The sequence below is a fragment of the Corynebacterium glyciniphilum AJ 3170 genome, assembly GCF_007673095.1.
Lineage (GTDB): Bacteria > Actinomycetota > Actinomycetes > Mycobacteriales > Mycobacteriaceae > Corynebacterium.
Genome location: NZ_VDYZ01000011.1, coordinates 1 through 53,740, shown reverse-complemented (window position 1 = coordinate 53,740; position 53,740 = coordinate 1). Strand labels below are relative to the sequence as shown.

Below are 53,740 nucleotides of genomic sequence, written 5' to 3'. Positions count from 1 at the left end.
AAGTTCGGCAGGCCGGCGAGCATGACGCCCCGGTAGAAGACCTGCTGGTGGTTGTCGAGGGGTTCACCGTCGATGCTGAGGGTGCCACCGCCGAAGACCTCGATCTCCAGGCCCGTCGCGGTGACGATGATGTCGGCCGGCAACTCCCTGCCAGATGACAGACGGACACCGTCGGCGGTGAACCGGTCAATGGTGTCGGTGACGACATGGGCGTTGCGCTTCAGCGCGGAGAAGATGTCGCCGTTGGGCGCCTTGCAGACGCGCTGGTCCCAGGGGTTGTAGCTGGGTGTGAAGTGCTCGTTGATCTGGTCCTTGGAGAGGTAGGGACGCTGCATCAGGCGCAGGGCGTTCTTGAACAGCCAGGGGGCGCGCTGGGCGATGACGTACTGCGCCATGTCGCGGGCGGCGTGGTTGAAGCGGGCGACCCGGTAGGCGGGACCGGCGGGCAGGAGCGTCCTCCAGATGCGACTAATGATGTCCACCTCCGGCAAGGGGGCGACGTAGCTGGGGCTGCGCTGCAGCATCGTGACGTCCGCGCCGGCCTTCTCGAGGGCCGGGATCAGAGTGATCGCGGTGGCGCCGGACCCGATGACCACGATCCTGGTGCCCTTGTAGTTCAGGTCGTCCGGCCACTGCTGCGGGTGGATGATCTGGCCGGTGAAGTCCTCCTCCCCGGGGAAGGTGGGACGAAACCCCTTGTCGTGGGAGTAGTAGCCGGACGCGTAGTGCACGCGGCGGGCGTAGATCGTGCGCGCTCCGGACCCTGTCACGGCGGTGACGGCGTAGAGGTTCTTGTCGGTTCGCCAGTCGGCGTCCTTGATCCAGGAACCGGTACGCAGGCGTTCCAGGGCACCGCAGTCGCGGGCGACGTCCCGGATGTACTCCTTGATGTCCGCCCCCTGCCCCAGGGTGCCCTTGTGCGGCCAGGGGCGGAAGGGGAATCCGAAGGTGGCCATGTCCGAGTCGGAGCGGATGCCCGGGTAGGTGAAGGTGTGCCAGGTGCCGCCGAGGTCGTCATGGGTGTCGTGGATCTCCCACGACCAGTGAGGGAAGTTCTGGGCCACGTGGTGGGCGAGGTCGATTCCGGAGAGTCCCGCGCCCACGATCAACAGATCGAGGGGCTGGTCCACCGTGCCAGTTTCTGTAGTCATGGTTACACCGTAGTTATGTCTCCGGAACGATACCGCTTATCCGTTGAAGTTTTTCGGGTCCGGGCCCGTGCGGGCGCCCCGGTCGAGCCCGTCGAGCGCCTCGAGGTCCCCGTCCCGCAGGACGAGTCGGGTGGCGTCGAGGTTTTCGGCCATCCGTGCCGGGGTGACGGACTTGGGGATCACGATCCGACCCTGCTGCAGATGCCAGGCCAGGACGACCTGTGCCGGCGTCACGCTGTGTGTCGCGGCAATCTCCGCGACCACGGGGTCAGTGAGTGCAGCTCCCTGTCCCAGCGGACTCCACGCCTCGGTGGCGATACCGTGGCTGGCGTTCTCGGCGACGGTCTCCCGATTCTGCAGCGCCGGGTGCAGCTCGACCTGGTTGACCGCCGGAACGGTTCCACCGAGGTCCACCAGCCGCTGCAGGTGCTCCGGGAGGAAGTTGGATACACCGATCGAGCGGGCCAGCCCCAGGTCACGGACCTCCTCCATTCCCTCCCAGGCCCGGAGGTAGCCGTCCGTCGCCGGAGCGGGCCAGTGAATGAGATACAGGTCAACCGAGTCGAGACCGAGACGCTCGAGGCTCGCCTCAAGGCCGGGACGGACGCCGTCCCGCGACAGCCCGTGCACCCAGAGTTTGGTGGTGATGAACAGGTCGTCGCGGCTCAGGCCGGACTCGGCGACCGCGCGGCCGACACCGGCTTCGTTGCCGTAGACCGCGGCGGTGTCGATGCTGCGGTACCCGGTCTCCAGGGCTGTGGCGACAGCGCGGTGGGCGTCGTCATCGGGAACCTGGAAGACGCCGAAGCCGAGCTGCGGCATGGTCGTGCTGTCGTTGAGGGTGACGGTGGGGATCATGGTTGTCTTCTTTCGTGAATCAGGCGGGTGCTTGGACAGAGGGAGTGGCGGCAGCCGTCGTCGATGTCGAGGCCGCCGTCGTCCCGGAGAATTCGCCGCCGCGGAGGCGTGTCGCGACGATGAGCAGGACGAGGCCGAGGACGGTGACGGCCGCGCCGACCCAGAGCGGGGAGGTGTAGCCGAAGCCGGCGGCGAGGGCGAGGCCGGAGACCCACGCACCGACGGCGTTGCCGACGTTGAAGGCGGCGATGTTCGCCCCCGAGGCCAACGTCGGGGCGTCCGACGCGTAGTTCATGATGCGCATCTGCAGACCCGGCACCGTCGCGAAGCCGACACCTCCCATCAACCCCAGGGCGATCACGGTCGCGACCTGGTTGGTCGCCGTCGCCGCGAAGGCGACGAGGATCACGGTGAGCACGCTGAGCAGGACGATCAGGGTGGCACCGAGGTTACGGTCGGCGGCGCGTCCTCCGGTGAGGTTGCCGACGAACAGGCCGACACCGAAGATGACGAGCAGCCACGGCACCGTCGAGGACGAGAACCCGGAGACCTCGGTCAGGGTGAAGGCGATGTAGGTGAAGGCACCGAACATGCCGCCGTAGCCGAGCACGGTCACGGCCATCGACAGCCAGACCTGCCGGGACCGGAACAACGCGAACTCCTGACGCACCGAACCACTCGTTGCCGGTGTGGCGGGGACGAGAGCGGCAAGCGCCGCGAACGCGACCAGGCCGATCGCGGTGATGGCCCAGAAGGTCGCGCGCCAGCCGAACGCCTGACCGATGAATGTCCCCAACGGGACACCGGCGACGTTGGCGATGGTCAGCCCCGCGAACATGATGGAGATCGCGCCGGCGCGGCGGGCGGGAGCGACGAGATCGGCGGCGACGACGGCCCCGATGCCGAAGAAGGCACCGTGGCACAGCGCGGCGACGACACGTCCAGCGAGCATGAATTCATAGGTGGGCGCGAGCGCGGACATCATGTTTCCGATGACGAACAGGACGAGGAGGCCGAGCAGGGCCTTGCGTCGTTCCAGGCCCCGCAGGGCGACGGTCAGGATGATGCCGCCGAGGGCGACGGAGAGTGCGTAGCCGGAGATCAGGTATCCGGCGGCGGTGTCGGTGACACCGAAGTCGGCGGCGACCTCGGGCAACAGGCCCATGATCACGAATTCGGTGAGACCGATGCCGAATCCGCCGAGGGCCAGTGCGTAGAGCGCAACGGGCATGGTGGGGAGCATCCTTTCCTTGCGTATGCATCAGTTGCATGTGCATTAGTTGCACGCGCAACGTTGAAGATAGTTGCACACGCGGGATATGCGCGCAAGTCGGCTATAGTGGTCCGCATGAGCATCTCCGACGACGCCGTCGAAGTCCGCACCCGCGGATGGCGCACGCTCGCCGCCCTGCACGGCGCGATCGACACCGCCCTGGAACGGGCACTGAAGGACGGCCACGACCTGTCCGTCGTCGAGTTCGCCGTCATGGACTCCCTGGACCGCCAGGACGGCTGGCACATGCGCATGGCACAACTCGCCCGCGCCGCGGCCCTCTCCCCCAGCGCCACGACGCGGCTGGTCAGCCGCCTGGAGAACCGTGGACTGCTGCGCCGCATCCTCTGCGACGACGACCGCCGCGGCATCTACACCGAACTCACCGACGACGGCCGCGACCTGCTCAACGCCGCCCGTCCCACCCACGACCGCACGCTCGAGGAGGCGCTGGACGAGGCATCCACCGTCCCGGAGCTCGCACCGCTGGCCGACGCACTGCACGCCGGAAACTTCCGCTAGGGCGGCGCACGCAGGGAGGGACGCACGCGTCCGGGGCGTCCGGTACGCCCCGCAGGCTTCGGGGGCCTGGGGTACGCTGCTCGACGGGGAGCAACGGGTGCTGCCTCAGCTGGCAGCCGGACGAGGCGGCAATTCATCACCGACACCACCGGACCAAGCCGTGGACATGCCGTAAGGTCCGGACCATGGACTTCACCCTCGAGTGCAACCTGCCGATACGGCCCCCGAACACCAGCGAAGAAGTACAGGTCGGGGAAACATTACGGCAGATCAGTTATCAGCACTACCGAACTGGCGAGCTCGAGGTCGAGGTCCACGAGCTCCTGCCGGGCGACAGCTTGTGCGGTGTGGACCTGTCTTCGACCCCGATTAAGGTCCAGAAGGACTTGCACCGGGCCGGCTACACCTCCACACTCGAGTTGTCGGGCTTGTCCCTCAACGACCACCCGATCTCGATGTACATCTTCGAGGACGAGATCGCCTCGATCTGCTGGTCCTGGCCAGCTCCAAACAACTCGGAGGGGTAAATACCGTGGACCTCAGCACAGAATTCACCCTTCCCTTCGCCCTCGGCGGAACCATCGACGAGAATGCTACTCGCTGCGGCGATCAATTCATCAACATCAACGAGAAGAGATTCGGTTCCGATTTTGAGGCATTCATCGACGTGGCCGGGGTCGATGGCAACGGCGACCTGGATCAAGAACCGGAGAGGATCACCGCCATGATCCGCGACGGACGGTGCGTCACCGTACGGTTGGACGGTCCCGATGCAAGCGGATGGACTTTCCTCGGCCTCGACATCGACAGTCTGACGACCGATCTCCTCATGACGGGTCTGGAGGCCAAGGGAATAAAGGCGGTCTCGCAATACAACGGCGTCGCACTCCCCGACCATTTCGTGGTTGTGGACCCTGGAGACTGCATCACCTGGTGGGACCCCAACTATTGGGGCCGTGACGGGTTCCTCGAATCCGCCGTGGCCATGCCGTAAGGTCCGGACCATGGACTTCACCCTCGAATGCAACCTACCGATACGGCCCACGAGCGCCACCCAAGAAGTGCAGGTCGGGGGCACCTTACGGAGCATCAGTTACGCGTACTACGGGAATGACGTCCCCGATGTGGAGCTGACCTCGATTCTCCCGGGGGACACTTTCTGCGGCGTCGATCTCTGCCAGCCCCCGGAAAAGGTGCACGAGGAACTTCAGCGTGCGGGATACTCGGCAACTCTCGAGGTCGACTCACTCGAGCTTGATGACCACCATGTCTCCATGTTCATCTGCGAGGATGAGATCGCTACGGTGACCTGGCTCCCGTCGAGCGCCAAGTTCGAAGAGGACAGGAGAAATGCGGGGTTACTATGACCCTGAAGGGCGTCACCGTCCGCGATACAGTCAGTGCCCAATGACTGCAGAGACCTGAAGCATCACACACCCGTCCCTCGGGCGCATCGAGGTATCCACCGGCCCGGAGAATCAGCTGCGCGCCCTGGACCCGCATTTCCCGCAGGGGAAGAGCACCTCAGACTCACCCCGTCTCCTCGTCCGGGTCGGGGACACCGTCATCGCGCGGAAGAAATCGCTGAGCAACACCAAGATCGACCTCTCGGAGAAGACACTCGACGACCCCGAGAAGTGGCCCGACGCCGGTGAATACGGCCACCAGGAGGCCGTCCTCAAGCCTTTCCTGGAGATCGAATCCAACTGGGCGGACTCCTGGATCCGCAGCATCACCGTCCGCGTCCGGGACACACCGGTCCTCCTCGACGCCCCTGCCGGCTCGCGCGCAGCCAAACGGCAGCAGGCGATGGAGCGTTCCGCGTTCAAGCGGTGGCTCTACCCGCTTCTCGGTGGAATCGGCAAGGGTGGGTGGGCGCTGGGGGTCATCGTCCTGGGGCCGCTGATCGTGGGGCTACTACGCCGGTTGTGGCAGTGGCTCTCCCAGTACCTCCCCGACTGGGAGATCAACCTCCCCTCGATTCCGTGGCCGGACATCAACCTGCCGTCCGTCAATCTCCCGTCGATCCCCTGGCCCGACATCAACCTGCCGAGCTGGGATGCTCCGTGGTGGGTGGGGTTCCTGGCCGAGTACTCCAAGGTGTGGGTGCCTGTCCTCATCGGCATCGGTATCGGCGTCGTCGCGATCCGGAACCACCGGCGTTCGGAACAGACGAAGAGGGAGTGGGAGGAGAAGCAGACCACGCGAACTGACGTCGCCCGCGCCGAGGTGGCAACGGCACTGCAGGCACCGCCGGTGAACGCTGCCCGGGCATTCCGCGCCAGGGTCGAGCAATTGGAACCACCACGCACCGGATCTCGGTGACCCGGGCGGAATGCGAGTCTCACGGCGTTGAGTTCGCCGACTCAGCGCCGTGAGACTCGGATTCCGCCCCGTTTACCTCGATGCTGTCCCCGTCGACCCCGGTGGCGGCAACCGGGAGGAACGCCGTCAGCCTCAACCCGCACCCCGCATCGGCGTACCGTGGCGTCATGTCGCACACCACCGCTGCACTCAGCCAGAATGCCCAACTCCTCCTCGACCTCCATCACCGCAGCGCACCCCTCGTCCTCCCCACCGTGTGGGACGTGTGGAGCGCCCGTCTCGTCGAAGACGCCGGCTTCGACGGCCTGACCGTCGGTTCGCACCCCGTGGCCGACTCCCTCGGTTATCCCGACGGAGAGAACACACCGGTTGACCTGTACTTCCAGGTCGTCGGACGGATCACCGCCGCCGTCAGTGTCCCGGTGTCGGTGGACGTCGAGTCCGGGCTCGGCCTCCAGCCGGCCGAACTCGTCCAGCAGGTGCTGGACGCCGGTGCCGTCGGCGTGAACATCGAGGACACCGTCCACTCCGACGACCGTTACCGCAGCCCCGAGGAGCACGCCGCCTACATCGGTGCGGTACGCGCATCCGCCGAGGCACAGGACGTGCACCTGGTCATCAACGGCCGGACGGACGCGTTCACCAAGGACGGTGACGACGCGGCCAAGCTCGATGACGCCTTGACCCGCCTCCGGCTCCTGGAGGACGCGGGCGCGGACTCCCTGTACCCGGTGCTGATCCCCTCCACCGACGCACTGCAGCGCATCCTCGACGAGGTCTCCATTCCCGTGAACGTCACGGCCCACCCACGCACGGGCGCGATTCCCGGCTCGATGAGCTTCGCCGACGCCGCCCGCGCAGGGGTCGGCCGGATCTCCTTCGGTCCGTTGTTGCAGGCGGCACTGGCGGACACGACCCGTGAGCTGCTCGGTGACTGGAAGGATCTCTCCGGCGAAGACTCCGCCTAATCTGCGGACGGTGCCCTACCGACGGTGTCGTGGGCCACGTCATCCCAGGTTGCCGGCGTGATTCCGTAGCCGGTCTGCAGGATGCCGGGGCGGATCACCGCCGGAGCATCCCACAGGTAGCGGTTGCCGTGGAGCTCGCGCATCGTCGCGGAGAAGATCCCCGCCAGTTGCACCGCCCACCACGGCGTCTTCCGTACCGGTCGGCGTCGGACGCCGGCAGCCCGCGCGATGTCCTCGGCCATCGCCCGCTGCGACAACGGACCGGTGGACGGTGCCGTCAGGACGGCGTCCCCGTCCGTGGCGAGGACGCCCGCCTCCTCGGCGGCGGTGGCCATCGCCGACGTGAGGTCCGGGATCGTCGTCATCGACCGTTCCACATCCGGGTCCCCCAGCACCCAGGCTGTCCGTCCGGTACCTGCCGGGCCGAACACCAGAAGCTGGAAGACTGAGGAGCTCGACTCTGCGGTGGGGCCGACGAGATCCGCCGCCACCACAGACACCGTCCGGGCGGGGTGTGACCGTCGGGCAGCAAGGAGTTCCGCGCGCACCTCACCCAGGGGTGAGACGGGGGCTACGGCGTCCGACGTCAGTGGTTCGCTGAGATCCCGGGCGCGGGTACCGAAGGCGTAGACGGACTCCGGGAACACGACGGGGATGCCGACGTCCGCCGCCACGTCCATCACCACCTGCTCGCGATGCGGGAGGTCCCGGCGCCACGCGGTCGAATCGTAGGCCGTGTGAATGCAGTGGAAGATCGCGGACGCGGTGTCGCCGTCACCGGCGACGGCACGCTCGATCAGGGCGCGGTCGCCGGCATCCCCCTGCATGAGTTCCGCCCCGTCCTCGACCTCGGTTCCACGACGGATGACAGTGACATGGTGCCCGGCATCGAGCAGGTCCCGAGCGAGCTGGCGACCGATCTGACCTGCACCGGTGATGACGTACCGCATGATGACTCCTCCATATTGTGATCAGTGCTCTCTATTTGAACCCTGACGCTACTGCCTGGTGCTGCCAATATCAAGAGCAGTGCTCACTTTCTTGTCGCCGCCGGGATCCCGTGGAACACTCGACGACATGAACCAGCCACGCCGCACCCACGCCCAGGCACGCGCCGAGATGCGCGACGGCATCCTCCGGCTCGGGCGCGAACAACTGGCCACCCGCAGCGCAGCCGACCTCTCGGTCCGGGAAATCGCCCGCGGGCTCGGCGTCGCGTCCTCGGCCGTGTACCGCCACGTGAAGAACCGGGACGAGCTGGTGACGCTGCTCGTCATCGACGCCTACAACGACCTGGCTGAGGCCGCTACACCCATGTCGCGTACCGACAGTGCCGACATCACCGAGCCGTCCGCATTGCTCAGCTCCCTGGCACACCACATCCGTTCCTGGGCCGTAGCCAACCCGACGCGCTGGGCGCTGATCTACGGCACCCCCATCCCCGGCTACGCCGCGCCTGCGGAAGAAACCACGCCTCCAGGCACACGAGTCATGGCCGCACTCCTCGAGATCCTCGCCCACGGGACCGTCGGAGACCCGACTCCCCCACCCTCCCCTGGTCTCGCGGCGAAACTCCAGGCATCCGCAGCTGAACTCGGCATGCCAGGGATGTCGCCGCAGTTCCTCGCTGCCGGCGTCGATGTCTGGATGAGTCTGATCGGAACCATCAGCGCCGAGGTATTCGACCAGCTCGGAACTGACCTCAGTACATGCGGACCCGAGCTGCTGAACCGCTGGGTCACCTCCACAGTCCACCGGTTCTCGCTGGGCTGACCGCCCTTCAGAAAGCTACGCCATTGCATAGCCTTCAGCTGAGGGTAGAGACGAGCGTTTCTGCGAGCCTCTTCGACGACTGCGGGTTCTGGCCGGTGAAGAGGTTGCCGTCCTGGACCACGTGGGGACGGAACGGGATCAGCGCCTTGTCGTAGTCGGTGCCGATCTCTTTGAGCTTGTCCTCGAGTAGCCAGGGAGCCTTCTTCGCGAAGGAGTTGATCAACTCCTCACGGTTGGAGAGTCCGGTGACGTGCTTGCCGGCGAACGGGGTCTTTCCGTCCTCGTCAACGGTGGCGAGCAATGCTGCCGGAGCGTGGCACAGCAGCGCCAGCGGGCGTCCCGACGCCAGTCGGTGGGTGAGGATCTTGCCGGAGAGCTTGTCGCCGGCGAGATCCTCCATCGGCCCGTGTCCGCCGGGGTAGAACACCAGGTCGTAGCCGTCGACGTCGTCCTCGGTGATCGCGTGCAGGTCGGCGGTGTTCTCGAGGACCGGGGCGAGTTCCTCGAGCTTCGCACGGAACTTCCTGACCGTGTGGGGGAGAACGCCGCCGGTGAGTCCCAGGCTGAGTTCATCGACAACCGGGGTAGCGGCCCCGGGGGTTGCGACGGTGACGTCGAATCCGGCGCTGGTGAAGATCTCGTAGGGGACGAGGAATTCTTCGGCCCAGAAGCCGGTGGGGTGTTCGGTTCCGTCGGTGAGGGTCCAGTGCCGTGCTGCGGTGACTGCCATCAGGACGTTGATCATGGAGATGTACCTCTCGTGGTCTCACGTGGGGGCAGGAGTCCCTGCCGCGGCACAATGGTCGGCGATGCGCCGGCACCGTGCCGGGCACATCCCAGAGTAAAACCAGATGTGAACGCTGTCAACACATCCCGATGGCGAAAAGGTTCTAGCTTCGCGCACGCCGGACTCCCGGAAACGTGCACGGAGCTAGAACAATCCATGAGACCCCTAACCCGCCAACCCGAGCACCGCGAGGAATGCAGACCGGACACGGTCGTACATCTCGTCGGCGGGCTCCGCCGGGAACTTGCCGTCCAGGTGGAGGAACGCCAGGCCATGGGCAGTGCTCCACAGCCCGACGGCGAGGTCGTCGACAGGCACACCGGGATAAACGGCCCGGAGATTCTCCGACAGGGCAGCCTGGAGTGCCCCGGCCGCCTGCACACGTTCATCGTTCTGGTCGTCGCATTCGGCCCCGAACATCAGCCGGAACATCCTGGGACGCTCGACAGCGAACCGGACGTAGCCAACGGCGAAATCCGGCAGATCCTCGGGTGTCGACGGCGCGTCCCTCCCCAGGAAGACTTCTTCGCCGAGCGCACGGAAACCCTGCGCGGCGACGGCCGATTCCAGCTTTGCCCGGTCCGAGAAGTGACGGTACGGCGCCGTCTGCGAGACGCCCGCCCGGCGAGCAACGGCGCGCAGTGAGAAGTTCTCCCCCTGCTCGAGCATCTCCACGGCGGCATCGATCAATGCCTGCCGGAGGTTGCCATGGTGGTAACGCTGCGTTGTCGATGTTGATCCTGAAGCCGCCATCGCTAACATCCTCTCCTATCACTCATGTGAGCACCGTACACATACCCCTACGACAAGGGAAATCATGCCACACACGCTCTTTCCCGGGGTAACCCTCCGCTCGCAACGGGTTCGTTACAGCCGGAAAAAACGGACGTAGCATGACCATCATGAACCGCAACACAGACCTGGACACTCTCACCCTCGGGGACCGCACGTTCCACCTGTCCCGCGCCCGGGAGGTCGACGTCGCCGACATCGTCGCTCTGCTCACCGACGATCCTCTGGGTCGCACACGGGAGTCGTCGTCCCTGTCGCCCTACATGGACGCGTTCCGCCGGATCGACGCGGACCCGAACCATGTGCTCCTGATCGCCCGCGGGGATTCGCCGACATCCGGCCCGGCGGTGGCGACCATGCAACTGACGCTGCTCCCCGGGCTCTCCCGCGGTGGAGCAACCCGACTGCAGATCGAGGCGGTCCGGGTCGCGGCCGAGACACGCGGCAGCGGACTGGGCTCGGCCCTCCTCGAATGGGCCCACGCCTACGGCCGGTCCCGCGGTGCGACGTTGGCCCAGCTGACCTCCGACGTCACGCGGACGGACGCCCACCGCTTCTATGAGCGGCTGGGCTACACCGCCAGCCATCAGGGATTCAAGCTGCCGCTGTGATGCGGCAACCACTGTGCCGACCTATAGTCGACATGCCCTGTTCCACCCCTCACGAGCGGATCCCCGAATGAGAATCATCGACGGACACGACTGGTCGCCGGACGGCACCGTGACCACGTGGCTGCCCTCCGAGACCATGACCGCCGCCTACGCTGACACCGCCGACGACCCCACCCCGGCGTCCTTCCTGCAGACCGACCATGTCCGCGGCGTGCTGGCGGGGCGGGCCCAGGGACGACGGCACCATGCCTACACCTGTTCGGTGGCGACGTTGCCCGGCATCCCCGACGAGGAACGCATGACCTGCGCGGTCAACGCCTTCGTCGCGGCGCACGAGGGGCTGCGTTCCACGCTGTCAGTGGACGGGGACGCACCGGACGGTTCGATACGTCGTCGGACAGTACCCGCCGACGCCGTCGACCTCGTGCCGACGCAGGTCACCAGGACGTCCCCCGAAACGATCACCGACCTGCTCGCCACCACCGCAGTCTTCGACCACGCGCCTGCTCTCGCGGTGGTCACGGTAGCCCGGGAGGACGGGCAGTCCTTCGACCTGCTGCTCGCCCTGGACCACGCCTCCGGCGACGGGATCTCCCAGATGACCGGGCTACTGGAACTCATGTCCCGCTACACCGGCGACACGGGAGCCGCCGCGCAGGCACTGACCGCGCAGACGCATCCGAGCTTCCTCGACTACGTCCGGGACGAGCATGAGCGGGCCGCCGCGGTGGGGGACGACTCCCCGGGCGTCCGTGCCTGGCGTGGCCTGTTCGAGATCACCGGGGGCCGCGTCCCCGGCTTTCCACTGCCCACCGGCATCGTCGACGGCGAACCGCAACCGGTCGTCGGCATCGACGGCGTCCTGGCGGACGCGGACCTGACCGGCCGCCTGCGCGCACTCGCCCGCGAACACCAGGTCAGTTTCAGCACCGTGGTGTACGCCGCGCTCGGCCTGGCGCACGCGCGGCTCACCGGCGAGGACCACTATGCCACGGTGGTGGTCTCCGCCACCCGCGGTCGCCGCTACGCCGTCTCCCAGGGCTGGTTCTGCAACTTCACCCCGCTGTACTTCCCCGTCAGCGGCCCGACGGTGGAGGACGTCCTGCCCGACGTGGTGACCGCGCAGGCCCGTCTGAAGGCGGCGCTGGAGGAGCCGGTGCACGCGTCGCTGGGACACCTGATCCTCAGCGGGCAGGTGGACCCGTCGGTGATGGGGAGCCCGCAGATGGTGACCTACCTCGACCTCGGGTGGTTCGAGGAACCCGACGGGGCGGACATCCGCCTGTTCACCGGTTTCGGCAGGGCCAGCAACGCCAATCTGTGGGTCTACCGCAACACCGACGGGCTCGGCATCGGTTCCCAGGCCCCGGACAACCCGACCGCCCGGCAGTCGGTGGAGACCTACGTCGCCACGGTCCACGACATTCTCGCCGCTGTCTGAGACCTCGGATGGACGTCACCTACCTCGATCACGTTCCCCTGGCCGGCCCTTTCGTGGAGCTGAAGTTGCAGTGGGCGGGCGCGCCGTCGGGGCCCCGCGTCCCCCTCACGTTCAACCAGCGCAACCATCTCGCCGCCGTCGCCGCGTCCGGACGGTCGACGTGGATCGGCGGCACGGTGAACATCGGCGGACCCGACGGCACACCGGCATGGTCGGACGCGGAGCTGGCCGACGCAGTGCACGCCGTCGTCGTCGGTGCACCATCCCTGCGCCGCGTCGCCTCAGATGACGTCCATGCGACGTTCTCCCCCGACGCACTGACGGTCTCGGTCGGCCAGGTCCGTCCGGTTCCGACGGAGGTCGAGCTGGCGGACCGGATCGCTGCAGCATGTCTGCCTGGTGCGGTGCCGGGTGTCTACGCTGCACGGGCCGGGACCACACTGCTCTTCGCCGTCGACCATGTCCACGGCGACATGCTCAGCATCGACCTGGCGCTGCGACGGCTGTGGGACGCGTTGCACGGCCGTCCTGTCACCGACGCCGACACAGAACCGACCCCCGCTTCAGACTCCTCGGCAACGACCGGGGCGGCGTTGGACGTGTGGAAGCGGTTCTTCACGGTCACCGACGGACATGTCCCTGCCTTCCCGGTGCAGCTCAGCACGGGCATGACCGAGCCGGTCCACGACGTCCGGAGCCTCACACCTGCGGCGGCGCTCGACGGGGACCTCGACCATCGCACGTTCGCCGTCATCCTCACCGCGTTGGCCGAGGCGACGGAACCCGTGACCGGCTCCCCGGAGTTCGCCACGGTCATCCCGGTACACACCCGGGGACGGCGGGATGATCCGCGCCACGATGTCATCGGCTGGATGGTCAGCAATGCTCCCGTCGTCGCCCGTGCCGGTGACACCGCATCGACGGCACGCTGGCTACGCGACGCGGTGACCGTGGCAGGTCTCCCGTTGGAGACGATGATCCAGGAATGCCGACCGGCGCTACCTGCCGGTGTGGTGCCTATGGTGTCCTACATGGACTTCCGCCACCGTGGCGACCCGCTGCCGCAGGCGCGCTACATCTCGTCGACCTCCCCCACCGACACCGCCCAGCTGTGGTTCTCCCGCACCCGCGACGGTCTGGCCGTCCGCGCGAAGTACCCGGATACGCCGGAGGCACGTCAGGTCATGGGAGGAGTGCTGGACCGACTGTCGGCGGCATTGCGGTAGGTCGGGGTGCGCCGGCATCCGTGCTCCTAGGAAGGGTGGCATGTGTGCGCCGGAAAGGGTGGCAGACCGAACGGCCCGGTGGCAGAGACGGCGGTCGTTCTGGACCCTGAAACCGCCCGGTGCCTCTGCCGCCGGGACATCGCCTCTGCCACAGCAGGTCACGCCTGGTCTGCTGGACCGTCCCACAGAGACACAAACACGCCACGAATCGCCGCGACCGTCGCATACCGGCACCCTGTACCGCCCTACAGCCACCGGGTGACGTCGCTGCCCCACTCCAGGCCCCACCGGGCCATCTCCTGTCTGACCAGGTCCAGCAGGTGCGCAGCATCGCGCACGTGGGCCGGGTCCAGGGAGGTGAAGGACAGTGACAGCGTTGGCCCGGTCTGGACCGCCCACGCGCTCACCCCACCTTGTCGGGCAGCCAGCTCGCGTGCGGACCCGGCGCGGATGACTGAGCGCAGGGCGACATCGCAGGCGGTGCGGTCCAGCCTGTGCTCCAGCCGGCGGTCCAGCCCCAGTCCGGTGAACGCGTCCGACGGTTCCCCCAGGTTCGAGGCCAGGCACAGCGGTGTGGTGGATCCGTCCGCAGCGCGGCGGACCACGGCATCAGGCAGGACCTGGGCGATCTGCGCCATGGCGGCGACCGCGTCGGGCCCCGTACGGGTGGTGACGTCCCGGTACGCCGCCTTCGCCGCGGCACGGATCTCCCCGAGATCGTCATACCGCCCGGGGTCCAGGCGGACGGTGACCGTGGCACCGGTGGTCGCATTGGCGCGCAGGTCCAGATCGCCCTCGTCGCCCGCCCCGTCCCTGTCCCTGACAGACATGGGCACCGCGAGGGGCACGGTGTCACCCTCGTTGACGCGGCCCGAGCCGACCAGGACACCCAGCGTGACGGCCTGGAAGAGGGTGTTGGCCGTACCGCCGCGGGAGGACGCCACGGCATCGAACCGTGCGGCGTCGACCCGCACCGCCACGGTCGGCACCACCGCCGGTCCAGCCGGCGCCTCCGTGTCGTTCTCCGGGACAATTGCTCCGCGTGCCGGGGGTTTCCGCATCGATACTGCCGCCCGGCCTACCGCGGTCAGCAGCGACAGGGCGTCGCGCACGCTGTCGCCCCGGCGCATCCGGCGGCGGGGCGTCCTGGCCTGCCCGGTGACGGCCTCGGTGACCGCCCGGATCATCGCCGCACCGTCGGCGACGACATGGCTGCGCACCAGGGAGACGATGACGTGACCGTCAGTGGTGGGCACGGCGCTGAGTTCCCAGGCCGGCCCCTGGACACTGTCGATGTCGGTCTCGAGCCGGTCGTGCAGCCACCCGGTCACCGCCTCCGGGGCCACCGGGTCCCGGTCGATCCGGACATGCCCGGCGCATGCGGTGTACACCCAGCGGTCGCGGACAGGCCCACGTGTACGTCGGACGAGCCGGGACAGCCGTCCTGCCGTGAGCCGTCGGCCGACCTCTGCCACGTGGTCGAGTACCGGTCCGGACACATCCACCCGCCAGATCACCTGGGGGATGACGGGGACGCCCATCACCTGCTCCATGACGACGAACAGGTGGTCGTCGGCGGTCAGGCGTTCGCCGTCCGGCAGGTGGGTCACCGACTCAGCCCTCGTACACCGGTTCGCCGACCATCGTGTCCGTCGTGTCGACCTGCCTCGCGCCGAACGGCAATGAGGCGGCGTCCCCGGTGTCGACCACGCTGTGCAGGACGGCGAAGTACTCGGCGACCAGGGCCCGCACGGAATCGCGGGTGCAGGGGGCGTCGGGGTAGCGCATCGAGATGTTCACCCCGCCCTTCGTCCGGACGACCCAGATGTAGACGTCGGTGGAGCTGTAGGCGACACCGCGCAGCGTCCGGTCGTGGGGAGTCCAGTCCTCCGCGCCGGGGATGAACCGGGTGTCCACGTACGAGACCACGAACCGCGGCGGCTCGGCGACCTGGAGCAGTTCGGCGACCTTCGGGTACGGGTAGGCCACCAGGTCGCGGTTCTCCTTCACTGCCGCCGTGGTCACCGACACCGCCTCGGAGAACGCCGCGCCGCGGGGCATGGGGTCTTCCACCGGCATCAGCCCGACGAACCACCCGGCCGACAACGCGAACTCCGGGGAGGTGCGGGTGTGCATCGGCATGACATAACGGAAGGTGTCCCCGCACAGTCCGTCACGGTCAGCACGCGCGGCAGCGACCTTCAGTGCCGCCAGCAGTCCGGTGACCTGGCTGCCGCCGTAGCGCTTGCTGAGCTGGCCGAAGACGGTGGCGTCCACCTCGCCGAGCAGCCACATCGACGTACTGACCTGCTGGACGTCCCGCTCCGCGTCGGTGTGGGCACCGGCCAAGGGAAGCCGCGGGGTCGCAGATACCCTCTCGGCAGCTTCGGCCCCGACCAGGAAGTCACGCCACCGCTGCACCACCGGATGGTCCGCGGTGAGGCTGTCGGCGAGGTCACGCTCGACCCGGCTGTAGTCCACGTGGGACCCTGCCAGCGGAAGCTCCGGGGTACGGCCGACCAGCTGGGCGGCGTAGATCTCCCGGAGCTCCGCGATGGAGACGATCTGGGTGTAGGCGTCCATCACCGCGTGGTCGGCGGCGAAGACCACGGTGAACCAGGGGCCGTCCTGGCTGCCGAGGGAGACGGCGGGATCGCCTGTGGACGCGTCGTCCGGCCTGACGGTGGCCACGGTGAGGTGCGGCCAGCGCAGGGCGGAGACCTCGGTGGCGAAGTGGTGGTCCAGGAAGGCATGGACGCTTCCGGCGTCCGGCAGGTCGCCGACGGTGTGGGAGGACACGTCGACGGCGTCGGCCGGCAGGGTCTCGCGGTGCAGGGCATCGCCCTCTACCCCGGTGTCACCGACCGTCCCAGCGACCGCGGTCGTGCGGTAGGCCTCATGCCGCACCATCCACAGCCGCAGGGTGGCGCTGAACGCCTCGGCGTCGAACGGGTGGTGGATACGGAACGCCGTGCCGATCCAGTTGTCGCCACGCGGCTCGGTGGATGTGCCGGTCGAGGATGCGAGCGACTCACGGATATGCGCTTCGTGGTTGTTGGACAGTGGCCGAGGGTCAACAGCCCAGGCGTCGGTGGCGGTGGGGGTCCAGGTGGTGACGTGTCCGGCGTGCAGCCGGTACGCCGAGAGTTCGGTGTATTCCATGTGTGGAAGGGTCCTTTCCAGGATCAGGGGTGAGGTGAAGCGTGAAAGGGCGGGGAGTATCGGGAAGGACGGGGAACGTCAGGGCTCTGTGATAACACGCCCCGGCACGCAGCGCAGCGGGTGAACACCGCTTCGTGACCGATGACACAGGCACTGTCCGCGGAGGGGTCTATTCACCCGCGTCCTTGTCCGCGAAGCGCGGATGGTCGAGTTTCCAGGTGATCACGGCAATCACGGTGGACATCAGAGCCAGGGCCGCCAACGAATTGTGTGTGCCGATGGAGTGGAACACCGTCCCACCGAGAACGATCCCGGCGAGGAACCCGGCGTAGGTCACGACCTGGGCGACCCACACCCAGCGTCGGACCCCGGACAGGTGCAGAGCGAACCCCTGCCCCATCTTCACCAGGGTGCCGGTGACGTACGACAGCGGCATGGCGACCTGGTTCTGGCGGCTGATCGAGGTGTTCAACGCGCCGAGACCGAAGGCCAGCGACAGGATCGGGACGACGCCGAGAGGTGCGTCGGAATCGTTCGTGAGCACGTCGACCAGCCAGGCGACGTAGGCGGCGGCCATGGTGACCAGGGTGGCGCCGTGCCGGGATTTCTTCCACCAGTGGATGCGGGCCAGAGTGGCGGCCATCACGCCGACCAGGAACGCGAGCACAGTGGCCAGGGCGCCGAGTCCGAGAACGTGGTTGCCCTTGAGATGTTCGAGGATCATCCGTTCGGTGTTGCCGGTCATGAACGTCACGTACCAGCCGGAGGTGTGCAGCCAGGCGGCCGCTCCCATCGCCCCGGCGAGTCCGGCGAGGACGATGCCGAGGTTCATCTCGCGGCGGTCGTAGTACGGGCCGAGGGCAGGATGCTGTGGGGGCATGTGGAGAGCTTTCGGTGAGGGGACGAAGCCGGCACGCGAGGCGCCCCGGGGTCGGAGCGACCAATAGTACGTGGCGGGACAGCCAGTCGCGTGCCACGAGCGGAACAGTAGCGCTCAGCCACATAATCGGGCACGGTGGTGTAGACGCGGCGTCGCACCGCAGTGACGCCGACGACCGGCTCCGTCTGGGCCCGCGGTCGAGACCTGGTCTGGTAGATATCCCCGACTAGGCTGCCGCCTCACCGGCCAGCAGCTCGGTCGGCGTCATGCCGTAGTGCTGTTTGAAGGACCGCGTGAAATGGCTCGCGTCCGCATAGCGCCACCGCCGCGCGGCCGTGGTGACGGGAGTGCCGGCGAGAATGTCATCCCGAGCGCTTGCCAGCCGGCGGATCCGGATAAGCTCAGCGACACCGGAGCCTGACTCGGAAAAAATCCTGTGCAGGGTACGAACTGATACGCCGATGTTGTCAGCGACCATGGCGGGCCCGAGTCGCGGGTGCCGCAAGTGCTCCTCGATGAACCGCTGGGCCTGCATGACCATCGCTTCCGGGGACTGCGCATTGTGTGCAGCGTCCCCCATCACCGCTGCGCACAGCAGTTCCATGGTCGCGTTGCGAACCGTGGCTATCGAATTCAGGGGCATGTCATCGATTGTTTCGGCGACGATGTCCAGATGACTCGCCAGCAACCGCACAGCGGGTTGATCGACACGGAGACGCTTCCCTGAACCGAGACGCCCGCGTGCGCCGTAGTCAGCAAGTGCAGCCTTGGGAACGAGAAGCGACCGCTTCGTCAACCGCTGATTCACCCGGAACGACGCCGGTTCCGTGGAGTCCCAGAATACCGCGGTTCCCGGGGTCAGCAACGAACTGTCCGCGCCCTGCTCCACCACCTCCTCGCCGTCAAGTGCCATGAGGAGAACGAAGTACTCGTCGTCGGCAGTGGCCATCTCCCGGGTTCCCCGTGAGCCCGTCGAGGGGTCACAGACGCAGTCCACCAACGTCAGATCCCCCAGGGCTCGACGGCGGACACCAGCCTCGAAGCTCTCTGTCGGCCAGAAAAGTTCGTCGACGGACCAGCTGAGGTGATTATCGCTGAGCATCCTGCTCCAGGATTCCACGGCGATGTCCACAGAATCCGTCCGGAAGCTCCAGTCATAGGGGGAATCGCTCACGATCATCCGGCTTTCGATACTGGTGGGGAGGGGTTCACATCTCCATTGAGCCACCGTTGGCACTCGATGGCAACCTTTTCTGCGCCATGTGGCACGGACTGGCCATTCTCCGTCCCTGTGATTCAAGTCATTTTGAGCTCCAACTGAATACGGTGGAAACATGCGCTACCGACAGCGCAGAAAGAACACAGGAACTTTCCAGGAGGTTGGGCAGATGAACGGGCAGGCTGAACTCTACGGTGGCGACTACAGAAAGGACGTCGAGTTCGATTCGGACGGCGTCACCCTGCGCGGTTGGCACTTTGAGGCCCAGGGCGTGGACGGCCCCGCGCCGGTCATCGTGATGTGCCACGGCTTCGCCGCAGTGAAGGAGATGTGGCTCGACAGGTACGCGGACGTCTTCGCCCGTGAAGGCTTCCACGTCCTGTGCTACGACAACAGGAACCTCGGTGCCTCCGACGGCACCCCGCGAGGTGAGGTGAATCCGTGGACGCAGGTCGCCGACTTCCGTAACGCGATCACTTTCGCCGAGACCCTCCCCGGCGTCGACGCCGAACGGATCGGTATCTGGGGATCCAGCTACTCCGGTGGCCACGTCATCGTCGTCGCGGCTACCGACCGTCGCGTCAAGGCGGTGTCGTCGCAGGTGCCGCTGATCGACGGCGACGCGAATTTCCGGCAGCTCGTCCGTGCCGACTACGTCGACGGCTTCCGCGAGCAGTTCAACAACGACCGCCGTGCCCGGGCAGGCGGCGAAGAACCGGTGTCCGTCGAGGTCGTGAACCCCGACCCGACCGCACCAAGCGCCCTGCCCACCCCCGATTCCTGGGAGTGGTACAACGGCACGCGCGAACTGCGCGCCCCCGCCTTCGGGAACTCCTGCACCCTGCGCAGCGTCGAGTACTTCTCCGAGTACCAGCCCGGCGCGTACCTCCGTCTCATCGCCCCGACCCCACTGCTGATGTGTGTCGCCGAAAACGACGTCGTCACCCCCACCAAGCCTGCCTTGGAGGGCTACGAACAGGCTCTGCAACCCAAGCAGCTCGAAATTCTTCCGGGCGGTCACTTCGACGCCTACATCGACGGGTTCGACGAGTCCGCCGGTACCCAGGCGCGGTTCTTCACCGAACACCTCACCCGCTAACAACATCTCGCACTCTCAAGAAAAGGACAGAACAATGGGAAGACTGCAGGACAAAGTCGTACTGATCACCGGTGCATCCTCCGGCTTCGGCCGCGAGAGCGCGAAACTCTTTGCCGAGGAAGGAGCGAAGATCGTTGTCGCTGACCTCCGGGAAGAGCCGCTGTCCGGTGGCTTCGAGGATGACGCCCAGATGACGACCGCCGAAGCGATCACCACAGCAGGCGGCGAGGCCGTGTTCGTGCAGTGCAATGTCACTGACGAGGACCAGGTGAACGCCGCTGTACAGACCGCGGTCGACACCTACGGACGTCTCGACGTGATGTTCAACAACGCCGGTATCTTCCGTGGTGGGAAGCTCATGGACGAGTTCAGCGTCGACGACCTCCAGGCGTGTTTCGACGTGAACGTCAAGGGAACCTACTTCGGTACCGTCGCCGCAGTGCGTCAGTTCCGCACGCAAGGCCGCACGGACAACGGCCTGACCGGGACCATCGTCAACCTCGTCTCCACCGCCGGACTGCAGGGTCATCCGAAGCAGTCCCCCTACAACATCTCAAAGGGTGCCCAGGCCAACCTGACCCGCTGTGCCGCCATCGAGTACGGCCAAGAGGGCGTACGAATCAACGGCATCTGCCCGACCTACGCGAAGACGGCGCTGACCCGCGAGCTGTTCGACGACATGGAGTTCATGAAGACCTTCGAGGAGAGCGTCCCGCTCAAGCGGTGGGGTGAGCCCGCCGACGTCGCCGAACTGGCGTTGTTCCTGGCCAGTGACGAGTCCAGCTACATTCACGGTTCGCTCGCCACCGTCGACGGCGGCGAGACCCTCTGCCGCTACTCCGTGTAGCGCCGCGCCTATCCACCAGGACAAGGAGAACACCATGTCACCACAGTCAACACAGTCACCACAGAAGATCGCCATCGTTACCGGGTCAAGCTCCGGCAACGGCCGGGCAATCGCCCGGAAACTCGCCGCGGACGGTTTCGCCGTCGTATGCTCCGACCTGCGCGCCGAAGCTGTCAGTGGCGGGTACGAGGACGACGCGGACGTCCCGACCCACGAGGCCATCACCCGGGACGGCGGTACGGCTCGCTTTCAGACCGCTGACGCATCCGCGTTCGCCGACGTCCAGGCGCTTGTCGACTACGCCGTCTCCGAATTCGGTCGGCTGGACCTGATGGTCAACAATGCCGGAATCTTCACAGGCCTGGCGACGATCCTCGACGAGAGCGAGGAGGACTTCGACCGGAGTCTCAACGTGAACCTCAAGGGTGTGTGGAACGGCAGCAAGGCCGCGATCACACAGTTCATGAAGCAGGAGGTCGGTGAGAACGGATCCAGAGGCAACGTGGTCAACATCGCCTCCATCGGCGGACTGGTGGGTCTTGCGGCCGAGCCCGGCTACTGTGCCTCCAAGGGCGGGGTCGTGAACCTGACCCGGCAGCTCGCCGTCGACTTCGGCCCGGAACGCATCCGGGCAACCGCAGTGTGCCCGGGCTTTCTGTCGACCGCGATGGTCCGTCCGTTCCTGGAGGACCCGGAGGTCAACAAGTCGCTGCACGACAAGTCACCGTGGCCGGAACTCGGCACTGTCGCGGATGTGGCGAACGCCGTCGCGTTCCTCGCAAGCGACGACTCGGGCTGGGTGACCGGTTCGACCCTCACCGTGGACGGCGGCTTCACTGCCGCCTGATGTTCCTGTCAGGCCCTCTTGAAGTCACATCACAACCCTAAGGAGATCTCTATGACTCGACTGGCGAACAAGGTCGCCATCATCACTGGCGGTGCCGGCGGAATCGGCAAAGCGACAGCACGGCGATTTCTTGAAGAAGGTGCCAAGGTCGTCATCGTCGACATGTCGGCTGCCGCCCTCGAATCAGCGAGGGATGAGCTCTCTGAGCTGGGCGACATCCGCGCCGTGCAGGCTGACGTCACCAAGGAGGAAGACGTTGCCAATTACGTCAAGGAAACCGTCGACACATTCGGAACGGTCGACATCCTCTTCAACAACGCCGGTATCGAAGGTAAGATCCAACCGCTCGTGGACGTTGCGGCAGAGGACTTCGAGAAGGTTCAGGCAGTGAATGTCCTCGGAGTCTTCCTCGGCCTGAAGCATGTCCTCCCCGTCCTCACGGAGAAGAACAGCGGCAGCATCATCAACATGTCCTCCAACGCCGGACTCGACGGCACGGCGAACCTCAGTCCGTATGTCGCGAGCAAGCATGCTGTCTCAGGCCTCACGAAGACCGCGGCGCTCGAGCTGGAAGGCAGCGGAGTCCGGGTCAACTCCGTGCATCCGAGTCCGGTGAACACCAGGATGATGCGCTCCATCGAGTCGGGTTTCAACGAGGAGGACTCCGAGTCGGCACGACGCGACTTCGCCGGTCGTATCCCCCTGGGCCGCTACGCCGAGTCCGTCGACGTCGCCAATCTCGTCCTGTTCCTCGCCAGCGACGAGAGCACCTTCATCACCGGTGCCCAGTACCGCGTCGACGGCGGCATGGGTGCCACCCCGTGAACTACACGGCACCACTGGCCTGACCTTCTGGCCCGGTCAGACGCCATGCATTGTCCGTTTAGACGGACTAAGTCAAAGCTGTGACGAGAAAGGAAACAAAGAACCTACCTCCCCCTCTCCACCAATTGATCAGCGCCACTTCATAAGAAATTGCTGCCCTATTCCATGGAGGGAATATCATGCCGAAGAACCACCCACAACATATCGGAAGGAAGCGGGACACCCTACGCCGAGGGCCGTCTATAAGAAGTTTTATTAGGCCAGCTATATCAACCTCAGCAGTTTTCACTCTTCTGGTTGCCTGCGGGAGTTCCAGCGATTCCGAGGCCTCGGAGAAAACCATGACCATCACACTTGTGCGCCACGGAGAATCAGCGGGAAACAGCTCAGGGTTGCTAGATACCTCAGTCCCGGGGCCCGGGCTCACTGAGCTTGGGCATAAACAGGCCGACGCAGCCGCAGAACGTCTCGCTGACGAACCGTTCGATGGTATATACGCGTCAGACATGTACCGTACACAGTTGACCGCCCAACCTACCGCAGAGAGGCATGAAAAGACGGTCCAGATACTCCCCGGGGTCCGAGAGATCCCCGCCGGGGACTGGGAGGGAACACCAGATGACGTGGTGATTGACACTTACCTGGCGACGCCCTTGGAATGGATCGACGGGGATATCTCTGCTCGAATACCGGGATCTATCAGTGGCGAGGATTTTCAGGCTCTCTTCAACGGGGCCCTGGAATCCATCGAAAATAACGGCGACACTCGGCCAGTGATATTCGCACATGCGGGATCGATCATGTCCTGGGTCCTGATGAACACCGAAGGAGGGGGTGACCTCATGCGTGACGAACTGTTGCAGAACACTGGTGAGGTTATTGTCGAAGGCTCTCCTGCGGAAGGCTGGGAACTTGTCGAATGGAATTCAGATCCAGAAGGTCTCCCGGGAGCTTCAATGACGGCCGATCCCATTGACTGACTCAGAGCCCTTACAAGATTGCGCTACCCCTTCGGGGATCTTGAACTGGCAGTACACGCTTGACTCAATCGGGTCTCCTGGCGGACATGAGTTCAGGGCGCTTCGCTGGCCTGGTTAGTGCGAGGGCGTTATAGATTCGTCCCGTGCTAGACGCTCCCGGTTTCCCTGGCTTATGCAGATCCAGGCTTTGACCGCCATGCATCTGCTTGATCGTGCGACCTGAGAAACTTGAGTCGCCCTGAAGCGTGTATCTCAGCTTCGGCTTGGTCGTTACGACACCCTCGTTCTCCTTAGATAACGAACAGAACGAGATACCGTGCGTTGCGGACCTGGTGCCTTCAACGCATCCGCATAGTTCGCAGCAAGAGCCTAGCAGCGCCGTCGATGGGCCCGCTCTGCCGTCCCTGTTTAGGGCCGTCCCCCGGGATACTCGTTTTTCGTAACCAACAACACGGCGGCCCCGGAGCAACATTAGCGGGTCCCGTCACCGGTGCCCAGTATTTGGTCAACGACGGCATGGGCACCCCTCATAGAAGACCCCGGCGCCCCGGCCCTCACTTTCCGGCACACTGGGGCGTCTACCCCGTACACGGACAGGATAACCGGGCAAGGTGGTGGTTGACGTGACAACACGACACACGCAGATGCTGACACCGTTGGGCGAGCTGACGGTGGTCGCCCATGCGGATGCGGTGACGGGCCTGTACTTCCCCGGCCACTCCTCCCTTCCCGCCGACACCCTTTTCGGCGAGCGCGTCGAAGTGGTCGAAGACGGGCTGATGAACATGACGGCCATCCAACTTACGGAGTACTTCGAGGGGGCACGTAAGTCATTCGACGTTCCCATCACCACCCACGGCAACGACTTCTCGGAGAAGGTGTGGGCACTGCTTCGGCAGATCCCCTACGGAGGGACCACCACCTACGGTGCGCTGGCCGCGTCCCTGGGGAATCCCCGGCTCGCCCAGCGCGTCGGGCAGGTCGTCGGACAGAACCCGGTCAGCATCATCATCCCGTGCCACCGGGTGGTCGGTGCCGACGGTTCCCTCACCGGGTACGCCGGTGGTCTGGAGCGGAAGCGCCGGCTGCTGGAGCTGGAGGAACCTGTGGAAATATCCTCGTCACGACTGTTCTGAAGCTGGGCGTGAATAAAGCGTAGCGTAGAGAGATGAACGGGGTGATGGCCCCGCGCTCAGTTCTCGAAGAAGGAGCAGTCATGCGAGCAGTGTCCTACGTCCGGAACAACACCGTTGAGGTGCAGGAGAAGCCCGTTCCGGAGATTGAGGCCGATGAGGTCCTGCTGAAGGTCTCCGGAGCCGGCCTGTGCCACTCTGACCTGCATATCATCGCCGGGGGTGACGACAACCCCCTGGTCGGCGAAACACTGGGACACGAGGTCGCCGGTGTCGTGGAGAAGACCGGTGACGCGGTGACCGGCTGGGGTGTCGGTGACAGCGCACTGGTGGCGGTCGTCCTCGGCTGCGGAAAATGCGACAAGTGCCTGGCCGGCCGCGACAACGAATGCGAGGTCGCCAGCCCCCGCGGTTCCATGGCCCCGTTGTCACCTGGCATCGGAACCCCCGGCGGCATGGCCGAGTACATCGCAGTGAAGGAACACCACCTCGACCCGTTGGGCGACCTTGATCCGGTCACCTCTGCCCCGCTGGCAGACGCCGCCCTGACGCCGATGCACGCTGTCAACAGTGTCCGTGACCGCCTCGTCGGCGGTGCGACCGTGGTGACCATCGGCATCGGCGGACTCGGTCACGTCGGCCTGCAGATCCTGTCCGCCACCACCGGTGCGCGGATCATCGCCCTGGACACCGACCAGAACAAGGTCGACTACGCCGCCAACCACGGCGCGGACGTCGCACTGCTCAGCGACGCTGACGCCGCCTCCCGCATCATGGAGGAGACCGGTGGCCGCGGCGCAGACGTCGTCCTTGACTTCGTCGGCGTGCAACCGACCGTCAACCTGGCCCTGTCCGTCATCGCAGTCGGTGGTGCCATCCGGTTCGTCGGCCTCGGCGGCGGGGAGTTCACCTACAAGGCCGACAGCTCGGACCTGCCGTGGGGCGTGAACATCGAACGCGCCTACGGAGGAACCCGCTCGGACATGCGCCAGGCCGTCGCCCTCGTCCAGCAGGGGAAGCTCCACGTGGAGACCACGAAGTACTCCCTCGACGACGCGGTACAGGCCTTCGATGACCTGCGGGACGGCAAGGTCAGCGGGCGTATCGTCCTGGTGCCGTGACACGAGACCCCGCGCAGGAGCCGCCGGCCGACCCGGACGTTCAGCGCGTCGCGCAGGACACGGCATCCGGGTTGCCGGGGGTGACGCACGGTTATCCGTTCACCGACCATCTCCAGGTGTGGAAAGTCGCCGGGAAAGTCTTCCTCATCGTTACCGAAGACGATCCCGAACTGAGGATCATCACAGTCAAGGTCGATCCCGACGACGGCGAGGCACTCCGGCACGAATACGAGTCGGTCAGCCGTGGCCACTACCTGAACAAACGACACTGGGTTTCTGTCGCGGCGGGACCGGGCGTCACCTCGGTGTTCGTGGCCGAGCTCGTCCAGGACTCCTATGAGCTGGCACGAGCGCAGCTGCCGGTCAAGGACCGTCCGGAGTGAAGGGAACGTGTCGATGATGCAGGAAACACCGTCTTTGTTCGAACCGTCCGGACCAGACGACGGGTCACGTCCGCTCGCTGACCGCCTGCGCCCACGGGCTCTCGCCGACGTCGTGGGCCAGGATCACCTGCTGGGACCCGACGGCCCGGTCGGAAGGATGGTGTCGGCACGGCACCTGACCTCGATGGTGCTCTGGGGGCCACCGGGGTGCGGCAAGACAACCATCGCCCGCCTGCTGGCCGACGCAACAGGTCTGCACTTCGCTCCCCTCTCGGCGACATTCTCCGGTGTCGCCGAACTGCGCAAGGTGTTCCAGGCGGCGCAGAAGCGCCGGGAGGTCGGCCAAGGCACACTGTTGTTCGTTGACGAGATCCACCGCTTCAACCGCGCACAGCAGGATTCGTTCCTCCCGTATGTCGAGGACGGGACCATCGTGCTGGTGGGCGCAACGACAGAGAACCCCAGCTTCGAACTCAACGCCGCGCTGCTGTCACGGTGCCAGGTGTATGTCCTCCACCGTCTGGACACCACGGCTCTGGAGTCACTGCTCACGAAAGCCGAGGAGATCTCGGGGCGATCCCTCCCGCTGGATGACCAGGCCCGGCAGACACTGCTGGCCCTGGCTGACGGCGACGGACGCTACCTGCTCAACCTCGTCGAACAGGTGCAGGCCGTCCCTGGTCCGCTGGATGTGGGCGGGCTCCTGCAGCTGGTGCAGCAGCGGGCCCCGGTCTACGACAAGTCGCAGGAGGGCCACTACAACCTCATCTCGGCCCTCCACAAGTCCATGCGCGGCTCCGATCCGGATGCCGCCCTGTACTGGCTCGCGCGCATGCTCGTCGGCGGTGAGGACCCGTTGTTCATCGCCCGGCGTCTGGTCAGGTTCGCCACCGAGGACATCGCGCTCGCCGATCCGGAGGCCGTCCACCAGGCACTCGCGGCCTGGGACGTGTACGAACGGCTCGGCTCGCCGGAAGGTGAACTCGCCATCGCGCAGGCCGTGGTGTACCTGGCGACGGCACCGAAATCAGTCGCTGTCTACCGCGGATTCACCGCCGCCACCCGCCTGGCGGAGAAGACCGGCTCACTGATGCCGCCGGCGCACATTCTCAACGCGCCGACACGGCTGATGAAGGATCTCGGGTACGGCGAGGGTTACCAGTATGACCCGGACTCCGATGACGGGTTCTCCGGGGCGGACTACTTCCCGGACGGCGTCGACCGGCAGACACTGTATGAACCGTCCGGAAACGGGCATGAGAAGGCGATCCGCGACCGGATCCTGCGCTGGGAACAGTTGCGGGACGGACGTCGGTAGGTTTTCCCGGGCCCGGATCTCACATTCGGCCCGTCCGGTGCGACTACCGTGTGATGACGATGACAACACCTTTCGAGCAGGCGGTCAGACAGCACGGGGCCACCGTGCTGCGGGTCTGCCGCGCCGTCCTCGGTCCGGGAGCCGATGCCGACGACGCCTGGTCGGAGGCATTCCTCGCCTTGCTTCCTTCCTGGCCCTCGCTGGAGGGCGGTACGAACGTGGAGGCGTGGCTGGTCCGCGTCGCCCACCGCAAGGCCATCGACATCACCCGCCGACGGCAGCGCCATGCCGTCCCCACCGACGAACTGCCTGAGCGGGTGTCCGCTCTGGGCAACCCCGGCGACGGCAGTGCCGCCGTGTGGGAATCGGTGGCGGCGCTCCCCGAACGGCAACGCCTTGCCGTGGCCTACCACTATTTCGGCGGCCTGCCCCATGCGGAGACCGCCGCGCTGATCGGTGGCAGTGCCGCCGCTGTGCGTCGTGCCAGCGCCGACGGCATCCGGGCGCTACGCCGGACGTACCTCACCGAAGGAGAATCCCCGTGACCGACCCCATGGCCGACTCGATGACCGACCTGCCTCTCTTCCCTGTGGACGACGCCGACCTGGCACGCCTGCGGACCCGCCTCGCCGACGATGCGGCGGCCTCGGGCGTCCTCGACGTGGCGTACCGCACCGTCGACTCCCCGATCGGCCCGCTGCTTGTCGCCGCCACGCAGAAAGGGCTGGTCCGCGTGGCATTCGGCCTGGAGGACTTCGACGCCGTACTGACGGCGCTGGCCCAGAGAGTCAGCCCACGGGTGCTGGAATCCCGGCCCCGCCTGGATGCCGTGGCCACCGAACTCGACGAGTATTTCTCGGGCCGTCGCCAGGGGTTCGACCTGCCCCTGGACTTCGCGATGTCCTCCGGCTTCCGGCAGGAGGTGCAGCGTTACCTGCCCCACATCGGCTACGGGCAGACCCGGTCCTACAAACAGGTCGCCGAGAGTATCGGGAATCCGAAGGCTGTACGCGCGGTGGGCACGGCGTGCGCGACGAACCCGTTGCCCGTCGTGGTCCCCTGCCACCGGGTGCTACGGAGCGACGGCGGGCTCGGCGGATACCTCGGTGGACTGGAGGCGAAGTCGGCCCTGCTGGAACTGGAGACGACGTCCGGCGCATGAGAGTGCACACCCTCATCCCGGTTCACCATTGGCTTTCACCCCGACAGAGTGTAGTGTGAACGCTGGTTACAGTTTCTGAGTTGTTTTTCCCTTCCGGGTACCGGGAGGAATCAAGTTCACGGAAGTTGTCTTTAGGACGCGAACTGATTCCTCAAGGAACATTCGGTCAACCCAGTGGACGGAAGGATCCGGACACTGACACTGAAGAAGGGAAGATCGTATGATCAACGGCACTGTCAAATGGTTCAACGCCGAAAAGGGTTTCGGTTTCATTTCTCCCGAGGACGGCTCTTCCGACGTCTTCGTCCACTACTCCGAGATCCAGGGCGGCGGTTTCCGCAGCCTGGAGGAGAACCAGAAGGTCACTTTCGAGACCGAGGACGGCCGCAAGGGCCCGGCAGCGGTCGGCGTGACCGCCGTCTAAACGAGGTTTTCCAGCCCCGGCATCGTCGTCGTAGACGGCTGGTGCCGGGGCTTTCCTCTGCCCTCAGCCGGCATTCAGGACGATCATCCAGATCGCGATGTGGTGCAGACCTGCAGCGATGATGGTCCCGGCGTGGAAGACCTCATGGAAGCCGAACCAGTGTTCGCTGATTGTCGGCCATTTCAGTGCGTACACCAGTGCACCGAGGCTGTAGATCGCCCCGCCGGTGATGATGAGGACGAGTTCCGGCGCCGTCAGCCCGGTCCACAGGATCTTCATGCCGAACACCGCGATCCATCCCAGGCAGAGATAGATGGACACGGACAGCCACCGCGGGTGGTTGATCCACAGGATGTTGACCGCAACCGCGGCAAGCGCGGTGAACCAACACAGGACGAGGATCGGCGTCCTGTTTCCCGGCGCATCCGCGCCGACGAAGACGGGCCCGTAGGTACCCGCGATAAATATCGCGATCATGGCATGGTCGGCTCTGCGCCATCCCTGGACAGACCCCTCACTCTTCCAGGGAACCCGGTGGTACAACGCCGAGACTCCCAGCATGCCGGCCAGGCACAGCGCGTAGACAGCCGTCGACACCGCCAACGTGGAGAATCCGGTGTTGGAGAACGACAGGACAGTCAGGCTCGTACCTGTGCCGAGGAAGAACCAGAACGCGAACAAATGCAGGTAGCCCCGCAGCACGGGACGGGGACCGCGGTAGAAGACGGTGCGACGTGTAGACATGGCGTTTCTCTCAGTCGGTGCCCAGTTCATTCCGTAGGCGCGGCTCGACGCGCGCCGCCGGGCGCAACCCCGACTTGTCCCGGTAGAAATCACGGATGCGTTCCATGTCCGCGGCGACGTCACCGGTGATGTCGATAGTCGGACCGAGGCCGGTGGTCATCGTCGGACGGTCGACGTAGCCCAGCGTCACAGGCAACCCTGTCTGCTCGGCGAGCCGGTAGAAACCGGATTTCCAGTGAGTGTGCGGGCCCCGGGTCCCGTCCGGCGTGATGACGATCGCGGTCGCCCGGTCCTCACTGACGTGTTGTACGAGGTCGCCCACCACCTCCTCCGGAGATTCCCGGTCCACTGAGATTCCCCCGAGACCACGCATCACCGGGCCGCGCCATCCGTCGAAGAGACTGTCCTTGCCCAGCCACCGGATCCTGATACCCAGCTTCCAGGCGATGCCGAGCATGAGGATGAAGTCCCAGTTGGAGGTGTGCGGGGCACCGATAAGAATCGTGGGGCGTCGCGGCGCAGGCTCGGAGACCAGGTGCCATCTACTGATGAACCAGTACGCACTGGCGATGAGCCGTTTTACCATTGCTCCAGATTACATGGTGTGCCGCACAGTTACTCTTGGACTCAAGAGCTGGCGCTGACTACGACGCGGGCTCTTCGGCGGGACGTTCCACCGCTGCGTCCGCTCGTGGCCGAGCTCGGTCAAGAGAGGGGCGGTAGCCCGACGGTTATCCACGTAGTCTTCCCATCGCCACGACCCCCGCCACCGGCCCTATCACCAGGGGAACCAAGGCATACTGCCAGGTCAGCACGGGTACCAGTATCCCGACCAGTTGAATGCTGACCACGGTCACCAGGAACCCTGCGGCCGTCTGCGCCGTCAGCGCCGTTCCGGCGACGTTTCCGTCGACATTCTCACTGAGCATCGTGGAGAACACGCCCGAGTCGGCGATCACCGATGCACCCCACACCGCCGCCAGCACGGTCAGCAGCACCGGCCCCGCGGTGTACATCACCGGAGACAACAGGCAGCACAGGCCGCTGACCGTCAGTGCGACGGCGGCGGTGCCCCTTCGCCCGAACCGGTCGGCCGCCCACCCGCCGAGAAGACAACCGACGACACCTGCCCCGCCGATGACGACGAACGTCCATAAACTGAGGGTCTGGTCTGTGGCGCCGCGACCAGCGACGGCAGCAGCCGCGAAGAGCGGGAACCACGTCCACAGGGCGTAGAGCTCCCACATGTGCCCGAGGTACCCGATGTTGATCAGCCGGGGACTCCGCCGGATGATCAGTGTGGTCAGGTAACGCGGATTCGGGACGGTCGTGCCGGACGACAGGTGCGGTCCGGTGGTCAGGACCAGCAGCGCAAGGACCGCTCCGACCGTGGTCACACCGGCAGCGGCGGCCATGAGCACACGCCAGTCCACGTCCACGGTGCCGATCAGGTGAGGCAGGGTGGAGCCGAGCGTCAGAGCACCGATGAGGATCCCCAGCGACCGCCCGCGACGTACCCCCGGTGACCATGAGGTCATGATCTTCATGCCCACCGGGTAAACGCCGGCGAGGAACACCCCGGTCAGCAACCGCAACGGCACCACGACTGCGAGGCCGTCGGCGATGAGTGTGAAGGCCACGGTTGCCGCCGCTGCGCCCACGGCGCTCGCCGACAACAACAGTGGGGCAGGTACCCGGTCAGCGAGGTTGACCAGGGCGGAGACGACGGCCCCGGCCACGAAACCGACCTGTGTCGATGCCGTCAACCACACCGAGGCGCTGAGGCTGATCCCCCACTCATCCTGCAGTGACGGGACCACAGCCGATGCAGAGAACCACGTGGCCAGGCATAACACCTGGACAAGCGCCACCGTCCCCCGTTGGACCACGGGATTGTCACGGAGCCCCGGACACCTGGTCACGCGCCCTCCTCTACAAGGATTCCGTGACGACAAAGTACACACTGAGCAGCCCCAACGCCACGGTGCAGAAGGCCAGTGCGATGACCGCGCCGCCGGAGGCCCTCAGACGGTCGTTGAGGATGCCGAGGGCAGCCTGCCGGTAGCGACGTCGCTGCCCTGCGTAGATGCCCAACGCGACAAGCACCAGCCCACCTGTGACAAGGACGACCGCAACACCGTAATACGGGACCCACCGCAGCGTCACCGCCGCAGCCACCAGGTACGCCATCGACGTACGTCCCCAGGCCATACTGGTCCGTTCCGGCTGCAGCCCCGGATCCGCCACCGGAATCGGTGGCGGATCCGCCCACGATGTCGGTCGCTCTGTCACAACAGCACCAGGACCACGAGTACGACGGCGACGACGACGGCACCGACCGACAGGGCCGGGACGATCGCCGGTGCAGGAAGGGGCCGTTGTTCGCGCATGGCACGTTCGATCCGCAGCCACCGGAACGCAGAGCCGGCGGCCAGCAGGATCCCGAGACAGAGAGCCACCAGCGCAGCTGCATTCCGGAGATCCTCCGGGACGGTGTCGATCGGCAGCGCCTCCAGTGCCACGCCGCCAGCGATGAACGCCAGGGCTGTACGCATCCAGGCCAGAAAGGTCCGCTCATTGGCCAGTGTGAACCGTGGATCGGGATCGGTCCCGGTAGGAAACAGGGCCCTCGACAGTGCTGAGCGGCCGTCATCACCGCGGTCCGGAGATTCACCTGCATTTCCATTCACGGTGAAACATTCTAGTCCGCACACCCCTGACCTCGTCGAGGCGGTACTGTCGCACACGGAGCCATGTGAGCGACTCCCGGACGAAAGGTACACACAGCAATGACTGACGACCGCCGGAACGTTGAACTCAACCCCCTGTTCGCCCGCGTCGGCGAAGCCACGAGCTTTCCCCGTAACCGGTTCCCGGACTCCGAGTCTCTCCCGGAGACCGCCTACCAGATCATCCACGATGAAGCGATGCTCGACGGCAACGCGCGGATGAACCTGGCGACATTCGTCGGAACGTGGATGGATGACTACGCCAACCGCCTCTACCGTGAAGCCTTCGACAAGAACATGGTCGACAAGGACGAGTACCCGGCCACGGCGGACATCGAGGACCGGTGCTGGCGGATGATCGCCGCACTGTGGAATGCACCCGACCCGGACAACACCGCCGGGACGTCGACGATGGGATCATCCGAGGCCTGCATGCTGGGTGGGCTGGCGTTGAAGCGCCGCTGGCAGCACCGTCGACGCGAGGAGGGCGCCCCCACCGACCGTCCGAATATCGTCATGTCGTCTGCGGTGCAGGTGTGCTGGGAGAAGTTCTGCAACTTCTTCGACGTCGAACCCCGGTTCGTCCCGATCACGGAGGACCACAAGGTCTTCGACGGGCACGACCTGGAGAACTACGTCGACGAGAACACCATCGGGGTGGTGGCGATCCTGGGCGTGACCTACACAGGCATGTACGAACCGGTGAAGGAGATCGCTGCGGCGCTCGACAGGATCCAGGAGGACACGGGTCTGGACATCCGGATCCACGTCGACGCCGCCTCCGGTGGCATGATCGCCCCCTTCCTGCAGCCCGACCTGGAATGGGACTTCCGTCTTCCCCGGGTGGCGTCGATCAACGTCTCCGGCCACAAGTACGGCCTGGTCTACCCGGGAATCGGCTGGATCGTGTGGCGCCAGCCCGAGGATCTTCCCGAGGATCTGGTGTCACGGGTCAGCTATCTCGGTGGTGACATGCCGACCTTCGGCATCAACTTCTCCCGTCCCGGCGCGCAGGTCCTGCTGCAGTACTATCTGTTCCTCCAGCTCGGAATGGACGGATTCCGACGGGTGCAGCAGAACACCATTGACGTGGCACGGTATCTCGCCACCGAGATCGGCTCGCTGCCGGAGCTTGAGCTGTGGAATGAGGCGCAGGACATCCCGGTCTTCGCGTGGAGACTCGCTGATGATTCCGACAGGCAGTGGACGCTGTATGACCTGTCAGACCGGCTGCGGATGAAGGGGTGGATCGTCCCCGCTTATCCCATGCCTGACAACCTCACCGATGTCACCGTGCAGCGCATCGTCGTGCGCAACGGCATGAGTCACGACCTGGCGTCCTTCCTGGTACGCGACATCCGGAGCTGCGTGCACCACCTCAACCAGGCCGACGGCACACCGCCCGACGATGAGCGTTCGGGTTTCCATCACTGAGCGGCGGGGTCGACGTGGTATCCCACACAATTCCTCCTGAAAAGAAGGGGAACATGTGACCCGGCCGCGGGGTTGATCCCGGACATGACCCTCATCAACGACCGCACCGCACGTACAGACGTCCCCGTCCTCGACGTCATCGCCAACCGCTGGAGCCCACGCCTCTACGACCCCCACTCCCCCGTCGACGAGGACGCACTGCGCAGCGCCCTCGAGGCCGCCCGGTGGGCACCGTCCGCCTACAACCGTCAGCCGTGGCGTTTCCTGGTGACCCGTCGAGGAAGCTCCGCCCACGAGACGGTGCTGAATTCACTGATCGACGTCAACCAGGGGTGGGCCAAGGACGCCGGCGCACTCGTGGTGGTCCTCACCGAGACCGTCGGCGAGGACGGGAGCCCGCTTCCTGAGGCACGCTACGACGCTGGTCAGGCGGCGGCGTACTTCACCATTCAGGCACATGCCAATGATCTGCTGGTGCATCAGATGAGCGGATTCGACCCGGTGGCGGTCGCACAGGCGTTCTCCCTCGACGAGGACCTGGTCCCGCTCACCGTGATCGCCGTCGGAGTGCCCGGAGACGCTGGCGATGCCGATGACGCTGTGCTCGCCCGGGAAAATGCGCCGCGTACGCGGCGTCCTCTCGTGGAGTCGGTGCTGGTCAACGACTGAGGGCGGCGGAACGGAGCAACTCTACTTTTGTCGTCCACCGTGTAGTGGGCAGGGGAGGTTCCGCCAACCGATTGCGCGGCGCGGGTCATGGAAAGGGTCCTTAGGGGTGGTGTTCAACTGTCTGGGTGACACTACGCTGTTCACGTTATGCATGAGTTCTTAGGGCGGGATGAGACCGCGCTCCGGAAGCGGGATTCCGGAGGCTGCAGGAGGGGCGTCGGGGGGACCCGTGACGACCACACCAGCACAACTGCAGAAACTGTGACTCTTGCGTGACAACAGGCGAGCCCACACGGCCCTCGAGGGGTACATCCGGTTTGAATATGAGCGGCATCTTGCTGTCGCCGCACTCGAAGCGTCTGGCCTGCTTCTCCCCGAGCCGCAGGTAGTCCGCACGACGAGTCAAGTTTATGCTCTCGATCCCGATACAATCCTGACCGATATTCACGGTGAGGCGCTGACGGCCGCCGCCCTCCACAGGCTGAATGCCTCTGAACTGGAGGAAGCACTCGACACCGGTGTCGCCATCGTGGTCACCGGCGCACAGGCACGGGAAATACGGCGGCGGATGCACCGACCGTAGAACGCACTCCGTTTACCGGTTCTCGGATTACTGGTAGCGGTCACCGGCGGACCGGCGGGTGCCCCGACCCGATGGAGATCCGGTTGTATGCGTTGATCAGCACGATCGCCCACTCCAGGGCACTGATCTGCTGCTCATTGAACTCCCCGTACGCCGCCGTCACGGCGTCCTCGACGCTGGTGTGACCACGCCCGGGCTGCGGCTCCGTCAGCGCCTCGGCAAGCTCCAGCGCAGCACGCTGAGAGGCCGTGAACAGTTGCGACGTATCCTGCCTCCAACTGGGCAGCAGGTCCAGGACCTGTTGATCCACTCCGGCCTCGCGGGCCGCCGGGATGTGGATGCTCAGGCACGTCGGGCAACCGTTGATCTGCGAGACCCGGACGTTGACCAGCTCGACCAGGTCCAGCGGCAGCCCGGCCTCGTCGTAGGATTTCCGTGCGGCCCGGACCGCACCGTTGAGCGCGCGGTAGACCTCCGGGTTCATCTTGTCGATATACGGTCGCCGGGTCATTCGGCACCACCCTCCTTGTGCTTGCTGACGACAGCGAGGCACGCGGTCGTCGCCGCGTCGTGAGTGTCGATCATGAGCGGTTCTCCTCTGTTCGTGGGCGGTAGGGATCGTCCCCGGCCCGGGCCACGGAGGCAGGGTTACCACGGGGACGGATGTGCGTCTCGGGCATCTCCGGTGCAGGCAGCCGGAACGGCCCGTCCGGGTTGTGGGGTATGTACCCCTGGGTCTCACCGAACCTGGCACCGTACGAGTTCCATTCCTCGCGGTACCGTCGGATCTCCGCGTCATCACGACCGACGAAGTTCCACCACATCACGACGTCTTCACCGAAAGGTTCACCACCGATCATGATGATCCTCGCGTCGGTGTGGCCCGTGTTCTCCACGGTCACGAAGTCCGCGCCGGTACCGGTGTAGGCCAGTTCTGTCCGCGCCACCGCCACCCCACCGACGGTGAGGTCTCCTGCATCGACGAGAAAGCCGTGCTCGAAGGACGGGTCGACCGGGAGGACCAGCCGCGTTCCCGGACCCAGCCGGAGTTCGGCGCCGACGAGGGGCGTGAAGGTGGGCACCGGCGATGTCGAGCCCAACAGACTGCCCAGGAACACCAGTGCCGAACCTCCGTCAAAGGACACGGGACGGGGCGCGTAGTGGTCGAACCGACGCGGCCCGTGCCTGGCATGCTCGGGAAGGACGGTCCACAGCTGGACGCCGTGCAACTCCGCGGTATTCTCCGTGGAGACCTCGGAGTGACAGATCCCGGCCCCGGCCGTCATGAGGTTGATCTCACCTGGACGGACGGTGTCGTGGATGCCGTGGGAATCGTCGTGACGGATCTCGCCGTCGAACAGCCACGACACTGTCTGCAGGCCCGTGTGCGGGTGCGGAGGTACGTCCATGCCGCCGGTGTCCGCGACCATGTCAGGGCCGTAGTGGTCGAGGAAGCACCATGCGCCGATGAGACTGCGTCGGCGCTGCGGCAACGTCCGGTGCACCGTCATCGCCCGCGGGCCGCCGAGGGGGACGTCGCGGGCGGTGATGATCTCGACGGGGACGTGGGTGTCGCCGTCGCCGCAGCGCACGGGGACGGGATGTTCTTCGGTGTTCGACATTGCGGACCCTTCAACCGGCATCGTTCACGACGGAGATAGTTGATACATCAACTACCTCAGTGTAGCTCGTCCTCGTGAAGAGTATCGCGGACGTCGTCTTCGCTGAACCGGCCGGGGCCGATGCAACGGTTCGGACAGTGGCACTTCACCTGGTCGAACCTGCGCCGGGGAGTTCAGAGAAGTTGTAAGAGGATAGTGAGGGGTGGGCCGTACCTCACGTCGAACGCCGTATGTCTACCGGTGCGAATCCATATGCGATCAATGATGTAAATCAAGCGTCCTCTACTCTTATGCCCATGCCCGCTGCCGTCCACCCCGCCAGAATCGCACCGCCTGCAGTTCTCACACTTCCGGTGACCCTCATTGCGCTGGTGTGTGGCTTCATCAACTCCCTGTTCTGGAACGGGCGGCAACAACCGGACGACTGGTCATCACTGTGGATCGCCGGGACCCTGGCTAACCAGGGCGACAAGGAACATATCTACGACCACGACCCCTCCGACTTCGCTGCATGGTCAGGCCCTGCCTGGCGCGACATCATCAGCAACCACGACACTTCCGTGGCGCCCCACCCCTACGTCCACATACCAGGTCTCGCCGAGCTGATATCCCCTCTGACCAACCTCATGGACTTCGACGCCTCAGTCACCGGTCTGACATTCATCAGTGGACTGTGTCTGCCCATTCTCATCAGCGCCTCCTGGGCCCTGTGGGCGAAAACGAGCATTCCGTTCCTGGTCCTTGTCCCCGCGACCGTGGCGGGATGGTTCCTCAGCGCGTTCCAGACCGGGTCCTGGCTCGGCCAGACCACTCCCCTGATCCTCTGCCTGACGATCTGCAGCATCGCCGTCATCCCCCGCAGACCACTCACCGGCGGCGTCATGCTGGGTCTCGTCGGGGTGATCAAGCTGACGCCCCTCGGGCTCATCCCGCTCATGCTGTTGTTCCGCAACTACCGGAAAGGCGGCATCTCTGCGGCAATGACAGCGATCCTCGCCGTGCTCGCCTCGCTGATCTCCGGCGGCACCCAGCTTTTCGGCACCTGGATCGACACGTTGACGCGGATGTCGTCGGAGACCATCGTCACCGGAACAAACAGGTCCTTCGCCTCGATACTGTCACTCAACGATGCCGCCGACCGCGACGGTATCGCCCCGATCGTGACCGACACCCCCACCATCACATCGATCTACCCTGTCGTCGTCTTTGTGGTGCTGTTCGCCGGGGCCGTCCTCGCAGCCCGACTCAACAGGAACCACTCCGCTGTCATCGTGCTCCTCGGGGCCTACACCGCCGCAACAATCTCGTCAGGCCTGATGTGGAATCACTATGCGTTGGTCTGCATCCCCGTGATCTTCGGCTCGCTCATTCTCGGGTTCACGCTGGAACACCGCGGATCAACAGCCACGGTCATTGCCGTCTCCACGTTCACGCTCCTGCTCTACCCGCCCCTGAATGACCAGGTGACCAGCCGCCACCTCAACGCCGGTATCGCGTTACCGTGGGCCGACCTCACCGCCCTACTCGGTCTCAGTATCACGCTCATCACGGTGGTCATTGCTGCGCGGAAGCCCACACCGACAGGGCGCCACAGTGCAACCGGAACTACCGGAGAACACTCATCCAGAGGCCAGGCCGCACCCTCGTTGAGCCGACAACCCACATGATGTCTGCCCGCCGTTGCTTCACCAGGCGTAGGACATCGGCGCAGTACCCGGGCCCGGCCAGATGCGGTCGAGTTCGTCCAGAGCGCTGTCGTCGAAGTTCACATGAAGAGCGTCCACGGCTGCCTCGAGCTGTGCTGTCGTCCGTGAGCCCGCGATGACCGTCGAAACCACGGGCTGATGGAGCAGCCAGGCCTGGGCGACTTCTGCGGGCGAGTGTCCGAGTTCCGCGCACAGTGACTCGTAGGCATCAAGCTGGTCAGCCACTGCGTCGTAGGCATCACCTTGAAGGGCACGGCGCTCGGTCTTCTCCCCGTCCTTCGGGCGTCCTGCTAGCACCCCCATGGCCAGCGGACTCCACGGGATCAGTCCAATACCGAAATGCTCGAGAGCAGGGATCAGCTCCTGCTCGACGGCTCGGTTCGTCAGGTTGTACAGACTCTGTTCGGACACCAGCCCCAGTGTGTTGCGTGCGGTGGCGGTCATCTGTCCGGTCGCGACGTCCCACCCGGCGTGGTTGCTGGAGCCGACGTAGGTGATCTTGCCCTCGGCGATGAGCTGCTCCATCGCCTGCCAGATTTCTTCCCACGGCGTCGACCGGTCCACATGGTGCATCTGGTAGACGTCAATGTGGTCGGTCTGCAACCGGCGCAGGCTCGCCTCGCAGGCGCGCTTGAGGTGGTAGGCGGACAGTCGGCGGTCGTTCGGGCTCAGCCCCATGGGTTGGTAGACCTTGGTCGCCAGAACGACGTCGTCGCGGTGAGCGGACTTCTTGAGCCACTTGCCGACGATCTCCTCGGACGTGCCGAAGCCCTGCTCCATGTCCGGCTTCTGCGGACCACCGTAGACATCCGCGGTGTCGAAGAAGTTCACGCCGAGCTCGACCGCCCGGTCCATGATCCCGAACGCTTCAGATTCACCGGTGGCATCACCGAAGTTCATGCATCCCAGCCCGATCTTGCTCACCAGGAGCCCGGAACGGCCCAGGTGCTGATATTCCATCGTGTTTTTACTCATACCCCCACGCTACGACCGCACCCGGTGGGAAGGGAGACCCTCTGAAGGCCCCCGTCTCAGGGCCACCCGACCAGGACCGGCTACGGAAGGCTGAGCCCGGTGTGTTCTTCAAGCGCACCGATCAGCTCGTCATGGAATAATTCATCGTGTACCGCCGGGTGTGGATCTCCTGCCACGAAATGACGCCAGTATCCACCGCTATGCGGGACGATGTCGTCGGCGGCGGCGGTCGCGAGCCATTCCTGGGTACGGTGCCCTTCTGTGAGATCATCGCTGGCCGACGGCCCTCCCATACGGGTTGGCACCCACCCTGGGTCGACCGCATGGACCAGTACATCAGGCCAACGCAGTGCGATCCCGTGAAAGAGCGCGGTCACCCACAGCTTGGTGTCGCTGTAACTCGTATCCCTCCGACCCGCGATCGCTGTGGTCGCCCCGTCCAGCGAGCCGGAATAGTGCATGGAACTCGACAGCACAATCGATCGCGCCGGACGCTGCAACAGAGCGCTGAGCGCATACGGTGCTATGACGTTCACGGCGGTGAGGTCTGGACCGCCGATGACACCGGCATTGTGGATCACGGCGTCGAACGCACCGTAACGGTCAGCCTGGCCGGCCACACTGCGGACCTGCTCAAGGTCAGCGAGATCACCGTAGACATGTCCGTGCATCTGCTGCAGCACCGTTGGGCCCCCGATACGGTCGGCGCTCCGGGCGTGAAGGACAACTTCGTGTCCCCCCTCGGCAAGCGAGGTCGCCGTACGCAGCCCCAGACCCAACGATGCCCCGGTGACGAATATGCGGGCCACTGGATCAGCCCACCGCCTCGATACGGGCGGTCTTCGATTCACTCCATCCCCGAAAGGTGGTCGCGTCGACGTCCATATGCCCCAGCACAGCGGTCCCGGGCCAGTATCCGATCTTCGAGTAGTGGAACACGATGACCTGGTGCCCGTGGTTGTAGCCGATGTCGGCGATCTCAGGGTCACAGCCCTCGGGCATACCGTTCATCGTGAGTGGCTCAGGGAGATCCGCAAGCACCTCCTGACGGGCGTAGTCGCGGAACTCCAGTTCAAGAGGCAGGCGCTCGCGCAGGGCGTTCGCGGCAGGGTTGTCATGGAGCACTGCGTCGATGGTCTGCTCGCCCAGGGTGATGCGGACGGGGGTGTCGGCCATTGGGTCGTCCTCTCTGCGTTCTCAGGTGTACGTTCTCAGGATTCGTCGCCGACCGTGGTGCGGAAGGCGCCTGGCTTGGCGTGCAGTTCCCAGAGCCGCTCGGCCAGCGACTCAGAGGCGAAGATCGGGTCGGGTCCGTCGATACCGCCGGGGATGATGAGCTGAGCGACATGCACGCCCTCAGGCTTCAGTGCATCGTGCAGCATCGCGGCATATGCGGATTCACCGGCAAAAGCTGTCGACGTACCGGCGACGTTCCCGTTCGGGGACAACGCGCTCGAACCGTTGGGGAAGAGGATCGTGCCCTGTCCTGCCGTCCGCATGCCGGGCAGCACCGTGCGTACTGCGGTCGCAGAACCGAGGATCGACAGTTCTCCCGCCGCCCGCAGGTCCTCGACGGTGGTGTCGAGGACGGGCTTGAGGAACTCCGCGCTGGGCACGGGACTGAACTGCAACACATCGATCCGCCCCAGGTCTTCTGCGGCGCTCTCCAGCGCGGTGGTGAGCGCCTCATGGTCACGTATGTCGGCGACATAGCTTTTCGCGACGATGCCCTCAGCGACCAGCTGCTGCTCGAGAGCGGCGAGTCTCTCCGGATTGCGGGCGATGAGCGCGACGGCGAAACCCTCGGCTCCGAACTTCTTGGCGACAGCTGCCCCGAGACCGGGACCGGCGCCGGCGATGGCGATAACAGGCATGTTTTCACGGTAGGACGCCTCCATCCTGTGAGGGAGACCCTCTGAGTACCCCCTCATCATGACGCCCCGCACTGCAAGTCCGACTGTGGCGGTGCCGGTGTCAGTTTAACTACCGTTGATCTCCCGCTGAGGCCTCGTTGACCGTAGAGTTTTCGGAGTTCTCCGTGTCCGCATACTCACTGGCGCCCCAGGACGCGAGGAGCTGCATCCGCTCGGCCGACGGTGAACCCGGTTCGGCGGCGTACACGGTGATCGACAGGCCCGGTTCAGACTCCATGTCCATGCCTTCGTAGGCCAGGGTCATCTCGCCGACAACCGGGTGGCAGAACGTCTTGAAGCCTGTGCCGTGGTGACGGACGTTATGCGCGCCCCACCGTGTACGGAACTCCATGCTGCGGGTACAGAGCTCACCGATGAGGTCGTGGAGTTCCTTGTTGTGAGGGTCGCGACCGGCTTCGGTGCGCAGGATCGCCACCGTGACATCGGCGAACTTCTCCCAGTCGGGGTAGAAGCCGCGTGCCCGGTCGTCGAGGAAGGTGAAGCGAGCGATATTGGGCGGCTGTCCAGGCATGTCGAAAGTGTCCCGGTAGAACGCCCGGGCCAGCATGTTGGTGGCGAGGATGTCCATGCGGCCGTTCCTGACGAATGCGGGACCGTCAGTGACGGCATCGAGGATCCACTGCAGGCTCTGGTGCGGCGTCCACCCTTTCGGGGTGCGCTTCCGTGGTGGTCTGGCGACCGGGCTCGCGGCGTGGGCGAGGTCGAACAGGTGCGCACGCTCAGCGTCATCCAGACGCAGCGCCTTCGCGATCGCGTCGAGGATCTCCGGCGACACGCCACTGATCTGTCCGCGTTCGATGCGTGTGTAGTACTCCACGCTCACGCCCGCGAGGGCCGCGACTTCGGTTCTGCGCAGTCCTGCGACCCGACGGTTCAGACCGGCAGGAAGACCGACGTCGTCGGGCGTGATTCGTCCACGACGCGTCGTGAGGAACTCCTTGACCTCAGCGCGGTTGTCCATACCGACATTCTAGGGCGCAGGACGGCAGTCAAGGAGGCCCTCCCGGTACCTGTCTCAACGAGGCCTCCTCCGATGTCCCGTCGGCTGGTGCAATAGATCGTCCACACAATCCCTGCGTGACCCGCGCCCTCTACGCGCCTACGCATACCACGACGAAAGACACTGATGACCACCCATGACACTGCCCGCTCGGCTGGACCGCCGCTGGCGACACTGCTTCTGCTGCTGACGGTATTCGGCCCGATCTCCATGGACCTCTACCTGCCGGTGTTGCCCGCGCTGACCGCCGAGCTCGACACCGTCACCTCCATGGCACAGCTGACATTGACCGCCTGCCTGGTCGGGCTCGCCGTCGGTCAGCTCATCGCCGGCCCAATCTCCGACCGCTTCGGACGCATGCTTCCGCTGGTCGTCGGTCTCATCGCCTACATCGTCGCTTCTGCCCTGTGCGCCTTCAGCCCCACCGTGGAGACCCTCATTCTTGCCCGTCTTGTACAGGGCCTGGCGGGCTCAGTCGGCATCGTCATCGCACAGGCCGCCGGTCGTGACGTCTATGACGGCAGCGCACTGATCCGCTTCTACGGCCGGGTCACCGTCATCGGTGGACTCGCGGCCATCATCGGCCCCGTCATCGGCGGCCAGCTCGCCCGGTTCCTCGACTGGCGCGGCATCTTTCTTTTCCTGTCCGCCCTCGGCGTGCTCATCATGCTGGCCACCCTGGCGATCTACCGGGAGACCCTGCCGAAGGAGATGCGCACCGCCGGGGGCATGAACCAGTCCGGACGGGACTTCCGCACACTGTTCTCCAACCGGGTCTTCGTCGGTGCCGTGCTGATCTGCGGGTTCACTCATGCTGCGCTCTTCGCCTATCTCTCAGGCGCCACGTACATCCTGCAGGACGGCTACGGACTGTCGCCGCAGGGCTACGCTTTCGCGTTCGGAGCAAACTCCGCGGGCTACATGGTCTTCGGCTGGATCGCCGGACGCACCGCTGACACCTGGTCCGAACGCGGCGCGCTGGGCGTCGGGGTACTGATGACAGGTGTCGGTTCTGTCGGGATCCTCGCTACCGGTCTGTGGTCGCTGCCACTGCCGGTGATTCTCGTGTCCCTGTTCGTCATGGCCTCCGGCGTTGCCTTCGCCGCACCGCCGGCGGCATCGCTGGCGCTGGCGGGTTATCCGGAACTCGCGGGTACTGCGTCGTCGGTCCTCGGACTGTCCCGTTTCGGCCTCGGTGCGATTGCCGCACCGCTGGTCGGTATCGGTGGGGCTGTCGCCGTCACGCCCCTCGGCGTCGTCACCGTCGTCTGTGTCGTGCTGTCTGTCCTCGCACTGGTGTTCCTGGTCAGACGGGGACGGTGATCCTGCCCGGGCTGCCCCGCCTACGCCGCCTCGTCGGCGTCCCCCGGCATACCGCTCGGCGGCTGCCCGCCGGCAGGCGCTCCACCCATGTCGCCTGTGCCGCCCATGTCCCCGTCGCCGCCGGGACCACCACTCATTCCGGTGGACGCCTGCTGTTCGACGCTTCCGGCGTAGTCGTTGGTCGGGTCCCGGTAGATGGTGTGGACGTGGCCCCACCCGGAGGTGGTCACGCCGTCGACGTCCGCACCGGCAGACCCCTGCTGTGCCTGGAAGGCGACGTAGACATTCGGCCCCGAAATCGAGAATGAGATCCCGTCGCCGGTGGTCATGTCGTAGGTGGTCTCACCGGACCAGGCGATCACGGTGTCGTCGAGGGTGGCTTCGATCTCAGCACGGGTGGTGGCGTTGCTCTCGTCGTCCGCCATCTCGGACCAGTTGGCGATGAGGTCGAGCAGCAGCTCCTTCTGGTCGTCGTCCAGGTCGGCACCGGTGAGGCCGTCACCGGTCTCGAAGTCGCAGGTGTCGCCGGGTGCGCACATGCTCACGTCCCCGCTGGTCAGCGTCTCCTGCTGTTCTGCGGTGAGGCTGTCGTAGAAGGCGAAGGCGTCGGTGTAGATGCCGTCGAACGGCTGGACCTCGTTGCCGTCCTCGTCCTTGTAGACCGCCGGCTGCACGCCCAGGTGAGTGGGCGCGAAGGTGACGGTGCCGGTTGAACCGTCCAGGGTGGCGTTGATGCCGAGGTGGTGGCCGCCGAACTGCACCTCGAAGGCGCTACTGTCCGACGGGTCGCCGAAGAAGGCGATGTAGTACTGGCCGAGGGAGTCCTCGGTGCTGTCACTGTTCTCCAGAAGGTACTCGTCGCCGCCCATGATGCCGGAGACGGTCTCGTACGCCTCGTCACTGAGCAGGTTCTCCAGGACCGCGAGAGCCGCGGTCTTCTGCTCGTCGGTGAGGTCGGTGAGGTTCAGCCCGGCGCGTTCGACGAAGGTGACGGGGAAGTTCGACCAGGACGTCGTCTTGGTCTCGTCGTCGTAGTCGTAGAGGACGGTCTCACGCTGCTCGTCGGACAAGGTGTCGAGGAACGCCTGCGCCGCGGTCGCGGTGTCGGAGATCGTCGCCGACGTGGTGTCGGCCGTGGTTGCGTCCGACGTCGTGCTCGAAACCGAACTCGACACCGAACTCGACACCGAACTCGAGGTCGTCGCTGCGGCGTCGGTGTCGGTGGAACAGCCGGTGAGCATGAGACCGGTCGTCATCAGCGCGGTGGCGATCCACGCGGTGTGGCGGCGCAGTCTTCTCCTGCGGGGACGGGGGTCGGTGGTGGACGCTGATTCGGCAGCCGGGGTGGCCATGGGACGCTCCTTGGTCGGTGTACTGGATCTCCGTGATGTCCATCAGCTTCGTCGCCGTGGGCGCCCACCGCGTCCCCCTGGCGCAGACACCTCGGCTACCACCGTCGCGGTATGCGGCCTTCTGCTAACCCCGGAGGGTGTCTGTTCGATGTTTCAACTACATGAACCATTCACTACCGCCGCTCTGCGGCTGAAGGAAGTGTTCCCGTCATGTCCGGAACAGTCACGACCATCCGGAGGAAGATAGTCACCCTCGCCGTCACCACGCTCGCCCTGGGCGGTCTGGGCGCCGGGCTCGCACCCACCGCCGGTGCGGAGACCCTCCCACAGCTCCCCAAGCACGAACAGCCCAGCCCGATCTGGCGGGAGGACGTCACCGCCGTCGCCACGGTGTACTCGCCGTACCGGGGGAAGGTCGTCTGCGACGGTTTCCACTGGCAGACAACCGAGTGCTGGCAGCAACGTCCCGACGGCCAGTGGCAGACGATGACCGACATCCGCACGACTGCGGAACTGTCGCAGTCCTGGCAAACCGTGCCGCCGCGCCTGGTGTACCCGGTCTGGGAACCCGGCGCGCTGGTCGTACCGGAAGGATCAGAGGGCTCACTCGGTTCACTGGGGTCACTGGGTTCACTGGGTTCACCGTGACCCCTCCGTAGCGCGTCCCACGCTTGTACGCTGTGTGCATGGGCATACTCGCCGGCTCCCCGGACAACCCCCTCGACCTGCTGATCGTCGGCGCCGGACTCTCCGGCGTGGACCTCGCACACCATGTCGCACACGACTTCCCGGAGTGGACGTGGGAGATCCACGACGCCAACAGTGACCTCGGCGGGACCTGGCACACCTTCACCTACCCGGGGATCCGGTCGGACTCCGACATGGCGACCTACGGGTTCCCGTTCGCGCCCTGGCCCCACGACGGCACCCTGGGGCAGGGCGCGGACATCAAGGAGTACATCCGTGGCGTCGCGCAGAAGTGCGGCGCCCTCGAACGGCTCCGGACGGGGTCCTGGATTCGCGATGCCGACTGGCGGACAGATCTGCGGATGTACGCGGTCACTGCGGTGACGGCGGACGGTGAGCGGACGATCTACGCCCGCCGCGTCCACTACGCGTCCGGGTACTTCGTGCACGGCCGGGGCTACCGTCCCGACTTCCCCGGCGAGGAGGACTTCACCGGGACGATCATCCACCCGCAGGAGTGGCCCGACGGTCTTGACTGCGCGGGGCGCAGGATCACCGTCGTCGGATCCGGCGCGACAGCCGTGACACTGGTGCCGGCCCTGGAACGGCTCGGGGCGCAGGTGACGATGCTCCAGCGCAGCCCCACCTACGTGGCCCCAATGGCGGCGACGGACACCATCAGTGCGTTCTGGAAGAAGATCCTGCCGGAGACGTCGGCCTATCCCGTCGCGCGTCTCAATCACGCCGTGCGCGACATGGGGCAGCATGTCATCGGCCGTCGCGTCCCCTGGCTGTTCACCCGCGCGCTGCGGCGTATGCAGCGGCCGTACCTGGACGCGGAACTGATCGAGCAGCATTTCACGCCCCGGCACAAGCCCTCGGAGAAGCGGGTGTGCAAGGCGCCGGACGGCGACATCTTCACCGCGCTGGCCGGAAACGCCCGCATGGTCACCGACACCATCGACCGCTTCACCGCCGACGGTATCCGGGTCGGCTCCGGGGAGGAGATCTCCGCCGACATCATCGTCACCGCCACCGGGCTGGACCTGCAGGCCTTCGGCGGTGGCACGCTGAGCATCGACGGATGTCCCCTGCAGGTCGACGAGCAGGTCTTCTACCGTGGCATGATGATCGCCGGTCTGCCGAACTTCAGTTTCACCGTCGGCTACATCAACGGCTCCTGGACGTTGCGCTCGGATCTCGTGTCCCGCTACATGGTCAAGCTGTGGAAGAGCGGCGCGGAGATCTACCACCCTGCCCAGCCGTCGGAGCCGACGGACCGGCCGTTGTTCGACTTCGCCGCCGCCTACCTGCGGCGCAGCGCCGACCGGTTCCCCATGCAGGGGCACTCGTCGCCGTGGGTGTACTCGCAGAACTACCTCAGGGAGCTGCTGGAGTTCTCCTACGGTGACCAGCGGCGTGAGATGGTGTTCGGTGAATGATGGACCGACGCCCGGCGGTGTTCCCGGCCGCAGCGTCCGTCGTCGCGGCGCTGGTGCTCGTCGCCGTCCTGTGGACCGGGTGGGTGCACCAGTGGAGCTGGATCGACCGGCCTGACACCTGGGCGCTGGGTGTCTCCTACAACATGGCCGGCACCCACGGGTGGTGGGTGCCGTTGTGGGACGGGCTGAGCACGATCTTCGGTCCGGGAGTGTGGCGGGTGCTGGTCGTGGTACCGATCGTGCTGGAGCTGCGTCGTCACCGGGTGCGTGTCGCGGTGTTCCTCGCCGTCAGCGTCTGGGGCAGCGGGATCGTCTCGACGGTGGTCAAGCAGCTGGCCGACCGGGACCGGCCCGTCACCCAACTCGTCCCGGCGTCCGGCACGTCGTTCCCGTCCGGTCATGCATTGGGTGTCCTTGTCGCCGTCGGCGCGCTACTGATGGTCTACTCACACCTGATCCGTAGGACCTGGCGTGCCGTCATCGTGATTCTCGGCGTCCTGCTAGTGATCGCGATCGGAGTCGCACGGGTGGCGCTCAACGTGCACCACCCCTCGGACGTGCTGGCCGGGTGGGCGCTGGGCTACGCGTGGCTGATGCTGTGCCTGTATCTCTCGTATCTCTCCGGATTTCTCTACCGGGGGCGGTACACGGGCAGCACCCGGTAGTGCGAGACGAACTCGACCTCCGTCAGCTTGTCGCCGACCTCCCCGTCGTGCGCCACCTCTGACGGACCGCGGAGCACGGTGAACCGGAAGACCGGACGGTGGAGCTCGTGGTAGAACGGGCTGCGGTTCAGTCGTCCCGTCAGCAGCGCCATCGTGATGCGCAGCCGGGCGAAGGGCTTGCCGATCTCCAGCATGCGTACGTCGAGCAGACCGTCGCCGACGCCGGCACGGTCGACCGGCGCGAACCCCGAGGGGCGGTACAGGGAGTTACCGAGGAAGAACAGGGACGTCGTCAACGTGGTGTTGTCGTACCGGATCTCGACGGCATTCTCCTCCTTCAACAGACCCCACGCGGCGACGACGGAGGCCAGCGTCTTGCCGATCTTGCCTTCGTACCGTTCCCGGATCGCGACGAACTGGGGGTACGCGCCGATGCTCGCGGTGTTCAGCAGCGTGGTGTCGGTGTTCAGGGTGGCCACGTCGACCATCTCCACCGTCCCCTCGCGTACGGCGCGCACCGTCTGCTCCGCCGTGGCGCAGCCGATCTGCTTCGCGAAGTGGTTGAGCGTCCCGGCGGGGAAGACGGCGAGTGGCTTCTCCGCCGCGCGTGCGACACCCGCCGCCGTGGCCACGGTGCCGTCACCACCGGCGACGCCCAGGACCTCCGCCCTGGCCGCGGCACGTTCCAGGACCTCGACCACGTCGTCCTCCGGGGTCAGCGCAACGATCTCGGCGGACGGGAGGGCCTTCTCGACATGCTTGAGGATGCGCTCCCCCGTGCCGCCGCCCGACGCCGGGTTGACGACGAGGACGAGCCCCTCGCCGTCCGGGCGACCCGGTTCATCCAGGTAGAAGGGCTCGGTGGAGACTCGGCTCCGGGTGGTGGGCGGCGGGACGAGTTTGCCGCCGATGACGGCGATGAGCGTGCCCAGCCCCCACCCGGCCAGGACGTCGCTGGGATAGTGCGCGCCGGTGTACACCCGTGAGAATCCGACGAGCCCGGCCAGCGCGCCGAGAGCCGTCCCTGCCGGGGCGTCCTCGAGCCCCGCTCCGACGGCGAAGGCGGCGGCACTGGCGGAGTGGCCGGACGGGAACGAGCTCGACCGCGGGTACCGACGGATCCTGCGGGCGAGCGGGACGGAGGCGTGGCCGGGCCGGTCGCGACTCCACGACCGTTTCGCCAGCTGGTTGGCCACGAAGCTGGTGCACGCGAGGGTGACCAGACCGCGGGTTGCCGCGCGCTGCACCTTAGGTTTCCGTGTGAGCGCCATGGCGCCGGCGAGACCGACCCACAACCTGGAGTAGTTCGCGGCGGTGGTCAGCCGCGGGATCACCGCGTCCAGCTGGGGATTGTCCGCGCCGGCGATCGCGGCGAAGACATCGTGGTCCATGCGTTGCAGGCCGGCCCGCACCTCTTTGACTGCCTGTGACCTGCGCCGTTTTCCCATTCTATGGCCCTCCGCTGCGTGTGGTTACCGGCGACTGACCGGTGGGCTCATGGTACCTGGTGGATGAGGGGCTGCGACGGGGTTGTCTGACCGATACACTCTCGACATGGAGCCCTGTGACCTGTCCACCACCCGTCTGACATTGCGGTGCCCGACGAGTGCGGACATCGACCGGGTGACCGAGATCTGCGGCGACCCTGAGATCGCCGCATTCACCACCGTGCCTGACCCGTACCGTCGTGACGATGCCCGCCAGTTCATTGAAGACGTGATCCCGAACGGCTGGTCCACCGGGACAATGCTCACCTGGGGGATCTACCGACGTGCGGATCCGGACATTCTCGGCGTGCTCTCATTGTCCGAGGTCCGCGACGGAGGCGCTGACCTCGGCTACTGGATCGACCGCCGGGTCCGTGGCCACGGCTTTATGACGGAGGCAGTGGAAAAGGTCGTCGACTACGGCTTCGCTGCGGCACCGACGGGGTTGGGCCTTGCCCGCATCGGTTGGGAGGCATTCGCGGGCAACATCGCCTCCGCACGGGTGGCCGAGAAAGTGGGGTTCACCCTCGAGGGTGCCAGGCGGCAGGCGGTGCTACGTGGTGACCGCAGGCACGACCTGACGGTGGCCGGGTTGCTGCGGGAGGACGCCCGGGAACCGCGTCACTGGTCGTCTGCCGGGGTCAAGACAGACAGTTCGTTGCCACCGGGTTCCCGGAACTGAAAACGACGCCCACCGGGGAAATCGAAAGGTTCGACGGTGATGACCCCGCCGTTGTACGCGTCGTAATAGGAGTCACCATAGAGCGTGTTGGGATGCTGGAAATCACAACGGCGTTCAGTCACGCGGCCGCGCGTTGCGCAGCATCGTGCCTCCGACCGCATAACGATTGTCCGACACCTCGTTGATCAACACGTGAACCGACTCTGCCGGTGCACCGGTACTTGAGACGATGGCGTCGGTGATGCCCGCGGAGATCTGCCGGTACTGGGTGTCCCAGTCCCCTTCCATGAGCTCCGGGACGATACTGAGATTGACGATGGGCATGCTTCCTCCTGGTCGGATGTGTCATTCAATGAGAACTTCCTCTTCCACCCTTGCACCGTGCGCTCACCAGCGGAAGAAGGCACTTTCAGGTCAGGAACGCACCTGTAGGTAGGATGCGAGGATGGCCAGTTCCCGACCGGACAGATACTGCGGAGAGTCAGTACGCAGGACGTTGGACGTCATCGGCGGCAAATGGTCGATGCTCATCTTGTGGGAGTTGCTGCAGGAGGAGTGCCGCTACGCCGAGCTCCAGCGCCGCGTAGGTGGCATCTCGCAGAAGGTACTCTCCAGCGAGCTCAAATCGCTCGTCGCCACCGGACTTGTGGAACGCGAAGTTGAAGCAACGATCCCACCGCAAGTCACCTACCGGATCACGGAGCGAGGCAGGAGCTTGGAGGGCGTTTTCTCCGCATTGCAGCAGTGGGGAGATGACCAACCGCACCGGGAGTGATCGGAGGCCGGGCACGGTCGCTGGAGCCTGTGTCGGGTCAGGTAGCTAGGTCGTGTCTCTTAAAGGTGCGAGCCAGGCAACCACTGGTTAGGTGAACTATCTGGCCCAGGTAGTACGGTAGATCCACCCCGCCCAGGGAATAAGGTAGTCTTCGGGCATCGTCGCCAACGAGTCGATCACAGCGCGTCCGAACCCGCTGTGCCGCATATTCCGGCGGATATGAAGAGTCAAAGGGGGGACCGAAGAGTGGCCAGATGGACACTAACAGGTTCATAACTGCTATTGTTTTCGGAATGAAGATTCGTATCCTCCCTACCACTCTCGTCGCAGCCGCCGTTCTCGCCTTTGTACCTACGGCACACGCCGAGCCCGACTTCCTGCGGATGTACGAGCGAACGGGCACCGTCACCGAAGCCAACCCACTGGGAGTACCTGAGTTCGAAGATCTGGCGGACCTGGGCAACTGGCCGCGGAATTCCTACGCCGAGTACATGGGAACGTGGTGGGAGTACCGCGACTATCTGAAGCCGAACTGTGCACGGCACGTCACGTCGACCGACGCCGCACTCTGGTACAGCGACCCGGCGAATGTCGAGGAAGTCGACAAGCCGCGCGGGGAGAATAGTCCTTGGTACATCGGCGTTGACGTCGTCAACCACTACCCGGGCAAGACCGCCGCGCAATGCGCTACAGAGAACGGTACCCCTCCAGTGTCAACCCCGGGGGGAAGCATCTCGGGAAGCCTGACATCGATCGGGCTATAGGTGCCTTGGCGGTCAGGCCTTTCGGCTCCCCCACATACGAAAAACCAGTATGGGGATCATGATGCTCTAACTCTAGACCTCCCAGAGAGGTACATGCGCAAACCAGGGAACTCCGCCGGCAGCAACCGTGACCTGCTCTCCAGCACGCACTCTGGAGTCCTCGTGCCGCGCCGTCGGGGAAATGATGTCCACGACTTCTTCCGTAATCTTCTGGACATCGCCTGCGGAGACATCGGCGCTCAGAGTCGACACCCGTCACTCACCCACTGGAACATCCGGATGCTCCCGGTTCCACTGCTCGTACAGTGAACCGTCATCCTCAGCATCATCGAGATGCACTTCGATAGGGACATTGAACCGCGACTGTAGTTCAGCCACCAGCACTCTTTCAGCTTCCGGGGTGATGAGCATGGTGACCAAGGGGGTGTTCATACTTCACCAACCTACGTAACCACGGCCGATGTCACAGGCTCTCGCGAACTGCCTCGCCGATCAGAACTCCGAATCCCGCACACAGGACGTGGGCGTTCTCCAGCGGCAGCCACCAACACGTCCAAGAGACAGGCGCACCTCCACCCGAGGGGTCATCTTCACCCGCACTCCAACTGTCGTGGGTCGGGTAGCTCTGCACGTCCGCCCTAAAATAGTGGCGTACTGCTCGCTCATCGCGGGCCGGCCGAAGGTCATACTCCTGTGAACCGATGTAGCTGACTGCAGCCGCGTGTAGGCCAGTCTCCTCGTGGAGTTCTCGCCGCGCTGCCGCTTCCAAAGTCTCGCCTGGCTTGACGGTGCCTGCCGGTACCTGCACTCCCGTGCGGGTTAACGGAAGCCCATCGTGAGTGAAGACGAGCAGCCTGCCGTCTTTAATGACGTAGACGACTGCTTTCTGGGTCACGGAAGACATTATCCCAAGGCTATACGTCGCCAGCGCCTGTTGCTGAAGGCATCACCGAAACGTTAACGCTATCCTGTAGTCCACAACAGTGCACGGGCACTGAGAAAAACACGCCGCGCAGCGGACATTTCAACATGCGTCGACCACCTGCATTCGGCCCCGCATCCGAAACCTTGTAGCGAGCACTTCTCACCCCGCCGTCGCGTCGGGCGTTACCCTGCAGATTATGACTTCCTCACATGCGCCGACGCACCCCGCGCAACCGGACACCACATTCCGGTTGGCGTCCTACGCGGTGTGCAGACACGACGATGAAATTCTGTTGGTCTCGGTCGCCGACCCCGGCGACGGCAACACGATCTGGACGTTGCCCGGCGGTGGTGTCGAACCACTCGAGGACCCTTTTGAGACAGTTACACGCGAGGTCGCCGAGGAGACAGGCGTCGCCTCACGGGTTGTTCGACTGTTGGGCGTGGACTCTCGAGTAATCCCCCAGCATGAGGCGATGCGGGGTGTACCTCACCACAATGTCGGGATCTTCTACGAGGTAGCCGTGCACCCCGGCGAGCTTCGCGATGAACCCTCCGAGGATACCGCGGCACCAACGTGGGTGCCTTGTTCTGAGGTGGCAGCCCTACCTCGGAGTGGGTTGGTGGACATCGGCATAACGCTGTTTGCCGAACGCCCGGCCTCGGGACACGTCCCTTCGGTGGGGGTGGAGGGCTTGGTTCGACACTAGGTCCTGTTACGAAAGTCGCCTCAGCCACTGCCGGATACACCCGACCTGCACCGAGGCGTAGAACTGCACAACCAGCTTGTCGAACCGCATCGCGCACCCACGGTTGTGCTTGAGGAAACCGATGCACCGCTCGACAACATTGCGACGGGCGTAGATCTCCGGATCGAACGCGGGTGGTCGACCACCCGCAGAGCCCCGGCGTAGACGATGTCCTACCTGGTCAGCAGGCTGTGAAATCGTCGTGGCGATCCCTCGGCCCCGCAGATAGCTACGGTTTCTGCGCGACGAGTACGCCTTGTCTGCCAGCACCCGTGACGGTGTGGTGCACGGTCTACCGGGCCCCGGTGTCGGTACCCGGACACGGTCAAGCACCTCTGGCATCTGTGGGGCGTCGCCGACCTGTCCC

General features: G+C 65.4%; 65 protein-coding genes (1 of these 65 cut by a window edge). 34 read left to right on the top strand and 31 right to left on the bottom strand.

Annotation, left to right across the window (positions count from 1 at the left end; translation table 11 throughout):
• The 3 genes in view from FS507_RS11765 to FS507_RS11755 are tightly spaced (at most 36 nt apart) and all read right to left on the bottom strand, a layout consistent with a single transcriptional unit that may run on beyond the window.
• A protein-coding gene (locus tag FS507_RS11765) for an alpha/beta fold hydrolase (RefSeq protein ID WP_145942981.1) crosses the window boundary here: on the bottom strand, positions 1–1,151 show its beginning. It extends 1,327 nt beyond the left edge of the window; 1,151 of the gene's 2,478 nt are visible here — the first part of the coding sequence; its start codon is at positions 1,149–1,151; the stop codon falls past the left edge of the window.
• 36 nt (positions 1,152–1,187) lie between these two features.
• The gene (locus tag FS507_RS11760) at positions 1,188–2,009 is read right to left on the bottom strand and encodes an aldo/keto reductase (RefSeq protein ID WP_145942980.1); all 822 of its coding nucleotides are present in this window, start codon (positions 2,007–2,009) and stop codon (positions 1,188–1,190) included.
• Between the two features lie 19 nt (positions 2,010–2,028).
• Positions 2,029–3,240: an MFS transporter gene (locus tag FS507_RS11755; RefSeq protein ID WP_145942979.1), complete on the bottom strand. Its 1,212-nt coding sequence runs from the start codon at positions 3,238–3,240 to the stop codon at positions 2,029–2,031.
• A 117-nt stretch (positions 3,241–3,357) separates the two neighbouring features.
• Here FS507_RS11755 and FS507_RS11750 point away from each other — a divergent pair, with 117 nt between their 5' ends.
• From FS507_RS11750 to FS507_RS11735, 4 genes are all read left to right on the top strand, one after another.
• Entirely contained in the window at positions 3,358–3,804 is a 447-nt protein-coding gene (locus FS507_RS11750; protein ID WP_145942978.1) for a MarR family winged helix-turn-helix transcriptional regulator, read from the top strand.
• 185 nt (positions 3,805–3,989) lie between these two features.
• Positions 3,990–4,331, top strand: coding sequence for a hypothetical protein (locus FS507_RS11745; RefSeq protein WP_145942977.1), 342 nt, complete (start codon positions 3,990–3,992; stop codon positions 4,329–4,331).
• 5 nt (positions 4,332–4,336) lie between these two features.
• Positions 4,337–4,798: a hypothetical protein gene (locus tag FS507_RS11740; protein ID WP_145942976.1), complete on the top strand. Its 462-nt coding sequence runs from the start codon at positions 4,337–4,339 to the stop codon at positions 4,796–4,798.
• Positions 4,799–4,808: 10 nt separating this feature from the next.
• Positions 4,809–5,171, top strand: a complete 363-nt coding sequence (locus FS507_RS11735) for a hypothetical protein (protein WP_145942975.1) — start codon at positions 4,809–4,811, stop codon at positions 5,169–5,171.
• Between the two features lie 111 nt (positions 5,172–5,282).
• Here the strand turns inward: FS507_RS11735 and FS507_RS17625 are convergent, their stop codons facing one another.
• The gene (locus tag FS507_RS17625) at positions 5,283–5,558 is read right to left on the bottom strand and encodes a hypothetical protein (protein WP_186314668.1); all 276 of its coding nucleotides are present in this window, start codon (positions 5,556–5,558) and stop codon (positions 5,283–5,285) included.
• Positions 5,559–5,613: 55 nt separating this feature from the next.
• On the opposite strand from FS507_RS17625, the gene FS507_RS17620 reads away from it, so the two are divergent.
• Positions 5,614–6,129 (top strand): hypothetical protein, encoded by a 516-nt coding sequence (locus tag FS507_RS17620; protein WP_186314667.1) that lies wholly within the window; start codon positions 5,614–5,616, stop codon positions 6,127–6,129.
• Between the two features lie 19 nt (positions 6,130–6,148).
• Here FS507_RS17620 and FS507_RS17615 read toward each other — a convergent pair whose 3' ends face one another.
• Entirely contained in the window at positions 6,149–6,298 is a 150-nt protein-coding gene (locus tag FS507_RS17615; RefSeq protein ID WP_186314666.1) for a hypothetical protein, read from the bottom strand.
• On the opposite strand from FS507_RS17615, the gene FS507_RS11725 reads away from it, so the two are divergent.
• Entirely contained in the window at positions 6,297–7,097 is an 801-nt protein-coding gene (locus tag FS507_RS11725; RefSeq protein ID WP_145942974.1) for an isocitrate lyase/PEP mutase family protein, read from the top strand. The two genes, FS507_RS17615 and FS507_RS11725, sit on opposite strands and share 2 nt — an antisense overlap.
• On the opposite strand, the gene FS507_RS11720 is transcribed toward FS507_RS11725, so the two are convergent.
• Positions 7,094–8,047 (bottom strand): NAD-dependent epimerase/dehydratase family protein, encoded by a 954-nt coding sequence (locus tag FS507_RS11720; protein ID WP_145942973.1) that lies wholly within the window; start codon positions 8,045–8,047, stop codon positions 7,094–7,096. The genes FS507_RS11725 and FS507_RS11720 overlap by 4 nt on opposite strands.
• Before the next feature lie 127 nt (positions 8,048–8,174).
• Between FS507_RS11720 and FS507_RS11715 the strand changes: the two genes are divergently transcribed.
• On the top strand, positions 8,175–8,870 hold the full coding sequence (locus FS507_RS11715) for a TetR/AcrR family transcriptional regulator (RefSeq protein WP_145942972.1): 696 nt from the start codon (positions 8,175–8,177) through the stop codon (positions 8,868–8,870).
• A 34-nt stretch (positions 8,871–8,904) separates the two neighbouring features.
• Here the strand turns inward: FS507_RS11715 and FS507_RS11710 are convergent, their stop codons facing one another.
• Both FS507_RS11710 and FS507_RS11705 read right to left on the bottom strand, forming a co-directional pair.
• The gene (locus tag FS507_RS11710) at positions 8,905–9,615 is read right to left on the bottom strand and encodes a type 1 glutamine amidotransferase domain-containing protein (protein ID WP_145942971.1); all 711 of its coding nucleotides are present in this window, start codon (positions 9,613–9,615) and stop codon (positions 8,905–8,907) included.
• A 207-nt stretch (positions 9,616–9,822) separates the two neighbouring features.
• Entirely contained in the window at positions 9,823–10,410 is a 588-nt protein-coding gene (locus FS507_RS11705) for a TetR/AcrR family transcriptional regulator (RefSeq protein ID WP_145942970.1), read from the bottom strand.
• A gap of 149 nt (positions 10,411–10,559) precedes the next feature.
• On the opposite strand from FS507_RS11705, the gene FS507_RS11700 reads away from it, so the two are divergent.
• From FS507_RS11700 to FS507_RS11690, 3 genes are all read left to right on the top strand, one after another.
• Complete coding sequence (locus FS507_RS11700; protein WP_145942969.1) at positions 10,560–11,060, top strand: GNAT family N-acetyltransferase; 501 nt, start codon at positions 10,560–10,562, stop codon at positions 11,058–11,060.
• A 67-nt stretch (positions 11,061–11,127) separates the two neighbouring features.
• Complete coding sequence (locus FS507_RS11695) at positions 11,128–12,501, top strand: condensation domain-containing protein (RefSeq protein ID WP_186314665.1); 1,374 nt, start codon at positions 11,128–11,130, stop codon at positions 12,499–12,501.
• An 8-nt stretch (positions 12,502–12,509) separates the two neighbouring features.
• Positions 12,510–13,727 carry a hypothetical protein gene (locus tag FS507_RS11690; protein WP_145942967.1) on the top strand — a complete coding sequence of 406 codons (1,218 nt, stop codon included), beginning with the start codon at positions 12,510–12,512 and terminating at the stop codon, positions 13,725–13,727.
• Positions 13,728–13,972: 245 nt separating this feature from the next.
• On the opposite strand, the gene FS507_RS11685 is transcribed toward FS507_RS11690, so the two are convergent.
• The 4 genes from FS507_RS11685 to FS507_RS11670 all read right to left on the bottom strand — a co-directional run bounded on the left by FS507_RS11685 (position 13,973) and on the right by FS507_RS11670 (position 18,949).
• A complete protein-coding gene (locus tag FS507_RS11685) occupies positions 13,973–15,337 on the bottom strand; it encodes a hypothetical protein (RefSeq protein WP_145942966.1) in 1,365 nt (454 codons plus the stop codon).
• A gap of 4 nt (positions 15,338–15,341) precedes the next feature.
• The gene (locus FS507_RS11680; protein WP_145942965.1) at positions 15,342–16,889 is read right to left on the bottom strand and encodes a hypothetical protein; all 1,548 of its coding nucleotides are present in this window, start codon (positions 16,887–16,889) and stop codon (positions 15,342–15,344) included.
• A 169-nt stretch (positions 16,890–17,058) separates the two neighbouring features.
• Complete coding sequence (locus FS507_RS11675; RefSeq protein WP_145942964.1) at positions 17,059–17,769, bottom strand: YoaK family protein; 711 nt, start codon at positions 17,767–17,769, stop codon at positions 17,059–17,061.
• Between the two features lie 226 nt (positions 17,770–17,995).
• The gene (locus FS507_RS11670) at positions 17,996–18,949 is read right to left on the bottom strand and encodes a helix-turn-helix domain-containing protein (protein ID WP_186314664.1); all 954 of its coding nucleotides are present in this window, start codon (positions 18,947–18,949) and stop codon (positions 17,996–17,998) included.
• 208 nt (positions 18,950–19,157) lie between these two features.
• On the opposite strand from FS507_RS11670, the gene FS507_RS11665 reads away from it, so the two are divergent.
• The 4 genes from FS507_RS11665 to FS507_RS11650 are packed head-to-tail and all read left to right on the top strand — an operon-like array spanning position 19,158 to position 22,606.
• On the top strand, positions 19,158–20,087 hold the full coding sequence (locus FS507_RS11665) for an alpha/beta hydrolase (protein WP_145942962.1): 930 nt from the start codon (positions 19,158–19,160) through the stop codon (positions 20,085–20,087).
• 34 nt (positions 20,088–20,121) lie between these two features.
• A complete protein-coding gene (locus tag FS507_RS11660; RefSeq protein WP_145942961.1) occupies positions 20,122–20,934 on the top strand; it encodes an SDR family NAD(P)-dependent oxidoreductase in 813 nt (270 codons plus the stop codon).
• Positions 20,935–20,968: 34 nt separating this feature from the next.
• On the top strand, positions 20,969–21,781 hold the full coding sequence (locus FS507_RS11655; RefSeq protein ID WP_145942960.1) for an SDR family NAD(P)-dependent oxidoreductase: 813 nt from the start codon (positions 20,969–20,971) through the stop codon (positions 21,779–21,781).
• 51 nt (positions 21,782–21,832) lie between these two features.
• The gene (locus FS507_RS11650; protein WP_145942959.1) at positions 21,833–22,606 is read left to right on the top strand and encodes an SDR family NAD(P)-dependent oxidoreductase; all 774 of its coding nucleotides are present in this window, start codon (positions 21,833–21,835) and stop codon (positions 22,604–22,606) included.
• Positions 22,607–22,673: 67 nt separating this feature from the next.
• On the opposite strand, the gene FS507_RS18525 is transcribed toward FS507_RS11650, so the two are convergent.
• Positions 22,674–22,949 (bottom strand): hypothetical protein, encoded by a 276-nt coding sequence (locus FS507_RS18525; RefSeq protein WP_260853373.1) that lies wholly within the window; start codon positions 22,947–22,949, stop codon positions 22,674–22,676.
• Here FS507_RS18525 and FS507_RS11645 point away from each other — a divergent pair.
• From FS507_RS11645 to FS507_RS11610, 8 genes are all read left to right on the top strand, one after another.
• A complete protein-coding gene (locus tag FS507_RS11645; protein WP_260853372.1) occupies positions 22,948–23,586 on the top strand; it encodes a histidine phosphatase family protein in 639 nt (212 codons plus the stop codon). The two genes, FS507_RS18525 and FS507_RS11645, sit on opposite strands and share 2 nt — an antisense overlap.
• A 623-nt stretch (positions 23,587–24,209) precedes the next feature.
• A complete protein-coding gene (locus tag FS507_RS11640) occupies positions 24,210–24,722 on the top strand; it encodes a methylated-DNA--[protein]-cysteine S-methyltransferase (RefSeq protein WP_440130351.1) in 513 nt (170 codons plus the stop codon).
• 80 nt (positions 24,723–24,802) lie between these two features.
• A complete protein-coding gene (locus tag FS507_RS11635; RefSeq protein WP_145942957.1) occupies positions 24,803–25,840 on the top strand; it encodes an alcohol dehydrogenase catalytic domain-containing protein in 1,038 nt (345 codons plus the stop codon).
• On the top strand, positions 25,837–26,223 hold the full coding sequence (locus FS507_RS11630) for an MmcQ/YjbR family DNA-binding protein (RefSeq protein ID WP_145942956.1): 387 nt from the start codon (positions 25,837–25,839) through the stop codon (positions 26,221–26,223). Before FS507_RS11635 ends, FS507_RS11630 begins: the two co-directional genes overlap by 4 nt.
• A gap of 13 nt (positions 26,224–26,236) precedes the next feature.
• Positions 26,237–27,541 carry a replication-associated recombination protein A gene (locus FS507_RS11625; protein WP_145942955.1) on the top strand — a complete coding sequence of 435 codons (1,305 nt, stop codon included), beginning with the start codon at positions 26,237–26,239 and terminating at the stop codon, positions 27,539–27,541.
• A gap of 59 nt (positions 27,542–27,600) precedes the next feature.
• On the top strand, positions 27,601–28,086 hold the full coding sequence (locus tag FS507_RS11620) for an RNA polymerase sigma factor (protein ID WP_145942954.1): 486 nt from the start codon (positions 27,601–27,603) through the stop codon (positions 28,084–28,086).
• A gap of 20 nt (positions 28,087–28,106) precedes the next feature.
• The gene (locus FS507_RS11615; protein ID WP_145943050.1) at positions 28,107–28,703 is read left to right on the top strand and encodes a methylated-DNA--[protein]-cysteine S-methyltransferase; all 597 of its coding nucleotides are present in this window, start codon (positions 28,107–28,109) and stop codon (positions 28,701–28,703) included.
• Between the two features lie 220 nt (positions 28,704–28,923).
• The gene (locus FS507_RS11610) at positions 28,924–29,127 is read left to right on the top strand and encodes a cold-shock protein (protein ID WP_145942953.1); all 204 of its coding nucleotides are present in this window, start codon (positions 28,924–28,926) and stop codon (positions 29,125–29,127) included.
• Positions 29,128–29,190: 63 nt separating this feature from the next.
• Here the strand turns inward: FS507_RS11610 and trhA are convergent, their stop codons facing one another.
• The 5 genes from trhA to FS507_RS11585 form a co-directional block, all read right to left on the bottom strand.
• A complete protein-coding gene (trhA, locus tag FS507_RS11605) occupies positions 29,191–29,871 on the bottom strand; it encodes a PAQR family membrane homeostasis protein TrhA (RefSeq protein WP_260853371.1) in 681 nt (226 codons plus the stop codon).
• Positions 29,872–29,881: 10 nt separating this feature from the next.
• Positions 29,882–30,457, bottom strand: a complete 576-nt coding sequence (locus tag FS507_RS11600; RefSeq protein WP_145942952.1) for a 1-acyl-sn-glycerol-3-phosphate acyltransferase — start codon at positions 30,455–30,457, stop codon at positions 29,882–29,884.
• A gap of 145 nt (positions 30,458–30,602) precedes the next feature.
• Positions 30,603–31,793, bottom strand: coding sequence for an MFS transporter (locus FS507_RS11595; protein WP_186314663.1), 1,191 nt, complete (start codon positions 31,791–31,793; stop codon positions 30,603–30,605).
• Positions 31,794–31,803: 10 nt separating this feature from the next.
• Positions 31,804–32,163 (bottom strand): DUF202 domain-containing protein, encoded by a 360-nt coding sequence (locus FS507_RS11590; protein WP_145942951.1) that lies wholly within the window; start codon positions 32,161–32,163, stop codon positions 31,804–31,806.
• Positions 32,160–32,561 (bottom strand): YidH family protein, encoded by a 402-nt coding sequence (locus tag FS507_RS11585; RefSeq protein WP_260853370.1) that lies wholly within the window; start codon positions 32,559–32,561, stop codon positions 32,160–32,162. Before FS507_RS11585 ends, FS507_RS11590 begins: the two co-directional genes overlap by 4 nt.
• 99 nt (positions 32,562–32,660) lie before the next feature.
• On the opposite strand from FS507_RS11585, the gene FS507_RS11580 reads away from it, so the two are divergent.
• From FS507_RS11580 to FS507_RS11570, 3 genes are all read left to right on the top strand, one after another.
• Positions 32,661–34,034, top strand: a complete 1,374-nt coding sequence (locus tag FS507_RS11580) for a glutamate decarboxylase (RefSeq protein ID WP_145942950.1) — start codon at positions 32,661–32,663, stop codon at positions 34,032–34,034.
• Positions 34,035–34,118: 84 nt separating this feature from the next.
• On the top strand, positions 34,119–34,703 hold the full coding sequence (locus FS507_RS11575) for a nitroreductase family protein (protein WP_186314662.1): 585 nt from the start codon (positions 34,119–34,121) through the stop codon (positions 34,701–34,703).
• Between the two features lie 268 nt (positions 34,704–34,971).
• A complete protein-coding gene (locus tag FS507_RS11570) occupies positions 34,972–35,286 on the top strand; it encodes a hypothetical protein (protein WP_145942949.1) in 315 nt (104 codons plus the stop codon).
• Positions 35,287–35,326: 40 nt separating this feature from the next.
• Here the strand turns inward: FS507_RS11570 and FS507_RS11565 are convergent, their stop codons facing one another.
• Entirely contained in the window at positions 35,327–35,797 is a 471-nt protein-coding gene (locus FS507_RS11565; RefSeq protein ID WP_145942948.1) for a carboxymuconolactone decarboxylase family protein, read from the bottom strand.
• Positions 35,798–35,867: 70 nt separating this feature from the next.
• The gene (locus FS507_RS11560; RefSeq protein ID WP_260853366.1) at positions 35,868–36,908 is read right to left on the bottom strand and encodes a pirin family protein; all 1,041 of its coding nucleotides are present in this window, start codon (positions 36,906–36,908) and stop codon (positions 35,868–35,870) included.
• A 296-nt stretch (positions 36,909–37,204) separates the two neighbouring features.
• Here FS507_RS11560 and FS507_RS11555 point away from each other — a divergent pair, with 296 nt between their 5' ends.
• Positions 37,205–38,575, top strand: coding sequence for a glycosyltransferase family 87 protein (locus tag FS507_RS11555; RefSeq protein ID WP_186314661.1), 1,371 nt, complete (start codon positions 37,205–37,207; stop codon positions 38,573–38,575).
• 18 nt (positions 38,576–38,593) lie between these two features.
• Here FS507_RS11555 and FS507_RS11550 read toward each other — a convergent pair whose 3' ends face one another.
• The 5 genes from FS507_RS11550 to FS507_RS11530 form a co-directional block, all read right to left on the bottom strand.
• A complete protein-coding gene (locus FS507_RS11550) occupies positions 38,594–39,589 on the bottom strand; it encodes an aldo/keto reductase (RefSeq protein WP_260853364.1) in 996 nt (331 codons plus the stop codon).
• Positions 39,590–39,669: 80 nt separating this feature from the next.
• The gene (locus FS507_RS11545) at positions 39,670–40,398 is read right to left on the bottom strand and encodes an SDR family NAD(P)-dependent oxidoreductase (RefSeq protein ID WP_145942945.1); all 729 of its coding nucleotides are present in this window, start codon (positions 40,396–40,398) and stop codon (positions 39,670–39,672) included.
• Positions 40,399–40,402: 4 nt separating this feature from the next.
• Positions 40,403–40,765, bottom strand: coding sequence for a cyclophilin-like fold protein (locus FS507_RS11540; protein WP_145942944.1), 363 nt, complete (start codon positions 40,763–40,765; stop codon positions 40,403–40,405).
• A gap of 35 nt (positions 40,766–40,800) precedes the next feature.
• Positions 40,801–41,463: an SDR family NAD(P)-dependent oxidoreductase gene (locus FS507_RS11535; protein WP_145942943.1), complete on the bottom strand. Its 663-nt coding sequence runs from the start codon at positions 41,461–41,463 to the stop codon at positions 40,801–40,803.
• Positions 41,464–41,572: 109 nt separating this feature from the next.
• Positions 41,573–42,484, bottom strand: a complete 912-nt coding sequence (locus FS507_RS11530) for a helix-turn-helix transcriptional regulator (protein WP_145942942.1) — start codon at positions 42,482–42,484, stop codon at positions 41,573–41,575.
• Positions 42,485–42,649: 165 nt separating this feature from the next.
• Between FS507_RS11530 and FS507_RS11525 the strand changes: the two genes are divergently transcribed.
• A complete protein-coding gene (locus FS507_RS11525; RefSeq protein WP_145942941.1) occupies positions 42,650–43,846 on the top strand; it encodes a multidrug effflux MFS transporter in 1,197 nt (398 codons plus the stop codon).
• Positions 43,847–43,866: 20 nt separating this feature from the next.
• On the opposite strand, the gene FS507_RS11520 is transcribed toward FS507_RS11525, so the two are convergent.
• Positions 43,867–45,198, bottom strand: a complete 1,332-nt coding sequence (locus FS507_RS11520; protein WP_145942940.1) for a DUF3500 domain-containing protein — start codon at positions 45,196–45,198, stop codon at positions 43,867–43,869.
• 210 nt (positions 45,199–45,408) lie between these two features.
• Here FS507_RS11520 and FS507_RS11515 point away from each other — a divergent pair, with 210 nt between their 5' ends.
• Genes FS507_RS11515 through FS507_RS11505 form a run of 3 tightly spaced genes read left to right on the top strand, consistent with a single transcriptional unit; the run spans position 45,409 to position 47,992 of the window.
• A complete protein-coding gene (locus FS507_RS11515) occupies positions 45,409–45,846 on the top strand; it encodes a hypothetical protein (RefSeq protein ID WP_145942939.1) in 438 nt (145 codons plus the stop codon).
• A gap of 38 nt (positions 45,847–45,884) precedes the next feature.
• Positions 45,885–47,327 (top strand): flavin-containing monooxygenase, encoded by a 1,443-nt coding sequence (locus tag FS507_RS11510; protein ID WP_145942938.1) that lies wholly within the window; start codon positions 45,885–45,887, stop codon positions 47,325–47,327.
• The gene (locus FS507_RS11505) at positions 47,324–47,992 is read left to right on the top strand and encodes a phosphatase PAP2 family protein (RefSeq protein WP_145942937.1); all 669 of its coding nucleotides are present in this window, start codon (positions 47,324–47,326) and stop codon (positions 47,990–47,992) included. Before FS507_RS11510 ends, FS507_RS11505 begins: the two co-directional genes overlap by 4 nt.
• On the opposite strand, the gene FS507_RS11500 is transcribed toward FS507_RS11505, so the two are convergent.
• The gene (locus FS507_RS11500; protein ID WP_145942936.1) at positions 47,959–49,440 is read right to left on the bottom strand and encodes a bifunctional phosphatase PAP2/diacylglycerol kinase family protein; all 1,482 of its coding nucleotides are present in this window, start codon (positions 49,438–49,440) and stop codon (positions 47,959–47,961) included. The two genes, FS507_RS11505 and FS507_RS11500, sit on opposite strands and share 34 nt — an antisense overlap.
• Positions 49,441–49,546: 106 nt before the next feature.
• On the opposite strand from FS507_RS11500, the gene FS507_RS11495 reads away from it, so the two are divergent.
• Complete coding sequence (locus FS507_RS11495; RefSeq protein ID WP_145942935.1) at positions 49,547–50,161, top strand: GNAT family N-acetyltransferase; 615 nt, start codon at positions 49,547–49,549, stop codon at positions 50,159–50,161.
• Positions 50,162–50,275: 114 nt separating this feature from the next.
• Here FS507_RS11495 and FS507_RS11485 read toward each other — a convergent pair whose 3' ends face one another.
• Positions 50,276–50,485 (bottom strand): 2-hydroxymuconate tautomerase, encoded by a 210-nt coding sequence (locus FS507_RS11485; protein WP_145942933.1) that lies wholly within the window; start codon positions 50,483–50,485, stop codon positions 50,276–50,278.
• Between the two features lie 121 nt (positions 50,486–50,606).
• Here FS507_RS11485 and FS507_RS11480 point away from each other — a divergent pair, with 121 nt between their 5' ends.
• Both FS507_RS11480 and FS507_RS11475 read left to right on the top strand, forming a co-directional pair.
• On the top strand, positions 50,607–50,936 hold the full coding sequence (locus FS507_RS11480) for a winged helix-turn-helix transcriptional regulator (protein ID WP_145942932.1): 330 nt from the start codon (positions 50,607–50,609) through the stop codon (positions 50,934–50,936).
• Positions 50,937–51,229: 293 nt separating this feature from the next.
• Entirely contained in the window at positions 51,230–51,700 is a 471-nt protein-coding gene (locus tag FS507_RS11475) for a hypothetical protein (protein WP_145942931.1), read from the top strand.
• A 255-nt stretch (positions 51,701–51,955) separates the two neighbouring features.
• Here FS507_RS11475 and FS507_RS17610 read toward each other — a convergent pair whose 3' ends face one another.
• Both FS507_RS17610 and FS507_RS11470 read right to left on the bottom strand, forming a co-directional pair.
• A complete protein-coding gene (locus FS507_RS17610; RefSeq protein ID WP_186314660.1) occupies positions 51,956–52,132 on the bottom strand; it encodes a hypothetical protein in 177 nt (58 codons plus the stop codon).
• 31 nt (positions 52,133–52,163) lie between these two features.
• A complete protein-coding gene (locus FS507_RS11470) occupies positions 52,164–52,604 on the bottom strand; it encodes an NUDIX hydrolase (RefSeq protein ID WP_145942930.1) in 441 nt (146 codons plus the stop codon).
• A 217-nt stretch (positions 52,605–52,821) separates the two neighbouring features.
• Here FS507_RS11470 and FS507_RS11465 point away from each other — a divergent pair, with 217 nt between their 5' ends.
• Complete coding sequence (locus FS507_RS11465; protein ID WP_145942929.1) at positions 52,822–53,334, top strand: NUDIX hydrolase; 513 nt, start codon at positions 52,822–52,824, stop codon at positions 53,332–53,334.
• A 6-nt stretch (positions 53,335–53,340) separates the two neighbouring features.
• On the opposite strand, the gene FS507_RS11460 is transcribed toward FS507_RS11465, so the two are convergent.
• A partial coding sequence (locus FS507_RS11460; RefSeq protein ID WP_145942928.1) for a transposase occupies positions 53,341–53,740 on the bottom strand: 400 nt, incomplete at its 5' end.

Bases quoted from the DNA above. Each gene is read 5' to 3' on its own strand.
- FS507_RS11655 (WP_145942960.1), top strand. From the start codon at position 20,969: ATGTCACCACAGTCAACACAGTCACCACAGAAGATCGCCATCGTTACC.
- FS507_RS11695 (WP_186314665.1), top strand. From the start codon at position 11,128: ATGAGAATCATCGACGGACACGACTGGTCGCCGGACGGCACCGTGACC.
- FS507_RS11700 (WP_145942969.1), top strand. From the start codon at position 10,560: ATGAACCGCAACACAGACCTGGACACTCTCACCCTCGGGGACCGCACG.
- FS507_RS11475 (WP_145942931.1), top strand. From the start codon at position 51,230: ATGAAGATTCGTATCCTCCCTACCACTCTCGTCGCAGCCGCCGTTCTC.
- FS507_RS11705 (WP_145942970.1), bottom strand. From the start codon at position 10,410: ATGGCGGCTTCAGGATCAACATCGACAACGCAGCGTTACCACCATGGC.
- FS507_RS11525 (WP_145942941.1), top strand. From the start codon at position 42,650: ATGACCACCCATGACACTGCCCGCTCGGCTGGACCGCCGCTGGCGACA.
- FS507_RS11690 (WP_145942967.1), top strand. From the start codon at position 12,510: ATGGACGTCACCTACCTCGATCACGTTCCCCTGGCCGGCCCTTTCGTG.
- FS507_RS11610 (WP_145942953.1), top strand. From the start codon at position 28,924: ATGATCAACGGCACTGTCAAATGGTTCAACGCCGAAAAGGGTTTCGGT.
- FS507_RS11505 (WP_145942937.1), top strand. From the start codon at position 47,324: ATGATGGACCGACGCCCGGCGGTGTTCCCGGCCGCAGCGTCCGTCGTC.
- FS507_RS11755 (WP_145942979.1), bottom strand. From the start codon at position 3,240: ATGCCCGTTGCGCTCTACGCACTGGCCCTCGGCGGATTCGGCATCGGT.
- FS507_RS11480 (WP_145942932.1), top strand. From the start codon at position 50,607: ATGGCCAGTTCCCGACCGGACAGATACTGCGGAGAGTCAGTACGCAGG.
- FS507_RS11715 (WP_145942972.1), top strand. From the start codon at position 8,175: ATGAACCAGCCACGCCGCACCCACGCCCAGGCACGCGCCGAGATGCGC.
- FS507_RS11520 (WP_145942940.1), bottom strand. From the start codon at position 45,198: ATGGCCACCCCGGCTGCCGAATCAGCGTCCACCACCGACCCCCGTCCC.
- FS507_RS11725 (WP_145942974.1), top strand. From the start codon at position 6,297: ATGTCGCACACCACCGCTGCACTCAGCCAGAATGCCCAACTCCTCCTC.
- FS507_RS11615 (WP_145943050.1), top strand. From the start codon at position 28,107: ATGACCGACCTGCCTCTCTTCCCTGTGGACGACGCCGACCTGGCACGC.
- FS507_RS11735 (WP_145942975.1), top strand. From the start codon at position 4,809: ATGGACTTCACCCTCGAATGCAACCTACCGATACGGCCCACGAGCGCC.
- FS507_RS11720 (WP_145942973.1), bottom strand. From the start codon at position 8,047: ATGCGGTACGTCATCACCGGTGCAGGTCAGATCGGTCGCCAGCTCGCT.
- FS507_RS11485 (WP_145942933.1), bottom strand. From the start codon at position 50,485: ATGCCCATCGTCAATCTCAGTATCGTCCCGGAGCTCATGGAAGGGGAC.
- FS507_RS11465 (WP_145942929.1), top strand. From the start codon at position 52,822: ATGACTTCCTCACATGCGCCGACGCACCCCGCGCAACCGGACACCACA.
- FS507_RS17615 (WP_186314666.1), bottom strand. From the start codon at position 6,298: ATGACGCCACGGTACGCCGATGCGGGGTGCGGGTTGAGGCTGACGGCG.
- FS507_RS11645 (WP_260853372.1), top strand. From the start codon at position 22,948: ATGACCATCACACTTGTGCGCCACGGAGAATCAGCGGGAAACAGCTCA.
- FS507_RS11650 (WP_145942959.1), top strand. From the start codon at position 21,833: ATGACTCGACTGGCGAACAAGGTCGCCATCATCACTGGCGGTGCCGGC.
- FS507_RS11680 (WP_145942965.1), bottom strand. From the start codon at position 16,889: ATGGAATACACCGAACTCTCGGCGTACCGGCTGCACGCCGGACACGTC.
- FS507_RS11530 (WP_145942942.1), bottom strand. From the start codon at position 42,484: ATGGACAACCGCGCTGAGGTCAAGGAGTTCCTCACGACGCGTCGTGGA.
- FS507_RS11560 (WP_260853366.1), bottom strand. From the start codon at position 36,908: ATGTCGAACACCGAAGAACATCCCGTCCCCGTGCGCTGCGGCGACGGC.
- FS507_RS11495 (WP_145942935.1), top strand. From the start codon at position 49,547: ATGGAGCCCTGTGACCTGTCCACCACCCGTCTGACATTGCGGTGCCCG.
- FS507_RS11555 (WP_186314661.1), top strand. From the start codon at position 37,205: ATGCCCGCTGCCGTCCACCCCGCCAGAATCGCACCGCCTGCAGTTCTC.
- FS507_RS11710 (WP_145942971.1), bottom strand. From the start codon at position 9,615: ATGATCAACGTCCTGATGGCAGTCACCGCAGCACGGCACTGGACCCTC.
- FS507_RS11550 (WP_260853364.1), bottom strand. From the start codon at position 39,589: ATGAGTAAAAACACGATGGAATATCAGCACCTGGGCCGTTCCGGGCTC.
- FS507_RS11515 (WP_145942939.1), top strand. From the start codon at position 45,409: ATGTCCGGAACAGTCACGACCATCCGGAGGAAGATAGTCACCCTCGCC.
- FS507_RS11565 (WP_145942948.1), bottom strand. From the start codon at position 35,797: ATGACCCGGCGACCGTATATCGACAAGATGAACCCGGAGGTCTACCGC.
- FS507_RS11535 (WP_145942943.1), bottom strand. From the start codon at position 41,463: ATGCCTGTTATCGCCATCGCCGGCGCCGGTCCCGGTCTCGGGGCAGCT.
- FS507_RS11750 (WP_145942978.1), top strand. From the start codon at position 3,358: ATGAGCATCTCCGACGACGCCGTCGAAGTCCGCACCCGCGGATGGCGC.
- FS507_RS17610 (WP_186314660.1), bottom strand. From the start codon at position 52,132: ATGAACACCCCCTTGGTCACCATGCTCATCACCCCGGAAGCTGAAAGA.
- FS507_RS11620 (WP_145942954.1), top strand. From the start codon at position 27,601: ATGACAACACCTTTCGAGCAGGCGGTCAGACAGCACGGGGCCACCGTG.
- FS507_RS11540 (WP_145942944.1), bottom strand. From the start codon at position 40,765: ATGGCCGACACCCCCGTCCGCATCACCCTGGGCGAGCAGACCATCGAC.
- FS507_RS11580 (WP_145942950.1), top strand. From the start codon at position 32,661: ATGACTGACGACCGCCGGAACGTTGAACTCAACCCCCTGTTCGCCCGC.
- FS507_RS11500 (WP_145942936.1), bottom strand. From the start codon at position 49,440: ATGGGAAAACGGCGCAGGTCACAGGCAGTCAAAGAGGTGCGGGCCGGC.
- FS507_RS11745 (WP_145942977.1), top strand. From the start codon at position 3,990: ATGGACTTCACCCTCGAGTGCAACCTGCCGATACGGCCCCCGAACACC.
- FS507_RS17620 (WP_186314667.1), top strand. From the start codon at position 5,614: ATGGAGCGTTCCGCGTTCAAGCGGTGGCTCTACCCGCTTCTCGGTGGA.
- FS507_RS11600 (WP_145942952.1), bottom strand. From the start codon at position 30,457: ATGGTAAAACGGCTCATCGCCAGTGCGTACTGGTTCATCAGTAGATGG.
- FS507_RS11660 (WP_145942961.1), top strand. From the start codon at position 20,122: ATGGGAAGACTGCAGGACAAAGTCGTACTGATCACCGGTGCATCCTCC.
- FS507_RS11575 (WP_186314662.1), top strand. From the start codon at position 34,119: ATGACCCTCATCAACGACCGCACCGCACGTACAGACGTCCCCGTCCTC.
- FS507_RS11675 (WP_145942964.1), bottom strand. From the start codon at position 17,769: ATGCCCCCACAGCATCCTGCCCTCGGCCCGTACTACGACCGCCGCGAG.
- FS507_RS18525 (WP_260853373.1), bottom strand. From the start codon at position 22,949: ATGGTTTTCTCCGAGGCCTCGGAATCGCTGGAACTCCCGCAGGCAACC.
- FS507_RS11670 (WP_186314664.1), bottom strand. From the start codon at position 18,949: ATGATCGTGAGCGATTCCCCCTATGACTGGAGCTTCCGGACGGATTCT.
- FS507_RS11665 (WP_145942962.1), top strand. From the start codon at position 19,158: ATGAACGGGCAGGCTGAACTCTACGGTGGCGACTACAGAAAGGACGTC.
- FS507_RS11635 (WP_145942957.1), top strand. From the start codon at position 24,803: ATGCGAGCAGTGTCCTACGTCCGGAACAACACCGTTGAGGTGCAGGAG.
- FS507_RS11625 (WP_145942955.1), top strand. From the start codon at position 26,237: ATGATGCAGGAAACACCGTCTTTGTTCGAACCGTCCGGACCAGACGAC.
- FS507_RS11760 (WP_145942980.1), bottom strand. From the start codon at position 2,009: ATGATCCCCACCGTCACCCTCAACGACAGCACGACCATGCCGCAGCTC.
- FS507_RS11510 (WP_145942938.1), top strand. From the start codon at position 45,885: ATGGGCATACTCGCCGGCTCCCCGGACAACCCCCTCGACCTGCTGATC.
- trhA (WP_260853371.1), bottom strand. From the start codon at position 29,871: ATGTCTACACGTCGCACCGTCTTCTACCGCGGTCCCCGTCCCGTGCTG.
- FS507_RS11470 (WP_145942930.1), bottom strand. From the start codon at position 52,604: ATGTCTTCCGTGACCCAGAAAGCAGTCGTCTACGTCATTAAAGACGGC.